Source organism: Afipia sp. OHSU_II-C1 (genome assembly GCF_000497575.1).
GTDB lineage: Bacteria > Pseudomonadota > Alphaproteobacteria > Rhizobiales > Xanthobacteraceae > Afipia.
The window spans coordinates 1-56,785 of sequence record NZ_APJI01000007.1 but is presented as its reverse complement, the minus strand read 5'-3'; the positions used below and the strand labels follow the sequence as shown (position 1 = coordinate 56,785).

Annotated in this window: 54 protein-coding genes and 1 pseudogene (1 of these 55 cut by a window edge); 24 read left to right on the top strand and 31 right to left on the bottom strand. The window is 62.4% G+C overall.

Annotated features, from left to right (window positions below; translation table 11 throughout):
- Positions 1-1,750 carry the 5' portion of an excinuclease ABC subunit UvrC gene (gene uvrC, locus I554_RS0108450; protein WP_024577717.1) on the bottom strand. Its footprint begins 317 nt before the window's first position, so only the first 1,750 of its 2,067 coding nucleotides appear in the window; the start codon lies at positions 1,748-1,750; its stop codon lies beyond the left edge, outside the window.
- A 270-nt stretch (positions 1,751-2,020) separates the two neighbouring features.
- On the opposite strand from uvrC, the gene I554_RS0108445 reads away from it, so the two are divergent.
- On the top strand, positions 2,021-2,650 hold the full coding sequence (locus I554_RS0108445; RefSeq protein WP_024577716.1) for an outer membrane protein: 630 nt from the start codon (positions 2,021-2,023) through the stop codon (positions 2,648-2,650).
- 77 nt (positions 2,651-2,727) lie between these two features.
- Here I554_RS0108445 and I554_RS0108440 read toward each other — a convergent pair whose 3' ends face one another.
- From I554_RS0108440 to I554_RS0108425, 4 genes are all read right to left on the bottom strand, one after another.
- On the bottom strand, positions 2,728-2,943 hold the full coding sequence (locus tag I554_RS0108440; RefSeq protein ID WP_024577715.1) for a cold-shock protein: 216 nt from the start codon (positions 2,941-2,943) through the stop codon (positions 2,728-2,730).
- A gap of 279 nt (positions 2,944-3,222) precedes the next feature.
- Positions 3,223-4,083 carry a 23S rRNA (adenine(2030)-N(6))-methyltransferase RlmJ gene (gene rlmJ / locus I554_RS0108435; RefSeq protein ID WP_024577714.1) on the bottom strand — a complete coding sequence of 287 codons (861 nt, stop codon included), beginning with the start codon at positions 4,081-4,083 and terminating at the stop codon, positions 3,223-3,225.
- A gap of 41 nt (positions 4,084-4,124) precedes the next feature.
- The gene (locus I554_RS0108430; RefSeq protein ID WP_024577713.1) at positions 4,125-4,877 is read right to left on the bottom strand and encodes a ribonuclease T2; all 753 of its coding nucleotides are present in this window, start codon (positions 4,875-4,877) and stop codon (positions 4,125-4,127) included.
- Positions 4,878-5,046: 169 nt separating this feature from the next.
- Positions 5,047-5,505 carry a hypothetical protein gene (locus I554_RS0108425; RefSeq protein WP_024577712.1) on the bottom strand — a complete coding sequence of 153 codons (459 nt, stop codon included), beginning with the start codon at positions 5,503-5,505 and terminating at the stop codon, positions 5,047-5,049.
- 177 nt (positions 5,506-5,682) lie between these two features.
- Between I554_RS0108425 and I554_RS0108420 the strand changes: the two genes are divergently transcribed.
- Both I554_RS0108420 and I554_RS0108415 read left to right on the top strand, forming a co-directional pair.
- Complete coding sequence (locus I554_RS0108420) at positions 5,683-5,991, top strand: hypothetical protein (RefSeq protein ID WP_024577711.1); 309 nt, start codon at positions 5,683-5,685, stop codon at positions 5,989-5,991.
- A 21-nt stretch (positions 5,992-6,012) separates the two neighbouring features.
- Complete coding sequence (locus tag I554_RS0108415) at positions 6,013-6,540, top strand: DUF3617 family protein (protein ID WP_024577710.1); 528 nt, start codon at positions 6,013-6,015, stop codon at positions 6,538-6,540.
- A 164-nt stretch (positions 6,541-6,704) separates the two neighbouring features.
- Here the strand turns inward: I554_RS0108415 and I554_RS0108410 are convergent, their stop codons facing one another.
- The 7 genes from I554_RS0108410 to I554_RS0108380 all read right to left on the bottom strand — a co-directional run bounded on the left by I554_RS0108410 (position 6,705) and on the right by I554_RS0108380 (position 11,994).
- Entirely contained in the window at positions 6,705-6,920 is a 216-nt protein-coding gene (locus tag I554_RS0108410; RefSeq protein WP_024577709.1) for a hypothetical protein, read from the bottom strand.
- Positions 6,921-7,012: 92 nt separating this feature from the next.
- Positions 7,013-7,408 carry a thioesterase family protein gene (locus I554_RS0108405; protein ID WP_024577708.1) on the bottom strand — a complete coding sequence of 132 codons (396 nt, stop codon included), beginning with the start codon at positions 7,406-7,408 and terminating at the stop codon, positions 7,013-7,015.
- A 32-nt stretch (positions 7,409-7,440) separates the two neighbouring features.
- Complete coding sequence (locus tag I554_RS0108400; RefSeq protein ID WP_024577707.1) at positions 7,441-7,641, bottom strand: tautomerase family protein; 201 nt, start codon at positions 7,639-7,641, stop codon at positions 7,441-7,443.
- 34 nt (positions 7,642-7,675) lie between these two features.
- Positions 7,676-8,086 carry a DUF2000 family protein gene (locus I554_RS0108395; protein ID WP_024577706.1) on the bottom strand — a complete coding sequence of 137 codons (411 nt, stop codon included), beginning with the start codon at positions 8,084-8,086 and terminating at the stop codon, positions 7,676-7,678.
- Between the two features lie 18 nt (positions 8,087-8,104).
- Positions 8,105-9,625 carry a histidine--tRNA ligase gene (gene hisS, locus I554_RS0108390; RefSeq protein WP_024577705.1) on the bottom strand — a complete coding sequence of 507 codons (1,521 nt, stop codon included), beginning with the start codon at positions 9,623-9,625 and terminating at the stop codon, positions 8,105-8,107.
- 256 nt (positions 9,626-9,881) lie between these two features.
- Positions 9,882-11,531: a pilus assembly protein TadG-related protein gene (locus I554_RS0108385; RefSeq protein WP_024577704.1), complete on the bottom strand. Its 1,650-nt coding sequence runs from the start codon at positions 11,529-11,531 to the stop codon at positions 9,882-9,884.
- 25 nt (positions 11,532-11,556) lie between these two features.
- Positions 11,557-11,994, bottom strand: coding sequence for a TadE/TadG family type IV pilus assembly protein (locus I554_RS0108380; RefSeq protein WP_024577703.1), 438 nt, complete (start codon positions 11,992-11,994; stop codon positions 11,557-11,559).
- A gap of 193 nt (positions 11,995-12,187) precedes the next feature.
- Here I554_RS0108380 and I554_RS0108375 point away from each other — a divergent pair, with 193 nt between their 5' ends.
- The 4 genes from I554_RS0108375 to I554_RS0108360 all read left to right on the top strand — a co-directional run bounded on the left by I554_RS0108375 (position 12,188) and on the right by I554_RS0108360 (position 16,543).
- A complete protein-coding gene (locus I554_RS0108375) occupies positions 12,188-13,531 on the top strand; it encodes an aspartate aminotransferase family protein (protein WP_024577702.1) in 1,344 nt (447 codons plus the stop codon).
- Positions 13,532-13,645: 114 nt separating this feature from the next.
- The gene (locus I554_RS0108370) at positions 13,646-15,085 is read left to right on the top strand and encodes an EAL domain-containing protein (RefSeq protein WP_024577701.1); all 1,440 of its coding nucleotides are present in this window, start codon (positions 13,646-13,648) and stop codon (positions 15,083-15,085) included.
- A 34-nt stretch (positions 15,086-15,119) separates the two neighbouring features.
- Complete coding sequence (locus I554_RS0108365) at positions 15,120-15,995, top strand: TIGR01459 family HAD-type hydrolase (protein WP_029659778.1); 876 nt, start codon at positions 15,120-15,122, stop codon at positions 15,993-15,995.
- 101 nt (positions 15,996-16,096) lie between these two features.
- A complete protein-coding gene (locus tag I554_RS0108360) occupies positions 16,097-16,543 on the top strand; it encodes a DMT family transporter (protein ID WP_024577699.1) in 447 nt (148 codons plus the stop codon).
- Between the two features lie 75 nt (positions 16,544-16,618).
- Here the strand turns inward: I554_RS0108360 and I554_RS0108355 are convergent, their stop codons facing one another.
- Positions 16,619-17,014 (bottom strand): response regulator, encoded by a 396-nt coding sequence (locus I554_RS0108355; RefSeq protein ID WP_006022043.1) that lies wholly within the window; start codon positions 17,012-17,014, stop codon positions 16,619-16,621.
- A gap of 236 nt (positions 17,015-17,250) precedes the next feature.
- On the opposite strand from I554_RS0108355, the gene I554_RS0108350 reads away from it, so the two are divergent.
- The 6 genes from I554_RS0108350 (at position 17,251) to I554_RS0108325 (ending at position 25,730) form a co-directional block, all read left to right on the top strand.
- Positions 17,251-18,225 (top strand): bifunctional riboflavin kinase/FAD synthetase, encoded by a 975-nt coding sequence (locus tag I554_RS0108350; RefSeq protein ID WP_024577698.1) that lies wholly within the window; start codon positions 17,251-17,253, stop codon positions 18,223-18,225.
- 180 nt (positions 18,226-18,405) lie between these two features.
- Entirely contained in the window at positions 18,406-21,456 is a 3,051-nt protein-coding gene (gene ileS, locus I554_RS0108345) for an isoleucine--tRNA ligase (RefSeq protein WP_024577697.1), read from the top strand.
- Positions 21,453-21,950 carry a signal peptidase II gene (gene lspA, locus I554_RS0108340; protein ID WP_024577696.1) on the top strand — a complete coding sequence of 166 codons (498 nt, stop codon included), beginning with the start codon at positions 21,453-21,455 and terminating at the stop codon, positions 21,948-21,950. Before ileS ends, lspA begins: the two co-directional genes overlap by 4 nt.
- Before the next feature lie 125 nt (positions 21,951-22,075).
- A complete protein-coding gene (locus tag I554_RS0108335) occupies positions 22,076-22,798 on the top strand; it encodes a hypothetical protein (protein WP_024577695.1) in 723 nt (240 codons plus the stop codon).
- A 158-nt stretch (positions 22,799-22,956) separates the two neighbouring features.
- Entirely contained in the window at positions 22,957-24,357 is a 1,401-nt protein-coding gene (locus tag I554_RS0108330) for a pitrilysin family protein (RefSeq protein WP_034462195.1), read from the top strand.
- Positions 24,354-25,730, top strand: a complete 1,377-nt coding sequence (locus tag I554_RS0108325) for a pitrilysin family protein (RefSeq protein ID WP_024577693.1) — start codon at positions 24,354-24,356, stop codon at positions 25,728-25,730. The genes I554_RS0108330 and I554_RS0108325 overlap by 4 nt, the downstream gene beginning before the upstream one ends.
- Positions 25,731-25,872: 142 nt before the next feature.
- Here the strand turns inward: I554_RS0108325 and I554_RS27225 are convergent, their stop codons facing one another.
- The 4 genes and pseudogenes from I554_RS27225 to I554_RS0108305 all read right to left on the bottom strand — a co-directional run bounded on the left by I554_RS27225 (position 25,873) and on the right by I554_RS0108305 (position 29,638).
- Entirely contained in the window at positions 25,873-26,040 is a 168-nt protein-coding gene (locus I554_RS27225) for a hypothetical protein (protein WP_192817780.1), read from the bottom strand.
- A gap of 217 nt (positions 26,041-26,257) precedes the next feature.
- Entirely contained in the window at positions 26,258-26,932 is a 675-nt protein-coding gene (locus I554_RS0108315; RefSeq protein WP_029659780.1) for a hypothetical protein, read from the bottom strand.
- A gap of 163 nt (positions 26,933-27,095) precedes the next feature.
- Positions 27,096-28,496 (bottom strand): annotated as a pseudogene (locus I554_RS25490) (selenium-binding protein SBP56-related protein).
- 194 nt (positions 28,497-28,690) lie between these two features.
- Complete coding sequence (locus tag I554_RS0108305) at positions 28,691-29,638, bottom strand: alpha/beta hydrolase (protein ID WP_024577691.1); 948 nt, start codon at positions 29,636-29,638, stop codon at positions 28,691-28,693.
- Between the two features lie 284 nt (positions 29,639-29,922).
- On the opposite strand from I554_RS0108305, the gene I554_RS0108300 reads away from it, so the two are divergent.
- Positions 29,923-30,384 carry an Hsp20 family protein gene (locus I554_RS0108300; protein ID WP_024577690.1) on the top strand — a complete coding sequence of 154 codons (462 nt, stop codon included), beginning with the start codon at positions 29,923-29,925 and terminating at the stop codon, positions 30,382-30,384.
- Positions 30,385-30,473: 89 nt separating this feature from the next.
- Here I554_RS0108300 and I554_RS0108295 read toward each other — a convergent pair whose 3' ends face one another.
- The 3 genes from I554_RS0108295 to I554_RS0108285 all read right to left on the bottom strand — a co-directional run bounded on the left by I554_RS0108295 (position 30,474) and on the right by I554_RS0108285 (position 33,069).
- Complete coding sequence (locus I554_RS0108295; RefSeq protein WP_024577689.1) at positions 30,474-30,983, bottom strand: hypothetical protein; 510 nt, start codon at positions 30,981-30,983, stop codon at positions 30,474-30,476.
- Position 30,984: 1 nt separating this feature from the next.
- Positions 30,985-32,001, bottom strand: coding sequence for a hypothetical protein (locus I554_RS0108290; protein ID WP_024577688.1), 1,017 nt, complete (start codon positions 31,999-32,001; stop codon positions 30,985-30,987).
- A 204-nt stretch (positions 32,002-32,205) separates the two neighbouring features.
- Positions 32,206-33,069 carry a hypothetical protein gene (locus tag I554_RS0108285; protein WP_024577687.1) on the bottom strand — a complete coding sequence of 288 codons (864 nt, stop codon included), beginning with the start codon at positions 33,067-33,069 and terminating at the stop codon, positions 32,206-32,208.
- 636 nt (positions 33,070-33,705) lie between these two features.
- Between I554_RS0108285 and gltB the strand changes: the two genes are divergently transcribed.
- The 3 genes from gltB (at position 33,706) to I554_RS0108265 (ending at position 40,334) form a co-directional block, all read left to right on the top strand.
- Entirely contained in the window at positions 33,706-38,424 is a 4,719-nt protein-coding gene (gene gltB, locus I554_RS0108275) for a glutamate synthase large subunit (protein WP_024577686.1), read from the top strand.
- A 122-nt stretch (positions 38,425-38,546) separates the two neighbouring features.
- On the top strand, positions 38,547-40,004 hold the full coding sequence (locus I554_RS0108270; protein ID WP_024577685.1) for a glutamate synthase subunit beta: 1,458 nt from the start codon (positions 38,547-38,549) through the stop codon (positions 40,002-40,004).
- A 6-nt stretch (positions 40,005-40,010) separates the two neighbouring features.
- Positions 40,011-40,334: a YnfA family protein gene (locus I554_RS0108265; protein WP_024577684.1), complete on the top strand. Its 324-nt coding sequence runs from the start codon at positions 40,011-40,013 to the stop codon at positions 40,332-40,334.
- A gap of 65 nt (positions 40,335-40,399) precedes the next feature.
- On the opposite strand, the gene I554_RS0108260 is transcribed toward I554_RS0108265, so the two are convergent.
- The 4 genes from I554_RS0108260 to I554_RS0108245 all read right to left on the bottom strand — a co-directional run bounded on the left by I554_RS0108260 (position 40,400) and on the right by I554_RS0108245 (position 46,321).
- Complete coding sequence (locus I554_RS0108260; RefSeq protein WP_024577683.1) at positions 40,400-40,786, bottom strand: DUF1236 domain-containing protein; 387 nt, start codon at positions 40,784-40,786, stop codon at positions 40,400-40,402.
- Positions 40,787-40,923: 137 nt separating this feature from the next.
- On the bottom strand, positions 40,924-42,975 hold the full coding sequence (locus I554_RS0108255) for a methyltransferase domain-containing protein (RefSeq protein ID WP_024577682.1): 2,052 nt from the start codon (positions 42,973-42,975) through the stop codon (positions 40,924-40,926).
- Positions 42,976-43,056: 81 nt separating this feature from the next.
- On the bottom strand, positions 43,057-44,730 hold the full coding sequence (locus I554_RS0108250; RefSeq protein WP_024577681.1) for an SGNH family hydrolase: 1,674 nt from the start codon (positions 44,728-44,730) through the stop codon (positions 43,057-43,059).
- Between the two features lie 142 nt (positions 44,731-44,872).
- A complete protein-coding gene (locus tag I554_RS0108245; protein WP_024577680.1) occupies positions 44,873-46,321 on the bottom strand; it encodes a lytic murein transglycosylase in 1,449 nt (482 codons plus the stop codon).
- Between the two features lie 397 nt (positions 46,322-46,718).
- Here I554_RS0108245 and galU point away from each other — a divergent pair, with 397 nt between their 5' ends.
- Entirely contained in the window at positions 46,719-47,591 is an 873-nt protein-coding gene (gene galU, locus I554_RS0108235; protein ID WP_024577679.1) for a UTP--glucose-1-phosphate uridylyltransferase GalU, read from the top strand.
- 241 nt (positions 47,592-47,832) lie between these two features.
- On the opposite strand, the gene I554_RS26835 is transcribed toward galU, so the two are convergent.
- Genes I554_RS26835 through I554_RS0108225 form a run of 3 tightly spaced genes read right to left on the bottom strand, consistent with a single transcriptional unit; the run spans position 47,833 to position 48,435 of the window.
- Positions 47,833-48,033, bottom strand: a complete 201-nt coding sequence (locus I554_RS26835) for a hypothetical protein (protein WP_152527618.1) — start codon at positions 48,031-48,033, stop codon at positions 47,833-47,835.
- Entirely contained in the window at positions 48,026-48,220 is a 195-nt protein-coding gene (locus I554_RS0108230; RefSeq protein WP_024577678.1) for a hypothetical protein, read from the bottom strand. Before I554_RS0108230 ends, I554_RS26835 begins: the two co-directional genes overlap by 8 nt.
- A complete protein-coding gene (locus tag I554_RS0108225; protein WP_024577677.1) occupies positions 48,220-48,435 on the bottom strand; it encodes a hypothetical protein in 216 nt (71 codons plus the stop codon). Before I554_RS0108225 ends, I554_RS0108230 begins: the two co-directional genes overlap by 1 nt.
- Before the next feature lie 151 nt (positions 48,436-48,586).
- Here I554_RS0108225 and I554_RS0108220 point away from each other — a divergent pair, with 151 nt between their 5' ends.
- The 6 genes from I554_RS0108220 (at position 48,587) to I554_RS0108190 (ending at position 53,053) form a co-directional block, all read left to right on the top strand.
- Positions 48,587-48,766 carry a hypothetical protein gene (locus I554_RS0108220; protein WP_034473791.1) on the top strand — a complete coding sequence of 60 codons (180 nt, stop codon included), beginning with the start codon at positions 48,587-48,589 and terminating at the stop codon, positions 48,764-48,766.
- Entirely contained in the window at positions 48,766-49,647 is an 882-nt protein-coding gene (locus I554_RS0108215) for a hypothetical protein (RefSeq protein WP_024577675.1), read from the top strand. The genes I554_RS0108220 and I554_RS0108215 overlap by 1 nt, the downstream gene beginning before the upstream one ends.
- Before the next feature lie 958 nt (positions 49,648-50,605).
- Positions 50,606-51,316 carry a peptide-methionine (S)-S-oxide reductase MsrA gene (gene msrA, locus I554_RS0108205; protein WP_024577674.1) on the top strand — a complete coding sequence of 237 codons (711 nt, stop codon included), beginning with the start codon at positions 50,606-50,608 and terminating at the stop codon, positions 51,314-51,316.
- A 127-nt stretch (positions 51,317-51,443) separates the two neighbouring features.
- Positions 51,444-51,863 carry a peptide-methionine (R)-S-oxide reductase MsrB gene (gene msrB, locus I554_RS0108200; RefSeq protein WP_024577673.1) on the top strand — a complete coding sequence of 140 codons (420 nt, stop codon included), beginning with the start codon at positions 51,444-51,446 and terminating at the stop codon, positions 51,861-51,863.
- A 161-nt stretch (positions 51,864-52,024) separates the two neighbouring features.
- Complete coding sequence (locus tag I554_RS0108195; RefSeq protein WP_024577672.1) at positions 52,025-52,417, top strand: hypothetical protein; 393 nt, start codon at positions 52,025-52,027, stop codon at positions 52,415-52,417.
- Positions 52,418-52,759: 342 nt separating this feature from the next.
- Positions 52,760-53,053, top strand: a complete 294-nt coding sequence (locus I554_RS0108190) for a hypothetical protein (protein WP_024577671.1) — start codon at positions 52,760-52,762, stop codon at positions 53,051-53,053.
- A gap of 83 nt (positions 53,054-53,136) precedes the next feature.
- On the opposite strand, the gene I554_RS0108185 is transcribed toward I554_RS0108190, so the two are convergent.
- The 4 genes from I554_RS0108185 to I554_RS0108165 all read right to left on the bottom strand — a co-directional run bounded on the left by I554_RS0108185 (position 53,137) and on the right by I554_RS0108165 (position 55,669).
- Complete coding sequence (locus I554_RS0108185) at positions 53,137-53,685, bottom strand: DUF4112 domain-containing protein (protein ID WP_081710753.1); 549 nt, start codon at positions 53,683-53,685, stop codon at positions 53,137-53,139.
- Positions 53,686-53,971: 286 nt separating this feature from the next.
- Positions 53,972-54,172 carry a hypothetical protein gene (locus I554_RS0108180; protein WP_024577669.1) on the bottom strand — a complete coding sequence of 67 codons (201 nt, stop codon included), beginning with the start codon at positions 54,170-54,172 and terminating at the stop codon, positions 53,972-53,974.
- A gap of 194 nt (positions 54,173-54,366) precedes the next feature.
- A complete protein-coding gene (gene mddA, locus I554_RS0108175) occupies positions 54,367-55,146 on the bottom strand; it encodes a methanethiol S-methyltransferase (protein WP_024577668.1) in 780 nt (259 codons plus the stop codon).
- Positions 55,147-55,336: 190 nt separating this feature from the next.
- Positions 55,337-55,669 carry a hypothetical protein gene (locus I554_RS0108165; RefSeq protein ID WP_081710752.1) on the bottom strand — a complete coding sequence of 111 codons (333 nt, stop codon included), beginning with the start codon at positions 55,667-55,669 and terminating at the stop codon, positions 55,337-55,339.
- Positions 55,670-56,785 lie beyond the last annotated feature (1,116 nt).

Sequence of the window (56,785 nt, the reverse complement as noted above, 5' to 3'; positions counted from 1 at the left end):
TTTCGCGCCCGGCGTCGCGGTCCGGCCCCTTGGCCACCGCGATCAGCGACACATCCGTCAGGTTCAGTCCGGTGAAAATCTCGCGCGCGGCATTGAGCTGGCCCTGTCCGCCGTCGATGATCACAAGATCGGGCCATTGCGGCACGGCATCGTCGCTTCCCTTGTCCGGCTTCTTGCCGTCGGATGCACCGCCGATCAGCCGCTTGAAGCGCCGCTCCAGCACTTCGCGCATCATGCCGTAGTCATCGCCCGGCGCGAGACCTTCCGACTTGATGTTGAACTTGCGGTACTGATCCTTCAGGAAGCCTTCCGGCCCCGCGACGATCATCGCGCCGACCGCATTGGTGCCCTGGATGTGGCTGTTGTCATAGACCTCGATCCGCTTCGGCACGCGCGGAAGGCCAAGCGCCGTCGACAGCCCTTCCAGCAGCCGCGTCTGTGTGGCGGTATCGGCGAGCTTGCGGCCGAGCGCTTCGCGCGCATTGGTCAGCGCGTGCCCGACAAGTTCTTTTTTCTCGCCCCGCTGCGGCGTTGAAACCTCCACCCTGGACCCCGCCTTGACGCTGAGCGCCTCTGCCAGCAGGTCCTGATCCTCGACACGATGCGACAGCAGGATCAGCTTCGGCGGCGGCTTGTCGTCATAGAACTGCGCGAGGAACGAGCCGAGCACCTCGCCGGCATCGATCGATTTGTCCGCGCGCGGGAAGTAGGCGCGGTTGCCCCAGTTCTGGCCGGTGCGGAAGAAGAACACCTCGACGCAGGAATAGCCGCCTTCCTGATGGATCGCGAACACATCCGCTTCTTCCACGGTGCGCGGGTTGATGCCCTGCTGCGACTGGATCGCGGAGAGTGCGGCAAGACGGTCGCGATACAGCGCGGCGCGCTCGAATTCGAGTTCGTGCGACGCCTTCTCCATCTCGCCCGCAAGTTCCTGTTTCACCAGCCGCGAGCGGCCAGAAAGAAACTCATTCGCCTCGCGCACCAGTTCGGTGTAGCCGGGAAAATCGATCTCGCCGGTGCAGGGACCCGAGCATCGCTTGATTTGGTAAAGCAGGCACGGCCGCGTCCGGCTCTCGAAGAATGAATCGGTGCACGAGCGCACCAGAAACGCGCGCTGTAGCGCCGTGATGGTGCGGTTGACGGCGCCGACCGACGCGAACGGGCCGAAGTAACGGCCAGGCCGGGTCTGTGCGCCGCGATGCTTGACGATCTGCGGCGCCCAGTGATCGCCGGTAATGAGAATGTAGGGGAACGACTTGTCGTCGCGCAGCTGCACGTTGAAGCGCGGACGAAGCTGCTTGATGAGGTTGGCTTCCAGCAGCAGCGCTTCGGTCTCGGTCGCAGTGGAGATCATCTCCACATTGGCGGTCATCGCGATCATGCGCGCAATGCGCGCCACCTGACCTGTCGGGCGCGCATAGGACGCGAGCCGCTTCTTCACGCTCTTGGCCTTGCCGACATAGAGCACGTCGTTGGCCGCGTTGAGCATGCGATAGACGCCGGGCGAGGTCGGCGCGAGTTTCACCGCGCGCTCGATCGCCGCACGTCCGATAGCGAGCGCGCCTTCACCGGTGAATTCGGCGGAATCATCGACCGGTTCCGGAAGACGTACTTCCTCATCTTCCTCGGCCGGGATCGAGGCCGGGTCGAGATCCTGTCCGCGCAGGCTCCGTGCGGAAGGTTCCTGCGGAAACGCGTCCGGCGCCGGCTGATCCGGTGGCTGCGTCGGGTCGGAGGTGTCGTGAATCATGGCCAGAACTTAAGGGCTGCGAGGTCATTCATCCAGCAGGGGCCCACGCGCGGAGGAACCCGGTCCGGCTTCCGGCACGCGGGCGCCGCGCCCGATTTGTAACACTTTCTTAAGGATGTGAATGGGGCGGCGGGCCACCTTAACGACCACTTAACATAAAACTCTCGATAAATTTTATGCAGAAAAGGCGGATTTCCGTAACCACGCGGAGCCGCTGCGCCTCGAAGGACTAACAACGGCCACGCCGACGTGCGCGTGAGGAGAGTTAAGATGAGCAAGAAGATTTTTGGCGCGATCATCGCCGCCGCAACATGCGTGAGTGCGTCCGCGCAGGCAGCAGACATGTACGGCCGCCGCCCGTATGCACAGCCCTATACGGTCGCGCAGCCGCTCGCCAACAGCTGGATCGGCCCCTATATCGGCGGCAATCTCGGCTATGGCTGGGGCGACGTGTCCAACAGCGGCGCGAAGCCGTCTGGCGTGCTCGGTGGACTTCAGGCCGGTTACAACTGGCAGAACGGCGCGTGGGTGGCCGGCATCGAGGCCGACATTCAGCTCAATTCGTCGGACGATACATTCGCCGCGTGGAAATTCTCCAACCCCTGGTTCGGCACCGTGCGCGGCCGCGTGGGTTACGCGTTCAACAGCATCCTGCTTTACGGCACAGGCGGTCTCGCATTCGGCTCGCTGAAGGCCCAGTTGCCGGGCGGCCTGTCGGAAACCAACACGTCAGCGGGCTGGACGGTCGGCGCCGGCGCTGAATTCGCGATCAATCAGAACTGGTCCGCCAAGGTCGAGTATCTCTATGTCGATCTGAGCGAGAAGAACTTCCTGATGACCGGTGTGTCGAACGGTTACCAGTTCAGCACGGTCCGTGTCGGCGTCAACTACCGCTTCTGATCGAACCGCGTATCCGCGATCCATCATCCCGGGCCTTGCGCCCGGGATTTTTATTTCGGCCATGACGTCCTGCAATATCAGGGCGAAATCACGAGATTGACCGCCTTCGGTCCCTTGCCCTTCTTGTCGGGCTCGACTTCAAACGTAATACGCTGTCCTTCGATCAGATCCTTCAAGCCCGCGCGCTCGACCGCAGTGATGTGCACGAACACATCGCGTCCGCCGTCATCCGGTTTGATGAAACCGTATCCACGTTCAGCATTGAAGAACTTGACGACACCTATCATGGCCATCGGGAACCCCTCCCCGCATTGCACCTCCGGCGCGCAACGCGCGTCGGTCAGGCCCGGCATTCACTGCCGGAAAGCGGCGACCTTGAAGAGCGCCTCCCAAAACCGGAAACGCCCGGGGCCTCTCGTCATTCCGCCGCGGCCATTCGCGGGCGCGGAACGTAAAAGCCGACCTTCACGCCCGTAGCATAATACGGTTCCCGGCAAATTGGCCATGCCGCATTTGGGTTAATTCGCGCGAACGAAATCACGGCATCTGACAATCGCTGCGCGTGCAGTGCATCAGGCGCGTATCGTCTCGATCCGAAAGCGGCCCGCACCGCCGAGGCCCAACGGCTTCTCGAGTTCGTGCAGGATCGACCTCAACTCCGCGGCGAGAGTCCATGGCGGATTGACGATCAGCAGGCCGGCGGACACAAGTCCCGAGTCCGGCGTCTGCGGTGCGACGCTGAATTCGACACGAAGACATCGCGCGTCGCTGCTGCCAGTGTTCGCCACGCGCGCCACATGTTCCGCCAGTGAGTCGGTCGCGCGGCGCTCTTTCACCGGATACCAGAGCATGTAGATGCCGGTCGGCCATTTGGCATACGCCGCACTGAAGCCGTCCGCCAGCCGCTTGAACTCGTCGCGGCTCTCGAACGGCGGATCGATCAGCACCAGCCCGCGCCGCTCCTTCGGCGGCACGAACGCGGGCAATCCGGTCCAGCCGTCGAGATCGACCACGCGCGCCTGCTCGTCGCGGCGCAATGCGGAGATCAATTGCTTGCGTGCATTCGGCTCCAGTTCGCAGGCGACCAGACTGTCCTGCGGCCGCAGCAACGCGCGCGCGATCAGCGGCGATCCCGGATAGGCGGTGAGATCGCGCTGCGGATTAAACGCGCGGACGATGTCGAGATACGGCGCGACCAGCGTCATCACCTGTTCGGACAGACGCGCCTGCATCAGCCGCGCAATGCCGGTGCGCCACTCGCCGCCGCGCTCGGCCTCACTGCTTGTCAGATCGTACAGCCCCGCGCCGGCATGGGTGTCGATCACGCGAAATGCGGCGGGCTTTTCATGCAGATAGGTGAGGATGCGCGCCAGCACGATGTGCTTGATGACATCGGCGAAATTTCCGGCGTGGAATGCGTGACGGTAGTTCATGCGCGACAGTTACGACATCGCGCGATGAAAGTAACCTGTGCTTATCCCCCGCGCACCGGCGGCATCACCACCTTGTCGCGACGGCAGGACCGGCGGTCGATTTCCTCGCAGGCGCGGAACTGCAAATCCTTGCTCATGCAGATGCGCACTTCGTTGAGGCGCTTGCTGTCGCATTGCACGGCAATCGCCGAACTCGACAGGCCGGGATTGGCCTTGATGAAGGCGTCTTCGACGTCGCCGGGGCTGACCAGTTTGGTGTCGGACAATTCGAGATAGTCGGCGGGAATCTTCACCGCCGCGCGGGCCTTGCGGATGGTCTCAAAGTACGCGCGCGCCCCCAGCCCCGAGCAGGTGCCGTGCTTGTCCCATTCGTTGTAGATCAGTCCCGGCGCCGGCATCAGATCAAGCATCGAGGTCATGACATTGCGATCGAGCCTCGGCGACGGCCGCTGGCAGTAGTTTGGAAAGCCGCGATCGTATTGCGGCCACAGCCCGTGCACGACAAAGGAAAACGGCCGGCCCGCACACTGGGCCTGGATGCCACGTCCGGAATTGCCGCGCTCATGCGCGGCCTGACAGAACGACGGCGACCACGATAGCGAGAGCACATAGAAATCGAATTCACCGGGGGCGTTCTGGCGCTTGTCCTGCGCCGCCGCCGAGCCCGCGATCACGCCGGCGATCGCAAGGCCGAGCAGCGGAGCGATCAGGCGGCGGAGTGAAGGAAAGAAATCAGCGCGGAAAAAACCAAATGAAACACCCGTGGCCGACGAAACGGACCTGAAACCGGACATGGCAACGCCCCCTACTCTCACCGCATCCTCCGGCCAGCACCGGATTTTTACGTGCGGATGACCCTGCTCAAAGCCTAGTCAGGCCACAGGAACATTTCAAGAACAAAATCGCCCCGTCCACCGCGACGCGGACGAGGCGCTCTGATGATAACGGGATGATTCGCGAAGCTTACGGGCGCGCCGCCTTGCAGGCCCAGTTGCGGTCGAGACCGACCACACACCATTCGACGCCCGAGTCGAATCCGGCGAAGCCGCCGTCCTCGATGATCGAGTAGTGCACCTGACGCGCGCGACCGTCGTTCAGCATGGCGCTGGCGGTGCAGAAGCGGCGTGGAATGCTGTCGTTTGCCCAGGCCCGGAAAGCAACCTCGTGGACGTTGGCGAAGCCCGTGATTTCAAGGGCGGAATTCCAGAACTTGCCCTCTTTTTCAGCGAACTGCTGGGTAATGGTGCCCAGAGCCTCGTTGCAGGGACGCATGTTCCCATCATAGCGCGGGCCGGACAGCCAGAAATTCCGCTCCAGCACATTGGCTGCCTCGGCGGCCGGGCTGAGCGCCATCAGGCCAGCCACGGTGCCAAGCGCCATGGCGAGAGTCAGTTTGCGAAGGGTCGAGAAAAGGTCGCGCATGGGAGCGGTCCACCGGAATCCGGGATGATGTTGTGCCGGAAGGTGCCGCGAAGCCACCAGCCGGTCAAGTGCAGCGCGGCAACACTTGGCCGCCAACCCCCGCCGAACCGCACGGGCATTCTTTCCATGACAGCCCGGCCGCCTTATGGTGCGGACGAGATTCCATGGGAGACGACGATGCGGATAACAGGCAAGGCGATTCTGGCGACGGTCTTCGGAGCGCTCATGAGTGCGCAAGCCAGCGCCGCCTGGTTCGACATCGACACGGTGCCGCCTTTCAAGGGCAACGACACCGGCGGCATCATCGCCTATTCGCTCTACAAGGAAGGCGCGGACGTCAAGGCGATGGCCCTCAATCACTGCGCCAGCTACGGCAAGTCGGTGAAGCTGACCGGCGTCGACGCCCAGTACGGCGGCTACATTTCCTTCGCCTGCGTCTGGGTTCATCCAGGTCATCTCGACCGGCCGCTGCGCGTCGGCTACTAAGCTCCGTTCAGGAGACCGCCCATGATGCGAGTGCTTCCGCTCTTTCGCATCATGGCATTGGCGATTTGCGGCAGCGGTCTTGCCGCCGTTCCGGCCTTCGCCGACCCGGTCGAAATGCCGAGCCGCAAGCCGGGACTCTGGAAACTGAAGCTGGACAAGGCCGGGGCCCAGACCATGCAGCAATGCACCGACGCCACCACCGAAAAAGAGATGGCGGCGACCTTCGGGCCGATGGCGAAGGAAATGTGCTCCAGGCAGGACATGAAGAAGACCGCGACCGGCCTGATCGTCGAGTCGACCTGCAAGATCGGCAACATGACGTCCGTCTCGCACACCGAGTTCAGCGGCGACTTCAACTCGGCCTACACGGTGACCACCACATCGAAGAACAGCGGTGGCCCGGCGGGCATGCCTGCCGAAACCACCAATGTGCTCGAAGCGAAATGGATCGGCGCCTGCAAGCCGGATCAGAAGCCCGGCGACATCATGATGCCCGGCGGCATGAAGATGAATATCAAGGACATGAAGGCGATGCGGCCGAAGCAGTGATTGCGTAAGGCCTTCTCTAAGCGCGTCGTCCCCGCGAAAGCGGGACCCATACTCCCTGTCGTCGAATTTTATAAGAGACGCCGCCGTCTGCATCTCATCGGATGGCTCGGTGGTTAGGGATCCCCGCTTTCGCGGGGATGACGACCGAGGGTGTGTGGATTTCGTTACTTCCCGATCTTCCAGGGATCGTACTTTTCTTTCGAATCCGGAACGTTCTTCATCGCGGCCTTGGCGGCGGCTTCTTCGCGGGCCATGCGCTTCTGCGGATCCTCGCCCTTGGTCTGGGACCCTCCGCTCGTGTCGGGACGGCCCCTGCCCTGCGCATGGGCCTGCCCCGCAAACAATACAGCGGCTGCAACAGCAATCAGGACGAGGCGCATCGGATATCTCCGTGGGAGGCTGGCGGCCGGAAACTAGCTCCGTTCATGGGCCGAGAACAATCAGAAATGCTCAATATCCGGCGCGGCGCCTGTCAGACGACGCCGAACCGCTTTTCAAAAGCCGCGACATTGATCACGCCGCGCCGATGGGTGCCGTCGCCGATCTTGCGGGAACCGTCCCACGCCTCCACGTCGAACAGTACGCTCTTCGGATCGATCTGCCGGACAAGTGACGACACGCGCACCGTACGTCCGACCGGCGTCGCCGCCAGATGCCGGACGTTCACCTCCATGCCCACGCTGACATGGCCTTCCGGCAGCAGGCGCGCGATGGAGGCGGTGCAGGCCTCCTCCATGTGCAGGATCATGACGGGTGTCGCATAGACCGGCGGCATGGTCGCCAGGAAATGCTGCACGGTCATGTCGTGCGTCACCGTGACGATCCTCTCACCGGGAATGCCGACGGTGACTTTCTCAAGCGTGCTCATGCAAACGTCCTGAATCCGAAGTTCGCTTCGGGCTATTTTGCCGCCGCCTTGCGCTCAAGGAACGTCTTGCCGCCCTTCATCTTGTGGGTCAGCGGCGCCTCGTTGATCTGCACCGTCACGACCTCCGCATCGACGCCGAGGTTCTTCACTAGCGCCTGGGTGATGTCCAGCATCATGCCCTTCTTCTGCTCGTCGGTCCGTCCGGCGGCCATGTTCACGATTACCTCAGGCATGCTCGTTTCCCTTTTTTCTTTGCGACAGAAATTGTCAGACGTGAAACTTCAATCCATCGACGATCTTGTCAACCACCTTGCGCTCGGCACGGAACGCCAGCCCGACCAGATTGAGATCGGCGCGGATGACGGCCTGCACCGCCGCCCGGTTGGCGGCGTCATGGGTGGTCTTGAACATGTCCTCGGTATAGACGGCGGGCTTCACGTCGCGCACCAGGGCGCGTTCGAGCGCACGCGACAGCGCCGGCCGGTCCGCGCCGTAGATCAGGATCGGCTGACCGATCAGCGCATGATAGTTCGTGCCGGACTTGTCTTCGTAAGGCGCGCCGACACATTCGGGAAACGCCGCCGCGATGCCGCTGGCGAGGAAGGCCGCGACGTTCAGCTTCTGCCATGTTTCGAGATCGGTGCGGATGACAAGGGCAACCTTGGTGTCGAACTGCATGCGCGACCGTTACTGTTCTTATTTTTCGTTGGCCCAGGGCACATTGTGGCGCTCGAGAATTTCGCGAACCTTTCCGACCAGTTCGCTTTCCTTGCAGGCGATCTGGGCCTGCGTCTGCTTCTGCAGATAGTCGTCGCGATTGCCGGTATCTCCAGCAAGCTCCGCACCGATGATCAGATCCTTGATCTGAACTTCGCCCTTCGCTTTCTCGTCGCCCCCCTGAATGACCACACATGGGGAGTTGCGCCGGTCGGCATACTTGAACTGGACACCGAGGTTGTTCTTCGGATTGCCGAGATACATCTCGGCGCGAATGCCCGCGCTGCGCAGCGTCGCGACGAACTTTTGGTATTGCGCGATCTCGTTGCGATCCATCACCACGACGACGACCGGACCGAACTCGGGCGTGGTGTCGATCTTGCCGAGCAGCGTCAGCGCCGCCTGAAGCCGCGACACGCCGATGGAGAAGCCTGTCGCAGGGACAGGTTCGCCGCGAAAGCGCGACACAAGCCCATCATAACGTCCGCCGCCGCCGACCGAACCGAAGCGCACCGGTCGGCCCTTTTCATCCTTGGTGTCGAGCAGCAGTTCAACCTCGTAGACCGGGCCGGTGTAGTATTCGAGGCCGCGCACGACAGTCGGATCGATGCGAATGCGATCACCGTAATCACGCACAAGCGCGGCGATTTCTCTCAACTCGCGCTGGCCTTCCGGCCCGGACCTGGTTGTTTCAAACCGGCTTTGCAGCTCATTCAGCCCGTCGAAGTTATCGCCGCGAGACGGCTGGCCAACCGCCCCCAGCACGAATTCGATTTGCGTCGGCGTCAGGTTCGCGCCCTTGGTAAAATCGCCCTTGCCTTCTTCGCCGCCGTCCCAGCGGCCAGCGCCGAGCAGCTTGCTAACTTCAGCAGCCGAAAATTTATCCAGCTTGTCGACCGCGCGCATAACGGTCAGCCACTGGCCGTCGCTCTCAATGCCGATCGCTTCCCGCACGCCGTCGAGCACCTTGCGGTTGTTGACCTTCACCACATACTGGCCGCGCGGAATGCCCAGCGCTTCCATCGTGTCCGCCGCCATCATGCACATCTCGGCGTCGGCGGCAGGTGAAGCGCTGCCAACGGTGTCGGCGTCGAACTGCATGAACTGCCGGAAGCGGCCGGGACCGGGCTTCTCGTTGCGATAGACATAACCGTTGCGGTAGGAGCGGTACGGCTTCGGCAACGTCTCGAAATTCTCCGCGACATAGCGCGCCAGCGGCGCGGTCAGATCGTAGCGCAGCGAGATCCACTGCTCGTCATCGTCCTGAAACGAGAACACGCCTTCGTTAGGCCGGTCCTGATCGGGCAGGAACTTGCCGAGCGCGTCGGTGTATTCCATTGCCGGGGTTTCCACCGGCTCAAACCCGTAGCGCTCATAGACCTCGCGGATTGTCTCCACCATCTGCCGCGTGGCGGCGATCTCAGCGGGCGTGCGGTCCACGAGGCCACGCGGCAGGCGCGCGCGCAGTTTCTGGGGCTTCTTGGGCTTTTTGTCGGACATAGATTTTCGTGCGTTCCGATATCCAAATAATCTGGATATTGACCCACGGGTTATCAGCCGAGGCGCAAGCGAGCAACCGTGCTCTCTTATCCCTCCCCCTTGTGGGGAGGGTGGCGCGTTGTGAGCGAAGCGAACGATGCGCCGGGTGGGGGTACGCGCGGACGAAGGCCCCCACCCCGGCCTCCGTTTCGCTCGGCCGACCCTCCCCACAAGGGGGAGGGATTGTTCAATCGTCGTGCATCAAAGGACGGAGAAACTAATTCACCAGCACCGCGCCGTCGCAGCGCACGCCGGTGACCCAGACATCCGCCTGGCCAAGACCCACGCCCAGCGTCTGCAACACCGAGTTGAGCAGCGTGTCGATCGAGCCGGTGGCGCCGCCGATGATACTGGCGACCAGCGCGCCGATGCCGGGAATCGGCAGGCCGAGTGGCCCGAGTTGCACGCCGAGTTGCAGGTCGCCGAGAAGGCTCGACGTCAGCGACGAAGTGAACGATGTGGTGTTCACCGTCTTCTTGGTCTGCGCCTGAATGTCGGCATAGCTGAAGGTCACGCTGGTCGGCGACGCGTTCGCCATCGTCGCATGCGCCCGGCCCGTGACCTGGATCGCGCCGAGATTGACGATGTTGACCGCCGGCGGATTCGGCTTGGTGGAGAAATTCGTCATCATGCTGGACGTCACATCGCCGACCCACGCATCGACAATGCCGGGAGAAACGCCGAGCGTCACCGTCGAGGTGTTGACGTTGGGATAGCCGCACGACACGGCGTTAAGCGTCGCGGTGCCCGCCGCGATCTCGACATAGACCGGAAGATTGACCACCGACACCGCGCCTGAACCGACAAGCTGTATCTTGAGCAGAACGCGCGTCTGCGCGGTGTGCACGCTGGCTCCCACCTGTCCGACCGTGATCCAGCTTGTTCCCACCGGCCGCTCGCCGACGGTGGCCTGCAATGTGACGCCGGCGATGCCCGGCAGCGACAGGTTCACATTGGCCGCGATCTGGTTGGTGCCGTTGGCCAGCGCCGCCATGGCCGAGAGCAGATCGAGCGCCGAGACGTTTGCGCCGACCTTCGGCTTCTGCCCGACGGTGAGACCGGAATACGGTCCAACACTGATCAGCGCCTTCGGCGTGATCCGCGTGGTCAGGCCCGACATCGCCGACGACAAACTCGAGAGCGCTGCAATCGCGCCGCTGTTGCCGGCCGCTGCGGTCTGCAGCGCTGCCACGATATCCGTCACCTTCAGGTTGCTGTTCAGCAGCGTGTCGTAGCTCACACCGGTCAGGTTGACCCGCGTTGCCAGCGCCGAGAGGAAATCGAACGCATCGATCTTCGCGCTGAGCAGCGCGTTGTAGTCCATCGCCGACAGCGACAGGGTTGTCCCGAGCATCCCGCCGAGCAGCGAATTCAGCAGACCGCCGTTGAGCGACACCAGCCGCGACCCGATCGCGAAACTGGCGAGCCGTGTGGTGCTGGCGATCGCGGTCGCCTTGAGATTCCACTGGCTGTCCCCGGTCAGCACCTTGCCGAAATACAGCGGCGTCCTGGTCTGCATGGTGACCCGCACCGCGTTGGCGGGCGTGGCCGCCGCCACGAAGCGCTGCTGCGGCGTCAGGGATGCATTCGCCGTGTAAACACCGGGTTCGACAGCCACGAGCGACTCCGGTGGATAGTTGTTCTTGGCGACGGTCGCCGCAGCAGCGCGGGACGCATTGGTCAGGTCGCTCGCGGCGACGAGCGCCGCGAGGTCGGCAGCACTCTGGGTCCGCCGCTTGTCGGCGAAGATGGCGCCGACATCGACGCCGAGCGCCGCGCAGGCGATCACGAGCAGCAGACTGGCCGCGCCCATGATCGCGATATTGCCGCGCTCATCGGCGGAGAAACGTCGAAGCAAGCTGCGCATCACAACCTCCCGAGACTTCTTCTGTTCAGTATCCCCCGCGCGGGATCGCCGCCGAGCGCACGATGGCAGGCGACGGCATCGGCACGAATGTGGGCAACGAATAGATGAACATGCCGGAGGCGTCGTAATTGACGGAGACGACGAAGACGTTGGCGTCGGAGACCGACGTCGCGGCGTTGACGGTGAGCTTTGCCGGATCGATCAGCGGGTAGGTATTGACGTTGCCGGTGATGTAGCTGCTGGCGAGCGTGCTGCGCTCGCTTTCGCTCAATCCCGCGACCGAGGATCGCGCGGCTTCGGCAGCAAGCTGCTGCACACCGTGAACCACTGCGAGATAGGAGCCGTACATGATGATGCCGAACACCATCATCAGGAACACCGGCGCAATCATCGCGAACTCGACGGCGATGGCGCCCTCGTGGGCGGCGCGGAATTTTTCGAACAGTGTGCGGGCCTGTTTCATGACGGGCATTTGCGCACACAACCTTTAAGGGCAAACTAATTCATACAACTACTATTGGTAGTAGTATTTTCCGGCTGTGATCCGTGCCTTCACTTACGGGCGACCATGCGCCGCGATGCGTTCCGAACGACCCCGGAAACTGATAGGCTCTCTTTCCAAGAAAAAACTTGCTCCTTGCCGGAAGGAACGACCTTTGAATATTCAGCACCCTCGCCCGAACGTCGCGACGCCGAACGATCTTGACGCTTTCTGGATGCCGTTCACGGCCAACCGGGCGTTCAAGGCCAGACCGCGCATGCTCGCCGGCGCCAAGGACATGCACTACTTCACCGCCGATGGCCGCAGCATCCTCGACGGCGCCGCCGGCATGTGGTGCAGCAACGCTGGCCACAACCGCGACCCGATCGTGGACGCGATCCAGAAGCAGGCCGCGACCCTCGATTACGCGCCGCCGTTCCAGTTCGCTCATCCGAAAGCCTTCGAACTGGCCAGCCGCATCGCTGCGCTGGCGCCGAAGGGCCTCGAGCATGTGTTCTTCTGCAACTCCGGTTCGGAAGCGGTCGACACCGCGCTGAAGGTGGCGCTGGCCTATCACAACGGCCGCGGCGAGGCCGGACGCACCCGGCTGATCGGCCGCGAGCGCGGCTATCACGGCGTCGGCTTCGGCGGTATTTCCGTCGGCGGCATGGTCAACAACCGCAAGATGTTCGGCACACTGCTGACCGGCGTCGATCACCTGCCGACCACCTATGACCGCGAAAAGCAGGCCTTCACCAAGGGCGAGCCTGAGTATGGCGCGCATTTCGCCGACGAGCTCGATCGCATTGTCGGCATCCACGGTCCCGGCACCGTCGCCGCCGTGATCGTCGAGCCGATGGCGGGCTCCACCGGCGTCATTGCATCGCCCAAGGGCTATCTGCAGCGGCTGCGCGAGATCTGCGACAAGCACGGCATCCTGCTGATCTTCGACGAAGTCATCACCGGTTATGGCCGCCTCGGCTATGCCTTTGCGGCGGAACGCTACGGCGTACTGCCGGACATGATCACCTTCGCCAAGGGCGTCACCAACGGCGCGGTGCCGATGGGCGGTGTCCTGATCCGCGACGCGATCTACGATTCCTTCATGAAGGGTCCGGAGCACGTCATCGAGCTGTTCCACGGCTACACCTATTCGGCCCATCCGCTGGCCTGCGCGGCCGGTCTCGCCACCCTCGACATCTACCGCGAGGAAGGCCTGTTCGAGCGCGCACGGGCGATGGAACCGAAATGGGCCGACGCCGTGATGGCGCTGCGCAAGGAGCCGAACGTGGTGGATATCCGCACCGTCGGCATCACCGCGGGCATTGATCTGGCGCCTAACAAGGAGGGTCCCGGCAAGCGCGGCTTCGAGGCGCTGGACTCGGCGTTCCATGACAACGACCTGATGATGCGGGTGGCGGGCGATACCCTCTGCCTGACCCCGCCGCTGATCATCTCGGAGAGCCAGGTCGGCGAGATCATGGACAAGATCGCCAAGGTGATCCGCGCGGTCGCCTGACCGTGCGTGATTTCCGCTCCCTGAATTAAGGCAACCTTCGCGGCTGCCTTAAGAATTTCGCGCCGAATCAAACTTGATGCTAAGCTCAGCCCCGTTCGGGGTTGGGCAGGCTTCATGATCCGCATTTCGACGATTTTCATCGCCATCTGCATGGTGCTGATCGCAGCGTCGCTTGGCCTGCTGCTGTATTCGCTGGCGGGCCTCAGCATCTCCGAATCCGCCATTGTCGCGCTGACCGCGCTGACCTTCCTGATCCTCTACAACGCGGTGTCGATGCGGCTGCGCGATCGCACCGACGTCGGCAGCCAGATCGCCGACCTGTCGCGCGGCACGGCGGACCTCGCACGCCAGGTCGCAGAGTTCGGACGCCGCATGAGCGCCATCGAAATCCGGCTGTCGGCGATCGATGCGAGCGGACAGGAACGCGTCCAGACCGTCGCGAGCGAAATCAGCGAACTGGGCTCGCTGGTCAAGCAGCTGGCGTCGTCCGTCGCGGCCCATGACGAGCTTCTCGCAAATGCCGTCAGCACGCTTGCCGAACAGCAGGTTGCAGAACCTGTCAGCGCTCCGGCGAATGAGACGGACCATGTTGCTCCGGCGGCTGACATCAGCGCGCCTGCGCCCGCTCAACCAGCCGACGCACGGCCCGCAACCGCCAATCTCAACAACACCCAGCTTCTCGTTGCGGTGAGAAACGCCATCGAGGCCAACCGCATCGACCTGTTTCTCCAGCCGATGGTGACGCTGCCCCAGCGCAAGGTGCGGTTCTATGAAGCCGTGGCGCGCGTGCGCGACGACAAGGACCAGTTGCTGACCGCAAGCGAATTCATCGGCACGGCGGAAACCGCAGGCCTGATCGGCCAGATCGACCACACCGTGCTGCTGCGCTGTGTGCAGGTGTTGCGGCGGCTGATGGTGCGCTCGAAGGATGTCGGCGTGTTCTGCAACATCTCGGGCACCACGCTGAGCAATCCCTCGGTGTTCGGCCAGTGCCTCGATTTTCTCGAAGCCAACCGCATCCTGGCGCCGTCTCTCGTTCTCGAATTCAAGCAGAGCACCTTCCGCCATCTCGGCCCGGTGGAGAGCGAGCATCTCGCAACGCTGCAGCGGCTCGGCTACGGCTTCTCGATCGACAACGTCGCCGACCTGCGGCTCGATCCGCGCGAACTCGCTGATCGCGGCGTCAAGTTCATCAAGGTCCCGGCGGCGATGCTGCTCGACCAGAAGCAGTTGTCATCCGCCGACATTCACGCCGCCGACCTGTCCGATCTGCTCGGGCGTTTTGGAATTGACCTCGTGGCGGAGCGAATCGAAGGCGAGCGCGCCGTGGTCGACCTGCTCGATTACGATGTCCGCTTCGGCCAGGGCTTCCTGTTCGCGCCGCCGCGTCCGCTGCGGCCGGAAGGCGCAGCCTCATCAACGGAACATGCCGCATCTGCCCCTTCGGCGGTTGACGCCCCCGCCCGGAAGGAAGAAAAAGCCGGCGTCCGGGCCGAGCCCCCTCGTGCGACGGGCACCGCTGCGCTGGTCCGCCGGGCATCTGCGCAGAAATAGCCAAAACCTCTGCACAGAGAAGTGATCTTTTTCCATGAAGCTGCCTGACGCCGCCGTGCTGCGATTCGCCGATCATTTGCGCGACCTCACCACCGGCGTGGATGTCATTCTCAGCGACGTCTGGGGCGTGATTCACGACGGCCTCACCGGCTTCGTTCCCGCCTGCGAGGCGCTGCAAACCTTCCGCAAGCAGGGCGGCACGGTGATCATGATCACCAACGCGCCGCGCCCGGCCGACTCCGTGCAGCGCCAGCTCCGCCGGATGAACATTTCCGACGAGACGTATGACGCTATCGTGTCGTCGGGCGACCTCACCCGCAGCTTCGTCGCCTCACACCATCAGCAGGCGGTTTTCCAGATCGGACCGGAGCGCGACAATCCGGTGTTTCGCGGACTCGACGTGAAGTTCACGACTATCGAGAACGCCGACTACGTCACCTGCACCGGCCTGTTCGACGACGAGACCGAAACCGCGGAGGATTATCGCGGCGTGCTGGAGCAGGCGCGTGCGCGCAATCTCACCTTCGTCTGCGCCAATCCGGACATCGTGGTCGAGCGCGGCGACCGGCTGATCTATTGCGCGGGCGCCATCGCCGAACTGTACCGCGACATGGGCGGCGAAGTGATCTTCTACGGCAAGCCGCACCGCCCGATCTACGATCGCGCGCTGGAGCTGGCTGCGGAGAAGCGCGGCACGTCCACGCCGCTCGACCGCGTGCTCGCGATCGGCGATTCCGTCCGTACCGATCTCAACGGCGCCAACGGAATGGGACTGGATTGCCTGTTCCTGACCCGCGGCATCCATGCGGTGGATTTCGAGGGGCTCGACGTCGCGGACGAATTCTCGGTGCGGCGGCTGTTCGGAGACGCCAAGCCGCCGTTCGCGCTGATGCGCGACCTGAAGTGGTGAGATTCAAATTCGGACTTCGCATCATCGTCGCCGGAGTTCGCATATGACGGCCGTCACGCGCGCAGATCGAACGCCGGACGGCTTTTGATCCGAGGTGCAGCATGATGAAATTGGCTTTCCCGATCTTTCTGACGGTCGCAGCCGGCGCGAGTATCGTGATCCAGCAGGTTCTCAACACCAACCTGCGAACGGCGCTGAGCTCCGCGGTATGGTCGGGTTTCACGAGCTATTTTGTCGGGCTCGTTTGCATGGTGGTTCTCGCCATAGCATTACGCGATCCCGTGCCGCAGATCGCGACCATGGCGCGAATTCCCTGGTGGGCCTGGAGCGGCGGTCTGTTCGGCGCGATTTTCATCGGGCTCGCGATCGTGCTGATACCCACTCTGGGAGCTGCGACGTTCATCGCCCTCCTCGTCACCGGACAGATGCTGGCGTCGGTGACGTTCGATCACTTCGGCTGGCTGGGTCTCGCACAGCGTTCAATCGATCTGCCGCGCCTGATCGGCGTCGCGATGCTGATCGGCGGCGTCGTTCTGATCCGGCGATGACGGGCGAGCCAGCGGATAGCAAAATGCCCGGTGCGAACACCGGGCATCGAAATTCTAAAATCCGGGAATCGGCGCTTACGCCGGCGCGTGATCGGGGAACACCGCCTCGATCTTGGTCTTGAGCGTCGCGGCGTTGAACGGCTTGACGATGTAGTTGTTCACGCCGGCCTTCTTGGCTGCGATGACGTTTTCCGTCTTCGATTCAGCCGTGATCATGATGAAAGGCGTGGTGGCGAGATTCGGATCGCCGCGCACTTCCTTGAGCAGGTCGTATCCGGTCATCGGCTCCATGTTCCAGTCGGAGATCACGAGTCCGTACTTCTTGCCGCGCATCTTGCTGAGCGCTGCCGAGCCATCGCTGGCGTCATCGATATTCTCGAAACCGAGTTGCTTGAGCAGATTGCGGATAATGCGGATCATCGTGTTGTAGTCGTCCACAACCAGAACCGGCATCGACAAATCCATGGCCATCGCTGTTTTTCTCCCTCGAACGCAGCAACCGGCGTGCGTTTATCAACATTTTGCGGGCGGCTTCTGCCACCCGCAGTCGGGGCGAACCTAGCACCGGCGGCTTAAACAGCCCGTTAATCGGACCACATCGGGATTATCTTAAGTTGCGCCGTTAAGGCCTGATTCAGCAGCTTGACTCCGATGGCGGGCCGGGGTCAGGTCCGCCCGATTTCTTCAATGTCCTCCTTCCGGTACCCATGACGACAAGCTTTTCCGTCATTCGCGACGCCACTCCAACCAGCGCAATTGTAAAAGGCGCCGTGGTGGCGATGGGCAACTTCGACGGCGTCCATCTCGGCCACCGTGTCGTGATTTCAGCGGCCATCGACATGGCGCGCAAGCTCGGCAAGCCCGCTTATGCGGTGACATTCGAGCCGCACCCGCGCAGCTTTTTCAGCCCCAACACGCCGCAGTTCAGACTGAGCGACGAGGCCGCGAAGCTTCGCCTGCTGGCGGGCACCGGCCTCGACGGCGCCGTGGTAATGACATTCGATGGTGCCCGCGCCGGCACCACCGCACAGGATTTCATTAACCACGATCTCATCGGCCGGCTCGGAATCAGCGGCATCGCCGTCGGCTACGACTTTCATTTCGGCAAGGGACGCGCGGGATCGCCGTCACTGCTTGCCAGCGAGATGCCGAAGCTCGGTGTCGAGGTCCACATCCAGTCGCATGTCGACATTCTGGATCGCCCCGTATCCTCGAGCGCGATCCGCATGGCGCTGGCCGAAGGCCAGGTCACCGAGGCGACCGCGATGCTGGGCGCGCCGTGGTTCATTTCGGGCGAGGTCATTCATGGCGAGAAGCGCGGCCGCGATATGGGCTATCCCACCGCCAACATCCGTCTCGACAAGAACTGCGGCCTCAAGCATGGCATCTATGCCGTGCGGGTCGGGATCGGCGACAAGCGGTTCGATGGTGTGGCCTCGTTCGGCCGCCGCCCGACCTTCGACAACGGCGCGCCGCTGCTGGAAATCTTCCTGTTCGGCTTCAAGGGCGACCTCTACGGCCAGAAGCTTGATGTCGCATTCGTCGGCTTTATCCGCGACGAACTGAAGTTCGACGGCATCGATGCGCTGGTGCGCCAGATGGATGACGACAGCACAAAGGCCCGCGCCATGCTCGCGGCCGCTCCGGATGCGTTTCCAAAGCTCGGAATTGTCACGGATTGAGCCGCCTGCGGGCCTTTCCGATACCGCCCATGCCTGCTATCTAGGCCTGATGTTGGCGCAGCGCACCATAATCGGCATTAGCGGCCCGGCTTCCGTCTGAGCACACACGCTCGGCGCAAGACCGGGATCGATTTTATCGCCGCACATCACGAGCGCCATTCGAGCCAAGCCAGAGCATTCATGTCCGACAAGCCCCAAAAGTCCGTTGCCCCCAAAGCCGACGGCAACGATTACTCCAGCACTCTTTATCTGCCGCAGACGGACTTCCCGATGCGCGCCGGCCTGCCCCAGCAGGAACCCAGGATTCTGGCGCGCTGGAACGAGATCGGCCTTTACGAAAAGCTGCGCGAGGCCGCAAAGGACCGCGCCAAGTTCGTGCTGCATGACGGCCCGCCCTACGCCAACGGCAACATCCATATCGGCCACGCGCTCAACAAGATCCTCAAGGACGTGGTGACCAAGAGCCAGCAGATGCTCGGCTTCGATTCCAACTACGTGCCGGGCTGGGACTGCCACGGCCTGCCGATCGAATGGAAGATCGAGGAAGAGTACCGCTCCAAGGGCAAGAACAAGGACGCGGTGCCGATCGTCGAATTCCGTCAGGAGTGCCGGGCGTTCGCGCAGAAGTGGGTGGACATCCAGCGCGAGGAATTCAAGCGCCTCGGCGTGATCGGCGACTGGTCGCATCCCTACATGACGATGACCTTCCCGGCCGAAGCGCAGATCGCGCGCGAACTGATGAAGTTCGCCGCCAACGGCACGCTGTATCGCGGCTCCAAGCCGGTGATGTGGAGCGTGGTCGAGAAGACCGCGCTGGCGGAAGCCGAAATCGAATACGAGGACTATACCTCGGACGCGGTGTGGGTGAAGTTTCCGGTGTCGTACATTATCGGCGACGGCCCTGCTCTCTCCTCCAGAGAGGCCATCGAAGCAAATGATCTGGCGAAAAAGCGAGCGTCAGTCGTCATCTGGACAACAACCCCGTGGACACTGCCCGGCAACCGCGCAATCAGCTTCTCGTCAAAAATACATTATGGATTGTATCAAGTTACCGAAGCTCCTGAGGGAAATTGGGCCAAAGCAGGCGATCATCTCATCATAGCGGATGATCGTGCTGGCGATGTTATGACTGCGGCCAAAGTTACGAAATGCGAGAGATTAAAACACGTTCCCTCTGCGGTAATCGCGCACTTGGTATGCACTCACCCGTTGAAAGGCCTTGAAGGCGGTTACTTTTTTGATGTTCCTCTCCTTGACGGCGATCACGTCACCGACGACACCGGCACCGGGTTCGTGCACACCGCGCCGAGCCATGGCCGCGAGGACTTCGACGTCTGGACCGCGAACGCCCGCGAGCTCGAAGCGCGCGGCATCAGTCCGGTGATCCCCTACACCGTGGACGCCGACGGTGCGCTGACCGAGCACGCCCCGGGGTTCACCGGCAAGCGCGTGCTCACCGACAAGGGCGAGAAGGGCGACGCCAACGAAGCCGTCATCAAGGCGCTGATCGAGCGCGGCATGCTGCTCGCGCGCGGCCGCCTCAAGCATCAGTATCCTCATTCCTGGCGCTCGAAGAAGCCGGTGATCTATCGCAACACCCCGCAATGGTTCATCGCGATGGACAAGCCGTTTTCTCTTCCCTCCCCGCAAGGGGGAGGGGAAAACGATACGCTGCGCGCTCGCGCGCTGCAGGCGATCAGCGTCACGCGCTGGGTGCCCGAGCAGGGCCAGAACCGCATCACCGGCATGATCGCAGGCCGTCCCGACTGGGTGATCTCGCGCCAGCGCGCGTGGGGCGTGCCCATCGCCGTATTCGTGCGCGAGAAAGGCGACGGCTCCGCTGAAATCCTTCAGGACGAGGCGGTCAACAAGCGCATCGCCGACGCATTCGAAAAGGAAGGCGCCGATGCGTGGTACAAGGACGGCGCGCGCGAGCGCTTCCTCGGCTCGCACGCCAACGAAGAATGGCAGAAGGTCAACGACATCTGCGACGTCTGGTTCGACTCCGGCTCGACCCACGCCTTCGTGCTGGAAGATCCGGTGCATTTCCCCGGCCTTGCGGGCATCAGGCGCAAGGTCGATGGCGGCAACGACACCGTGATGTATCTCGAAGGCAGCGACCAGCATCGCGGCTGGTTTCACTCCTCGCTGCTGGAAAGCTGCGGCACCCGTGGACGCGCGCCCTACGACGTGGTGCTGACCCACGGCTTCACGCTCGACGAGAACGGCCGCAAGATGTCCAAATCGCTCGGCAACACCACCGATCCGGCGAAGGTCATCAAAGATTCCGGCGCGGATATCTTGCGGCTGTGGGTCTGCGCCACCGACTATGCCGACGACCAGCGCATCGGCCCGGAAATCCTCAAGAACACCATCGAGACCTATCGCAAGCTGCGCAACACGGTCCGCTGGATGCTCGGCAGTCTTGCGCATTTCCAGGACAAGGACCGCATCAAGGCCGACGACATGCCGGAACTCGAGCGGCTGATGCTGCACCGGCTGGTGGAGATCGATGCCATCGTACGTCCCGCCTACGCGAACTTCGACTACAAGACCGTGGTCGCGACGCTGGCGAATTTCATGAACACCGAACTGTCGGCGTTCTATTTCGACATCCGCAAGGACACCCTGTACTGCGATCCGCCGTCGTCGGTGGCGCGCAAGTCGGCCCTGACGGTGATCGACTATCTGTTCCGCGCGATCACGACCTGGCTGGCGCCGATCCTCAGCTTCACTGCAGAAGAAGCCTGGATGTCGCGCTACGGCGATGCCGCCGTCTCGGTGCATCTCGAGCTGTTCCAGAAGACGCTGCCCGCATGGCACAACGAGGCCCTCGCGAAGAAGTGGGAAACCATCCGCGAGGTGCGCCGTGTCGTCACCGGCGCACTGGAGGTCGAGCGCGCCGCCAAGCGCATCGGTTCGTCGCTGGAAGCCTCGCCACTGGTCTACGTGACCGACAAGGCGGTGTTCGCCACGCTGTTCGATGTCGATCTTGCGGAAGTCTGCATCACATCGAATGCGATGGTCACGAACGAGGATGCTCCGGCGGGCGCGTTCACGCTCGGCGATGTGCCGGGCGTTGCCGTCGTGGTCGAGAAGGCTGTGGGCACCAAGTGCGCGCGGTCGTGGAAGATTCTTCCCACCGTCGGGAGCGATCCTGACTATCCGGATGTCTCGCCGCGCGACGCTCAGGCGCTGCGGGAGTGGAAGGCGCTGGGAGTCGGTGTGTGAGCCCTCTCCTCCGCTCCGGTGTGATCGCCGCTGTCACAGCCCTGGTGCTCGATCAGGCGTCGAAGCTCTGGCTGCTGAACGTGTTCGAACTCGGCCCGCGGGGCACGGTCGCCGTGACGCCGTTCTTCGATCTGGTGCTCGCCTGGAATACCGGCATCAGCTACGGCTGGTTCCAGGATTCGGGTCCGGTAGGTCAGGCCATCCTGCTGGCGATCAAGGCCGCGGCGGTGATCGTGCTGGCGGTCTGGATGGCCAAATCCGGCACCCGTCTCGCCGTCATCGGCCTCGGGCTCATCATCGGCGGCGCCATCGGCAACGCCATCGACCGGCTGGCCTATGGCGCGGTGGTCGATTTCGCGCTGTTTCACGTCCAGATCGGCGGAAAAACCTACAACTGGTACGTGTTTAACCTTGCGGACGTGGCCATCGTTGCCGGGGTTGCCGCCCTCCTGTATGACTCCTTTGTAACCCCGAGCGCCGCAAAAAGGCCCTGATAACCGGGGATACGCGTGAGTTATCCGCCGGTTGGCTCGCCATCCGGCCCTTGGCAATCTGGCCTGCGGCGACATGCCCCCGGGGACATGCCCGCGCCCTTTGATAGTGGATCAGGATGAACGCAATGACGGGCGCCATCGGTTCAGGTTTGCATCCCTCCTCGCGCCGCGCGACGCGCGTGCTGCGGCTCGCCGCCCTCCTGCTGGGCGTTGGTCTGGTGCTCGGGACCGGGCCGGTTCACGCGCAGGATCCGGATAGCGACGAGAACAAGACGTTTGAAGAAAAGCTGATGGACAACCTGATGAGCGGCCTCGGCGGCAAGAAGCTCGAGGACGGCTCCATCGAATACCGCGAGCGCTCGCCGCTGGTGGTTCCCTCCAAGATCGATCTTCCCCCGCCGCAGAGCGGCAAGCCGAAGTACGCGCCGAACTGGCCGAAGGACCCGGACGTGGCCGAACGCGCGGCCGCGCGCGAGCGGGCCAAGCAGAAGGCGATGAGCCCGGAAGAAGCGCGCATGCCGCTGATGCCGAGCGAACTCAACAAGCGCGCTCCGCGCAGCAAGACGGCGGAAAGCAACGCGCCGGGCAACAACAATTCCAACTCGCCGCTGATGATGCTGCCGTCGGAACTCGGCTATACCGGCGGACTGTTCTCAAATCCGTTCAGCAGCAACACGAAGACCGAAACCGAGAAATTTACCTCCGAGCCCGAGCGCACCGAGCTGACGCAGCCTCCGACCGGCTACCAGACACCGTCGTCGAACTACGCCTACGGCGTCGGCCAGTTGAAGCCGCCGCGGGAAAAGTGCGACGCCGCCAGCGGCCGGTGCGAAAAGACCTGGGATTGATTTGTTTGCTGGCCGCAGCGTCTCGCTGACACCTGCGGCCCCATGATTGCGATCGCCATGTTTTTTCGAGGTGCGATCGTTTCAGGTCCCGCAGTGTCGCCTCTCGCGGATTTGAATGTTTTCCGGGCGATAAATCTGCGATCCGGTAGAGCATCATGATGATTTCCCGCCACCTCACCGCCATGGCCTTCGCGACGGCTTTTGTGACGCTCGGCCTCGCGCCGGCCTCCATTCAACCCGCCACGGCGCAGACCGCGCCGCAACGGCCAACGACCTTCACGCTCTCGAACGGCCTCAATGTCATCGTCATTCCGGACCGCCGCACGCCGGTGGTCACGCAGATGATCTGGTACAAGGTCGGCTCCGCCGATGAGACGCCGGGGAAATCCGGCCTCGCGCATTTCCTCGAGCATCTGATGTTCAAGGGCACCAGGGCGCATCCGGCCGGCGAGTTCTCCCAGCTGGTGGCGCGCATCGGCGGCAACGAGAACGCCTTCACCTCCTACGACTACACCGCCTATTACCAGCGCGTGTCGCGCGACAAGCTCGCGACCATGCTGGAGTTCGAGGCCGACCGCATGACCGGCCTCATTCTCAAGGACGAGAATGTGCTGCCGGAGCGCGACGTGGTGCTCGAGGAGTACAACATGCGCGTCGGCAACAGCCCGGACGCGCGGCTGACCGAACAGATCATGGCGGCGCTGTATCTCAACCATCCCTATGGCCGCCCGGTGATCGGCTGGCATCAGGAGATCGAGAAGCTGAACCGTGAGGACGCGCTCGCCTTCTACAAACGGTTTTACGCACCCAACAATGCCACCCTCGTGATCGCGGGCGACGTCAGCGCCGAGGAAGTACGCCCGATGATCGAGGCGGCCTATGGCAAGATTCCGCCGCAGCCTGCGATCCCGGCACAGCGGATCAGGCCGCAGGAGCCCGAGCCCGCCGGGCCGCGCACGGTGACGCTGGCCGATCCGCGTGTCGAACAACCCAGCCTGCGCCGCTATTATCTCGTTCCGTCCTCGGTCACGGCGGCGCCGGAGAAAAGCTCCGCGCTCGAAGTGCTGGCGCAATTGATGGGCACCGGCAGCAACTCGCTGCTCTACCGCGCGCTCGTGGTGGACAAGCCGCTCGCGGTGAGTGCCGGCGCCTGGTACCAGGGGACGGGAGTGGATCCCACCCAGTTCGGGATTTCGGCCTCGCCGAAACCCGGCGTGGAATTCCCGCAGGTGGAACAGGCCATCGATGAGGTGATCGCAAAGCTTGCGACCGATCCGGTACCGGCTGAAGAACTCGAACGCATCAAGACACAGATGATCGCCCAGGCGGTCTACGCGCAGGACAGCCAGACCACGCTGGCACGCTGGTACGGCGCCGCGGTCACTGTCGGCCTCAGTGTCGACGACGTCAGGGCATGGCCTGATCGCATCAAGGCCGTCACCGCCGAACAGGTGCGTGACGCCGCGCGAACCTGGCTTGAGAAAAAACGCTCCGTGACCGGCTATCTCATCAAGGACACCGCCGCGACGACCGCGAAGCGCGAGGAGAAACGCTCGTGATTGTCACCCGCCGTCATCTGCCGCGTCTCGCGGCTGCCGCTTTCATCGCCGCGTCCTCGTTTGCCGCATTCGTGACGCCGGCATCCGCCGCTGCAAAAGTTCAGCGCGTGGTGTCGCCCGGCGGTATCGAAGCCTGGTTCGTTCAGGACGCCACTGTGCCGCTGGTCGCGCTGGAATACGCCTTCGCCGGCGGCTCGTCGCAGGACCCCGCCGACAAACCCGGCATCGGCTCCTTCACCGCCAACATGCTCGATGAAGGCGCTGCCGATCTGGATTCGAAGACATTCCACGAGCGCCTCGAACGGCGCGCCATCGAGATGAGCTTTTCGGTGACCCGTGATTATCTGCGCGGCTCGATGCGGATGCTGAAGGAAAACAGCGACGAAGCCTTCGGCCTGCTCAAGCTGGCGCTGACCTCCGCACGTTTCGACAGCGAGCCGCTGGAGCGCGTCCGTGCGCAGATGCTGTCCAGTGCACGCCGCGAGACCACCAATCCGGTGTCGATCGCAGGCCGCAAGTTCTGGGAACAGGCCTACGGCACGCATCCCTATGCACGCCCGCCGAACGGCACCATCGAAAGCCTTCCCGCGATCCAGTCCGCAGACCTGAAGGATTACGCGCAGCGGGTGATCGCGAAGGATTCGCTGAAGATTGCCGTTGTCGGCGACCTCACGCCGGAAGCGCTCGGCAAACTGCTCGACGACACGTTCGGCTCATTGCCCGCCAGGGGCAATCTGATGCCGGTCCCGGAAGTCGCGGCCGTCAAGCCGCCGCAGCATACATCCGCCATTGTGGACGTGCCGCAGACCTCGGTGAATTTCGGCGGCCCCGGCATCGCCCGCAACGATCCCGATTTCATGGCCGCCTACATCGTCAATCACATTCTCGGCGGCGGCACGCTCTCGACACGGCTCTACAAGGAAGTCCGTGAGAAACGGGGGCTGGTCTATTCGGTGTCGGAATCCCTGATCTGGATGAAAAAGTCGTCGCTGTTTGCAGGCTCCACCGCCACCCGCGCCGACAAGGCGAAGGAGACGCTGGACACCATCACCGCCGAAATCGCGCGCATGGGCAACGAAGGCCCGACCCAGCAGGAACTGGACGAAGCCAAATCCTTCCTCAAGGGCTCGCAGATGCTGGCGCTCGACACCTCGTCGAAATTCGCCACCGCGCTGCTGCAATACCAGCTCGACGATCTCGGCATCGACTACATCGAGAAGCGGAACGCGCTCGTCGATGCGGTGACGCTGGAGGACACCAAACGTGTCGCAAAACGCATCTGGGGCCAGGGGCTCCTGAGCGTCAGCGTCGGCCGCGCGGCGCAGGCGGCGGCGCCTCCGCCCGCGACCAGTGTCGCTCCGAAAGCGAACTAGGTATGCGCACAAATCGGTTTCATCAGAAACCTCCGGCGACGTTCGCCATCAGGGTTGTACAGATTCAAACCTGACATTGCCTTATGCCTGCCGGCAGCGGCCCACGTCGGCGAGAATTGCTGTCTGGCCGAGCGGGCTGTGGCTACTTCGCCAGCATTTCGCGCATCCTGAATAGTTCCCGCTCAAGCAGGTCGTTCACCATGAGCAACGCCTTGAGGGCACCTCGTAAATCGCCACCACACGCGGCAATCGCATCATCGACCGCGATCTCAAATGCATCTGACTCTGGCGGCAAAAAGTGGATGTTCATCGATCATCTCCTCGTTACCTGTGAAGGAAGCGCCAGAACCCGACGGTATTGGGGTGGATACAACCCAGCTGAGCGTTTTCAACGAAGTCCACATCCGGACAGCAATTTTGGTTGAGGGGCCATCAAAGCGCCCAAGTTTGTGCCGGGGCGCGCAGCCCTCCAGCCGATCGGATCGCATCAGAACCGCGCGACGGGTTTGATGTGCGCCGATCCGCGCCTAGTGCTGGCCAACAAGATTGAGCGCGAGCGCGAGGGCACCCACCAGAATGAGACTCGTGGCCCATACGGCATCGAGATTGAACCAGCTCCGCGACACGAATTTCAGTCCCAGATACCGGTAGACAAGCCACGCCGATAATCCGCCTGCGGCAATCATCGCCGCAGAGTGGACGACGGCGACCAGCACCGCGGTGCCAAGGTTGGTGCTGACAAGCGCGCTGGCCGCCGCATGGCCGCTCTCGATCTCCGCGCTGCTGCAAAGCCCGAGATAGATCGGCACCAGCATCAACCCTGCGCCATGCGCAATCGCAACGACGAAGGACCACAGCCCGAGTTGCGTCGGCCGTATCCGCGCCAGTGCCCGGGGATGACGCCGGTTGATCAGGCGGAAAATGCCGAACCCGATCACCAGAAGACTTGCGCCGATCTGGATCTGCCGTTGCCACTCGACCAGCGCGGAGAGCACCGCAAAGGGAAGCATGATCAGAAGCACTGCCAGCAGATGACCGATCGAGAGCGGCCACAGCGCCGCGGCCAGTGCGCGCGGGCTTTTGTCCATGAGCCCAGCCGAGACGGCCAGCGGCCACCCCATGCCGGGACTCACCCCGTGATAGATGCCGCTCACCACAACAGCGAGCCAAAGTCCCGCAGGCGTCCAGTCCGCAACGCTCAAAGCTAGTGTCCTGAATCCGAAGTTCGCATCATTTCGCAGCACCTCCCATAGCGAACTTCGAATTCAAAAGGACACTAGCAACCTATAATTTTAGTGTGGCTTTGGTTCGCAAGTCCGCAAATGGAAGTGCCGAGAAAATGTTGCGGACTTGCGAACCGCCACACTAAACCGACGGATAGCAGAATGAATCCGTCGAGCAGTCGCCGCCATCGAGTCTGATCTGATGCGCGCGGTAGCCGTCGGGGAAACTCAGCCAGTAGTCCTTTGCGAGTTCGAGACCGCCGCCCGGCTTCACATTCGCCATCACCTCAGCGCCGGGGATTCCGTCGGGATAGAACTGGTCATCCCATGTCGAATAGAGCGAGTTGGTCCAGTACACGCGCTTGCCGTCCCGGCTGATCTCGACCATCTGCGGCCCGCCCGCATACGCCTTGCCGTTCGGATGCGGCGTGCGGCGCGCGATGCCGCCGATATGCACGGAGCCCGCAAGCTTCGGCTTTCGCGGGTCGCTGACGTCGTACTGACGCTACTCGCCCGTGCCCCAGCAGGACACATAGAGAAACCGGTCGTCCAGGGAGAGATCGATGTCCGAGACCAGTGGCGGCACGGCGCCGAAGCCCTGCAGCAGCGGTGGAAGCTTTTCCTTGGGCGCCGGTTCAGCCGGAATCGTCGCCGTCTTCTCGATGTGAAACTTTCCGCCTTCGCGCCACCAGGTCCAGATCGAGCCCTCGAGATTGGTGGTATCGACCACGACACCGAGGAAGCCATACTCGCGAACAGGATCATGCGCGGGTCGGACTTCAAGGGCCATCTGATGGTTGGCGCCAAGATCGATGGTCTGCACGTTGCGCCGGGCGCGCAGATCCCAGAAGTGGATTCGATGACCATACTTGTTGGACAGCAGGTCCTCGGCCACGATTCCATTCTCGAACTGCGGCGGCAGCCCCCACTCGCTGGTCACCATGTAGTCGCGCGGCAGGTTCCACCAGAAATCATAGTGCAACGTCTGAGGGCCGCGATCGATCTCCCAGCGCCCGAGAACGTCGAAGGTCTCGCAGTCCATGATGAACACGCCGGGCGGCCCGTCGGTGCCGTTCTTGCCGCCCCCGCCGAGCGTGCTGACGTAGATGCCTTCCGGCCCGCAGTGAACGGTGTGAGGCCGTGAGTAACCGGTTTTTTTGAAAATCTCTTCGGGCTCGATGATCTTGTGAATCTTCGCCTTGGTCGGATCAGGTTTCGTATCGACGATGTAGATGCGCGAGGATCGGATTCCGGGGATGATCAGATAGCGCCGCTCGACGAACGCATGACCCGTGAGCGGCGATAAAGCGGACGAGCAGGCGTTCCAGCCGAAATGATGAAACTCGTCACCCTTGTTCGGCATCGTCACCGTATGGACGACCTGACTGTAACTGGGCGAGCCCGGCTTCACGCCGATCACCGCGAGCGCATCGGGCTTCGAGAAGTCAGGGCTGAGCAGCAGCGTATAAGCGAAGTTTTCAGGGGGAGCCTCCATCGCAAGCTTCGGTGATGCGTGGAAGGTCGGATCTGGCCTCATTGTCATCGCACTACCTCCCTGTGTCGACCCGCAATGCAACACGACACGCGGAAACGAGTTTGCAGAAAGTGCAGAAGCAGAAAGAGAATGGCCTATCGAGCGCGGGCGGCGGCAGCCCGCAGGCGGCCACCATAGCACCGCCTCAGCGCCGCCGGAAAAAAGATCGCGGCAAGGAGGGAGCGGTTCCCTCGTGGTCCGCCTTACTTGAACAGCGGTGTGCCGGGAACGAAAGCATCGAACGCGGCCCAGAACTGCTGCCGGTAGCGATCCTGTTCCTGCAGGATTTCGTGCTTGGAGCCTGCGATCACCAGATGCGATCCGGCGCGCAGGTGATAGGCGAACTCCTCGATGGCGGCGGTCGAGACGATGGTGTCGCTGCTCGCGGCCATCATCAGGATCGGCAGCCTGATCTGCGACGGATAACTCGCCTCGCGGAATTCGACGATCGCACGGAACGCACTGTCGGCCCAGGCCACCGTCGGCGATGCAATGCCGAGGGTCGGATCTTCCTCGTAGATCGCGGCGTTGCGCGCATAGCGCACCGGGTCCGATGTCAGCGGATTGTTGACGAAGCTGTTGGTGCCGGTGAGTTCGCCGGTGCCGCCGGGCACGTAGCGGCCGCCCATCCCGAGCCAGCGCAGCGTGCGCACAAACATCCGCGTCGGAAGCTTGGTGGCATAGCCCGGCAAATCGATCATCGGCGCGGACAGCACGATGCGGTCGAACCAGCGCTTGCCGGCATGTGCCACCCGCAGCAGCACAGCGCCGCCCATCGAATGGGCAAGCGCATAGTAAGGCGGCGGACAGTCCGGCAGCATCACCTGCTTTACGAAGGTTTCGACATCGACCTCGAAATCGGAAAACCTGTGGACGTAGCCCTTGCGGGGATCGCGCAACTGCCGCGACGAATGTCCCTGCCCGCGCCAGTCGATCATCGCCACCGCGAAGCCGCGCTCGCGAAGTTCGCGCACGGTCTCGAAGTATTTCTCGATGCTCTCGGCCCGCCCGGTGAAGACGCAGACAGTGCCCTTGCGGCCCGCCGGCGGCTGCCAGCGCGCGAAGCGCAATTCGGCGCCGTCGGGCGTCTTGATCGTGCCTGAGACAACATTGTCGGGAACAGGATTGGCGGGGATGGAAACAAGCGTCATGCGGGGCCGATCAGGCGAAAGGAATCATGAAATTCGGAAAAAGATATTGCGGGCAAAAAGAGGGGCCGGGAACCCTCTTGAACCCCGCAAGGCCCCTCCCATATCAGTTTCGTGCAGGCCAGTTAAGGCTGCACGCAGAACGAAAACCCGGCCCAATGGCGGGTTGTCTGCTCTTTGAAAAAGAGTGGCGCGTTGTGCAAGCGAGACGGTCTTCAACGACGTTGCTCATGCAATGGTCCGTCCCGCCTGAAAAACGCGCTGGTCGCTCACTTTGGAGGACTAACATGCGTACGTTTGACCTGACCCCCTTCTACCGTTCCACCGTCGGCTTTGACCGCCTCTTCTCGCTGCTCGATCAGTCCGCCAGCGAAAGCTCGCCGGGCTATCCGCCCTACAACATCGAGCGCACCGGTGAGAACAATTTCCGGATTTCCGTCGCTGTCTCCGGCTTTTCGCAGAATGAAATCTCGATCGTCGCCAAGGAAAACACCCTGACGATCAAGGGCGAGAAAGCCGCCAACGAGAACAGCCAGTCCAGCGAAGTGCTTTATCGCGGCATCGCGTCGCGCGCCTTCGAGCGCCAGTTCCAGCTTGCCGATTTCGTGCAGGTGAAGAACGCCTCGCTCGAGAACGGCCTGCTCCACGTCGATCTCGTCCGCGAGATTCCCGAAGCCGCCAAGCCGCGCCAGATTCCGATCACCACCTCGGTCTCCGCGCCGAAGGTCGCCGAGCAGGTCGCGGCCTAAATCTCCGGCTTGTCGAACCTCCCAAACTGCAAAACGCCCCGGTGACCCGGGGCGTTTTTCTTGATCGGCCCGCTGAACGCCGGCGGCGATCAGACCACCGCGATGATCTTGGAGAATGCCGTCAGGACATCCGCTGCAAGGCCCAGATTCTGGGCCAGTTCATCGGCCTTCGCCTTGGCCTCCTTGAGCGTCTTCGCTGCTGACTTGAATGCGGCAGTGAACGGAGCGTACTCCTTTGTTCTGCTCAGCAGCCGCCTTTCCGCGATGAAATCGAGTTCGGTCGAGACGGCGTCCATCGCAGCGGCATAGGCCAGCGTTTCATTGGCATCGGTCGAGCGGCTGCCGAGCGCGTAGAGAACATCGAAACAGGCGCGCAGGGCACGCGGCGCGTCCCTCTGGCTGAAGATTCGCGGCGCCGGAGGCGAGAGCGGCCGAGTGCCGAAAATGTTCGAGAAGATATTGCCGAACAGATCGTTGCCCTGCGGCTGAAGCCCGAAATCCGAGCTGTCCCACAGCGAGGGCTGCCATTTGATTTCAGTGTCGTGAAACCGCTGCGACGCCTTGGCCAGACGGGCTTTTGCTTCCTCGAGAGTAGCCATCTCAGGCCTCCTTCTTTGCTGCCTTGATCAGCGCCGCAAGATCGTCAGCCAGCACGACAAAGCGTTTCAGGAAAAGTTCGGAGTTGGGATCGGCGGCGGCGACCGCAGCGTGAGCTTCGACCAGCGCATCCAGGACCTCCGCGTATTTCGCGGCGGCGACGGCCGTCGCGCGCATGGTGCCCGCTTCCTTCCGCGCCGTGTAATACTCGTTGTAGAGCTGCAGCCGCGTGACGTTCGGATCTTGGCCGATCAACTGGAGATTCGCTTTTCGCTGGACTTCGAAGAAATCCGCCTGCCGCTTCACCGAGTCCGCGACCAGCGCCATATCTTCCTTGAGCAATTTCACGACCGCGACGACATCATTGTTCCGCGCCACGATGATGGCCTGGATTTCGTTCGCATAGGCGTTCCCCATCAGAAATCCGGCAATGCGCGACCCGACCTTCAGGGCGGGCCCGGCGATGGGAGCGGACAGCGGCGAAGCGGCGGTGACGACATTGCTGGCAGCATCGCCAAGCTTGACCGAGGCCTGCTCGAGTTTCTCGATCGTGCCTTCGTCGATCGCCTTCTTGAGCGCGTCGCCGTATCCTTCCAGCGCTTTCGCGGCCTGCATCTGGGCACTGTTCTGGAGGCCGTTGATCTGGCTCGTCGGCGCATCGGCCAGCGTAAAGGCCAGCCCTGCCTGTCTTGCCGCCAGTTGTTGCGCTTTTGCCTTCTCGAAAGCGGCTCTGGCGTCCCCGATCGCTTCAGGGCTTCCCGCCACCTGTTGCACATTCGCCCTGCTCGCCATCGCAACTTCCGATGGCGACGGCCTGATTTCCTTGCTGCGAAGCAGCTTGCTGGCCTGAACTTCTTCCCCGTTCCGGATGGCGTTGGTCCGGTTCGACGCGATCGAGTCACGCACCAGCTTTCCGGTGGCTGTGATCGCATCGCCAAGTTGAGAGGCTTTTTCCGCCTCAGGAAGGCCTGCACAACCGGCAAGGCACGCAAGACAAATCACCAACCCAAGATACTTCATTGAAAAATCCCCAGCCCAAATGCGGCGAATTAAGGCATTTTTGCGGCAGGAGGTAAATGGGTATTTTTCAATCTAGAATTGCAAACGCCCTCACAGTGACAGGCTGTGACTGAGGCGCGCCGAATCCGGGCGCAGCCGCGCGGCAAATACCGCCTCCAGCCGCGCGCAACCACGTCTGGACCGCAACGCGCTCGTAAGCTGTCGTTACTCCAGTGTCTGGGCGTCCGGCATGGCCTGCGTCGGCCACAGCTTGACCGTCGAAGCCGGTGTTGAGGGCGCTGTTGCCGCCCCGACCGTTGTCGCAGGTTTGTTATCCGCTGCGGCTGGCTTCGCCGCCCCCGGAGTTTCGGCAGGCGGAGCCGCAGCCTGCTGCGCCGGAGGTGCTGCCTGCGGCGTGGTCGCGGTTGCGGCAGGTGCCGCAGTCCGGCTCGCAGCCTTCGCGCCGGAACGCTGCGATGTTCTCGGCACTGCGTTCGGCGGACGCGGCACGTTTCGCAGGTCGAGCAACGATCCCCGGCGGTTTTCATAACCCGCATAGACCCCGGGCGGCGGACCGGGCGGACCATAAACCGCCATCAGACGCTCATCGACGGCCTCGACGGGAATGAAGCGCATGATCTGCCCGGTGCGAGCATCGATGATCAGGCGGCCGTCCTCACCGTTCCGGTCGATGGCCGCGATGGTGTAGATCCAGCCGCGCTGTGTGACCCGGCCGAGGGGCGAATAGCCCCGCGATCGCAGAACGGTCACAACCTGCTCGGGCGGCAGCATCGGACGCGCCCCCAGTGTCGAGCGCTGGAAGCGGGTCGAGGGAATCGCAGCGTAAGGTCCCGGCATGTAGGGCCGCTGCGAATAAGGCCGCTCCTCATAGGAAGGCCGCTCGCTGGGCGGTCTTTCGTAAGCGGGGGGCGGCAGAGGCCGGTCTTCGTCCTCCAGGATTCGCGGCATGGAAATGTGGATGTCACCCACGATCGGAAAATCGTCGGCGGCGAACGCCGGCGACACCAGAGTTACGCCGACGGCCAACACCGCGCATCCGACCAACTGCTTTCTGGAAAACGACGTCATCTCGCAGGCCTCCCCGTTCTGGGTCCCAAATCCGTCCCCGGATTCCCAAAAATCCGGGGCAAACGTGATTTCCGATTTCGGCAGAGCTAGGACCGGACGGCGGCGGCAAATGCCTTAATCCAGCGGCGTTCACCGGCCGCTGCCACGCGTCTGCCGCGCATCCCAGTGTCCCGAATCCGCTGCTCGCCGCCTTCCGCCGCGCTGCCGTAGCGAGCTGCGGATTCGAAGGACACTGGACGATATTGATTCCAGTGTGGTTTCGGTTCGCAAGTCCACGAACGGAGCCCGCATCAGAGTTTTCGTGGACTTGCGAACCACCACACTGGGAGGACTCTCACGCGCTTGTATGATAGGAAAAAGTTTGGCAATCTCGGCATTAGGACAGGACTACTGTCCCAATTTCCGGGTAATCTCGGCACGGCGTTTGCAGCGCCGGTAATATCAGCAGGCCGCATGGCAGCCGGAAACGGCACGCGCGAACTGCACTTTCTAAAGCGAGGCTCGTGACATCGCGAGCGGTGGCCCCGAGGACTTCCTGAGAATGGGAAATTCCGAAGGGTTCCGCGAACGCCGAAGCTGCGGCCAAAATGGGTAAAAATAGACTGCCTCTAAATCGAAAGAGGCGTGAGGATGAGAATGAGCGGGTCAGAGTTCAAGCGGAATGAAATCGAGGTGGATGCGCCGATGGCGGACCCGGCCTTGAAACCGCGTGAACATAACTGGCGTCCGGAAGCCGCCGGTCTGTACGACCCTGCGCTGGAAAAGGATTCCTGCGGCGTCGGCTTCATTGCCAACATCAAGGGCAAGAAATCGCACCAGATCGTGTCCGACGCGATCAGCATCCTTTGTAATCTCGAGCATCGGGGCGCGGTCGGCGCCGACCCGCGCGCCGGTGACGGCGCGGGCATCCTTGTGCAGATTCCGCACGCCTTCTTCGCACGCAAGGCGAAGGAAGCCGGCTTCACCCTGCCCGGCCCCGGCGAGTACGCCGTCGGCCAGATGTTCATGCCGCGCGAGAAGTCCTGGCGCGAAGTCATCAAGGGCATCATCAAGGACAAGATCAAGTCGGAAGGCCTGAAGCTGTTCGGCTGGCGCGAAGTGCCAACCGATAACTCCTCGCTCGGCGTGACCGTGAAGCCGACCGAACCCACCTGCATGCAGGTGTTCATCGGCTGCGGCGACTGCGCGGACGAAGACGATTTCGAACGCCGTCTCTACATTCTGCGCAAGTCGATCTCGAACGCGATCTATCAGCGCCGCGAACGCGCGCTCGCCGGCTACTATCCGGTGTCGATCTCGTGCCGCACCGTCGTCTACAAGGGCATGTTCCTCGCCGACCAGCTCGGCAAGTACTATCCCGACCTGCACGAGCCGGATTTCGAATCCGCGCTGGCGCTGGTGCATCAGCGTTTCTCGACCAACACCTTCCCGGCGTGGTCGCTGGCGCATCCCTACCGCATGGTCGCCCATAACGGCGAAATCAACACCCTGCGCGGCAACGTCAACTGGATGGCCGCGCGTCAGGCCTCGGTCTCCTCCGAGAAGTTCGGCGAGGACATCGAGAAGCTGTGGCCGATTTCCTACGAAGGCCAGTCGGACACCGCCTGCTTCGACAACGCGCTCGAATTCCTCGTGCAGGGCGGCTACTCGCTGTCGCACGCGATGATGATGCTCGTGCCCGAAGCCTGGGCCGGCAATCCGCTGATGAGCGAAGAGCGCCGTTCGTTCTACGAATATCACGCAGCCCTGATGGAGCCGTGGGACGGCCCCGCCGCGATTGCGTTCACCGACGGCCGCCAGATCGGCGCGACCCTCGACCGCAACGGCCTGCGTCCGGCGCGTTATCTCGTCACCAAGGACGACCGCATCGTGATGGCGTCCGAAATGGGCGTGCTGAAGATTCCTGAGGACCAGATCGTCACCAAGTGGCGCCTGCAGCCTGGCAAGATGCTGCTGGTCGACCTCGAGCAGGGCCGCCTCATTCCCGACGACGAAATCAAGGCGGAGCTCGCCAAGAGCCACCCGTACCGCAAGTGGCTGGACCACACCCAGATCGTGCTCGAGGAAATGGCAGACGCGCCGGCCAAGGCTGCGCGCTCCAACCTGTCGCTGCTCGATCGCCAGCAGGCCTTCGGCTACTCGCAGGAAGACCTCACCGTGCTGATGACGCCGATGGCGTCCACCGGCGAGGAAGCCGCGGGCTCGATGGGCACCGACACCCCGCTCTCCGCGCTGTCGAGCAAGCCGAAGTCGCTGTTTACCTACTTCAAGCAGAACTTCGCGCAGGTGACGAACCCGCCGATCGATCCGATCCGCGAAGAGCTGGTGATGAGCCTCGTCTCGATCATCGGCCCGCGCCCGAACCTGTTCGACATCGAAGGCCTGTCCAAGACCAAGCGCCTCGAAGTGCGCCAGCCGATCCTGACCGACGCGGATCTGGAAAAGATCCGTTCGATCTCGGACGTCGCCGACAATCACTTCAGGTCGCGCGCGCTCGACACCACGTTCCACGCCGGCCTCGGGGCCGCGGGCATGGAGCAGGTGCTGGAAGAACTGTGCGGCCGCGCCGAAGCTGCGGTGCGCGAAGGCGTCAACATCATCATCCTGTCGGACCGCGCTGCGGGCTCGGATCGGATTCCGATCCCGTCGCTGCTGGCGACCGCCGCCGTGCATCATCACCTGATCCGCACCGGCCTGCGCACCTCGGTCGGCCTCGTCGTTGAATCCGGCGAACCGCGCGAAGTGCATCACTTCGCCTGCCTTGCAGGTTACGGCGCGGAAGCGATTAATCCGTATCTGGCCTTCGAATCCATCATCGCGATGAAGGACCAGTTGCCGGCCAAGCTCGACGACAAGGAAATCGTCAAGCGCTACATCAAGTCGATCGGCAAGGGCCTGCTCAAGGTCATGTCGAAGATGGGCATCTCGACCTATCAGTCCTATTGCGGCGCGCAGATTTTCGACGCCGTCGGCCTGAAGGCGGATTTCGTCGCGAAGTATTTCGCCGGCACCCACACCCGTATCGAAGGCGTCGGCCTTGCCGAAATCGCCGAGGAAACCGTGCGCCGTCACTCTGAAGCGTTCGGCGATGCGCAGATCTACAAGACCGCGCTCGATGTCGGCGGCGAATATGCCTACCGCTCGCGCGGCGAGGATCACGCCTGGAACGCTGAGACGGTGTCGCTGCTTCAGCACGCGGTGCGCGGCAATTCGCAGGAGCGCTATCGCGCCTACGCAAAGGTGCTGAACGAGCAGTCCGAGAAGCTGCTGACGCTGCGCGGTCTGTTCAGGCTCAAGACCGCCGAGGACGACAAGCGCAAGCCTGTGCCGCTTGACGAAGTCGAACCGGCCAGGGAGATCGTCAAGCGCTTCGCCACCGGTGCGATGTCGTTCGGCTCGATCTCGCGCGAGGCGCACACCACGCTGGCGATCGCGATGAACCGCATCGGCGGCAAGTCCAACACCGGCGAAGGCGGCGAAGAGGCGGATCGCTTCAAGCCGATGGCGAACGGCGACAGCATGCGCTCGGCCATCAAGCAGGTCGCTTCGGGACGGTTCGGCGTGACGACGGAATACCTCGTCAACTCCGACATGATGCAGATCAAGATGGCGCAGGGCGCAAAGCCCGGCGAAGGCGGCCAGTTGCCCGGCCACAAGGTCGACGCGACGATCGCCCGCGTGCGCCACTCGACGCCCGGTGTCGGCCTGATCTCGCCGCCGCCGCATCACGACATCTATTCGATCGAAGACCTCGCGCAGCTCATCTACGACCTGAAGAACGTCAATCCGGACGGTCAGGTCTCGGTCAAGCTCGTCTCGGAAATCGGCGTCGGCACGGTTGCCGCCGGCGTTGCCAAGGCGCGTGCGGATCATGTGACCATCTCCGGCTTCGAGGGCGGCACCGGCGCGTCGCCGCTGACCTCGATCAAGCACGCGGGTTCGCCGTGGGAACTCGGCATCGCCGAAACCCATCAGACTCTTGTGCGTGAACGCCTGCGCAGCCGCATCGTGGTTCAGGTCGACGGCGGCTTCCGCACCGGACGCGACGTCGTGATCGGCGCGCTGCTCGGCGCGGATGAAATGGGCTTCGCCACCGCGCCGCTGATCGCGGCCGGCTGCATCATGATGCGCAAGTGCCATCTCAACACCTGCCCGGTCGGCGTCGCAACGCAGGACCCGGTGCTGCGCAAGCGCTTCACCGGCCAGCCTGAGCACGTCATCAACTACTTCTTCTTCGTCGCCGAGGAAGTCCGCGAGATCATGGCCTCCATGGGCTTCCGCACCTTCCAGGAGATGGTCGGCCAGAGCCAGATGCTCGACCAGGCAACCCTGGTGGCGCACTGGAAGGCCAAGGGTCTCGACTTCTCGAAGCTGTTCTTCAAGCAGCCCGCCCTGCCCGACCAGAAGATCTATCACTCCGAGGCGCAGGACCATCATCTGGAGAACGTGCTCGACCGCACCCTGATCAGGGAAGCGCAGGCGGCGATCGACCGCGGCGCTCCGGTGAAGATCGAGGCGGAAATTCACAACACCGACCGCAGCGCAGGCGCGATGCTGTCCGGCGTTGTCGCCAAGACCTATGGCCACACCGGCCTGCCGCTCGACACCATCCATGTCAGCCTCAAGGGCACGGCAGGACAGGCGTTCGGCGCGTGGCTGGCGCGCGGCGTCACCTTCGATCTCGAAGGCGAAGGCAACGACTATGTCGGCAAGGGCCTGTCGGGCGGACGCATCATCGTCCGGCCGCCGAAGATTTCCGGCATTGTGCCGGAAGAGTCGATCATCGTCGGCAACACGGTGATGTACGGGGCCATTGAGGGCGAATGCTACTTCCAGGGCGTCGCCGGCGAGCGCTTCGCGGTGCGCAACTCCGGCGCGGTCGCCGTGGTCGAAGGCGCGGGCGACCACTGCTGCGAATATATGACCGGCGGCATCGTCGTGGTGCTCGGCAAGACCGGCCGCAACTTCGCGGCCGGCATGTCCGGCGGCGTGGCTTACGTCATCGACGAAGATGGCACCTTCGAGAAACGCTGCAACATGGCGATGGTCGATCTCGAGCCGGTGCTGTCCGAGGAGATGATCAACCAGAACGCCTTCCATTCGTCCGGCGATCTCGAGGCGCATGGCCGCGTCGACGTGTTCTCGAACCTGCTCGGCGAGGACGTCGAACGGCTGCATGTTCTGATCACGCGGCACGCCAAGCTCACCGGCTCGGCGCGGGCGCAGCACATCCTCGCGAACTGGAAGAAGTATCTTCCGATGTTCCGCAAGGTGATGCCGGTCGAATACCGCCGCGCGCTGAAGGAAATGAAATCGCGCGAGCCGGAAGAGCCGAAAATCGCGATCGGGGCGTAAGAAACGAATCCACGTCATCGCGAGCGCAGCGAAGCAATCCACTCTCAAAGCAAAAGCTGGATTGCTTCGTCGCTACGCTCCTCGCAATGACAACGAAACTTTGAAGGGGCGTCGGGTTTAAAATGGGTAAGCCTACAGGTTTTCTTGAGATCGAGCGTCACGACCGCAAATACGAGCCGGTCGCGGAGCGGGTAAAGGATTTCAGGGAATTCGTCATTCCGCTGAGCGAGAAGGACACGCGCGATCAGGCCGCGCGCTGCATGAATTGCGGCATCCCCTATTGCCACGGCACCGGCTCGGTTCAGCCCGGCACGCCCGGCTGCCCGGTCAACAACCAGATCCCGGACTTCAACGATCTCGTCTACAACGGCAACTGGGAAGAAGCCTCGCGCAACCTGCACTCGACCAACAACTTCCCCGAATTCACCGGGCGCATCTGCCCGGCGCCGTGCGAAGCCTCGTGCACGCTGAACATCGACGACAACCCGGTCACCATCAAGACCATCGAATGCGCCATCGTCGACCGCGCATGGGACAGCGGCTGGCTCAAGCCGGAAGTCGCGGCAACCAAGACCGGCAAGAAGGTCGCCGTGGTCGGCTCCGGCCCGGCCGGCCTTGCCGCCGCGCAGCAGCTCGCGCGCGTCGGCCACGAGGTCCATGTGTTCGAGAAGTTCGCCAAGGCCGGCGGACTGCTTCGCTACGGCATTCCCGACTTCAAGATGGAAAAGGGCATCATCGACCGCCGCGTGGCGCAGATGGAAGCTGAAGGCGTCGTCTTCCACTACAACACGCCGGTCGGCGGCAGCTACGCCGGCGCGGTCGAACCGCAGGACCTCGTCAAGGCCTACGACGCCGTGGCGCTGACCGGCGGCGCGGAAGCCTCGCGCGACCTGCCGATTCCCGGCCGCGACCTCGACGGCATTCACTTCGCGATGGACTTCCTGCCGCAGCAGAACCGCCGCGTCGGCAACGAGCCGCTCGGCGATGTCCGCGAGATTCTCGCAGGCGGCAAGGACGTGGTGGTGATCGGCGGCGGCGATACCGGCTCCGACTGCATCGGCACCTCGATCCGCCAGGGCGCGACCTCCGTCACCCAGCTTGAAATCATGCCGGCCCCGCCGGAGCGTGAGAACAAGGGCCTGACCTGGCCGAACTGGCCATTGAAGATGCGCACCTCGTCAAGCCAGGCCGAAGGCGCGATCCGTGAATACGCCGTGCTGACGCAGAAGTTTTCGGGCCACGACGGCAAGGTCGCGAAGCTGCATTGCGTTCGCGTCGACGACAAGTTCCAGCCGGTGCCGGGCACCGAGTTCGAAATCAAGGCCGAACTGGTGCTGTTGGCGATGGGCTTCGTCCATCCGGTGCACGAGGGCCTGCTGAAGAAGCTCGGCGTCGAACTCGACCCGCGCGGCAACGTGCGCGCCTCGACCAACAACTACCAGACCTCGGTGGCAAAGGTGTTCTCGTCAGGCGACATGCGCCGCGGACAGTCTCTCGTCGTCTGGGCGATCCGCGAAGGCCGCCAGTGCGCCGCCGCGATCGATCAGTTCCTGATGGGATCGACCACGCTGCCGCGCTAATCGAACATGACCATTATTGTCTACGTTGCAGCAGCCCTCGCCGAAATCGGGGGCTGTTTTGCTTTCTGGGCCTGGCTGCGTCTCGGCAAATCCATCTGGTGGCTTATTCCCGGCGTCGTATCGCTGGTACTGTTCGCCTCCCTTCTGACGCTGGTGCCCAGTGACGCGGCAGGACGCGCCTATGCCGCTTATGGCGGCGTCTACATCATCGCGTCACTGATGTGGTTATGGGCGATGGAAGGCGTGCGGCCCGACCGCTGGGACATCGCAGGCGCGGCGCTCTGCCTGATCGGCGCGGCCGTCATCCTGTTCGGGCCCCGTTCGGTTTAGGCGCGACATCACGTGCAAAAGAAAAAGCCCCGCCGCGAGGACGGGGCCTTTTCGTTTCACGCCGCTTATTCGATGACGCGAATGACGCGGCGCGTCCGCGGCTCGACGATCACACGCCGGTCGTTCACCACCGCATAGTGGTACTCGGTGTGGCTCGGCACCGGACGCAATTCGACATATTCCGGTAGCGGTTCACCGACCACCACACGCTCCTTCACGACGACCGACGGTCCCGGCAGGCCCGTGACCGCGGAAATCACAGCCGCCGGAATATCGACCGCGGTCCCGACCGCTGCGCCGACCGTGCCGCCAACGGCTCCGCCGACCGGCCCACCAATGGCGTGACCCGTCGCCGCGCCGTCGCGCGCGCCCTGCTCTGTGGCGGTCTGCGCAAGCGCCAGTCCCGGCGTCAGTGCGATCGCCGCGACTGCCATGGCCGTACGAATCTTCATGTCGTCCTCCTCTTCATGTTGAGACGGTCATCAACCGCTAATGGCAATGACCGTTCCAAATCGGAGATGCCGGAACCGGAGAAAATTTTGGCAGCGATTGCAGGGAGGCGGAACTGCGGAACCCGAGCGCCCGGCTTTCAGTTTTTCTGAATCCAGAACTGATACATCGTCGCGAAGGTCGAGGGATTTTCGGCTTCGAACTCTGTCCAGTTTGCGAGATCGGTCGCAGCCCTGTCGTTTGGAAAGCGCTGGAGATAGCTGATGCGCGATGGCGTTTCGAAGCCGAGGAACGTGAAGCCGCTCTGCGTGAGAAAATCCGCGATCTGCGGGATCGAGAACTGGTGCTCCTGCACATGGAACAGCAGGTCGCGGCATTCGCTCGTGCTGAAGAAATCGCTGAACCCGGTGATGTTGTGCAGCGGATCGCCCGGCGCGCGGCTTGCGAACTCTGCCCGCAGGCGGCGCACTTCGGACACTGAGTAGTCTCTGCCCTGCTGCGCAAGATACGCCCGCGCGGCATTGATGTCGGCACGCGCGGTCGCACTGTAAAGTCCGATGTGCATGAGCCCGCCTGGACGCACCAGACCGGCAAGCCTGCGCCAGCCCGTCAGCGGGTCTTTGAGGTGATGCAGCACGCCGCTTGAATCGACAACGTCGAACGTCCTGTTGCTCTCCAGCGCCAGAATGTCCGCCTGCGCATAACGCAGGTTGGTCAATCCGAGTTCTTTCGTCTTTCGGATCGCGTAGCTGAGGCTGCTGAGGCTGAGATCGATGGCGAGGATGTTGGCGGACCTGAACTGCAGCGCGCGCTGGATCGCATGCTGCCCGGTGCCACACCCCGCAACCAGAACATCGAGCGCACGATGTCCGAGCGGCTTGTAAGGCACGCCGGGAAACCGCATCCCGATATAGTGATCCACCGGTAGCGGCTGGGTCTCCGCGAAGATCCTGCTCCATCGCGGATAGGGATTCTCCTCGTACTGCGCGCGCACCTTTTCCGAGACGTCATCCTCGATTGCAGTCAGCCGTTCAATCGAGGACCGAATGTTCAGTTCCTCGCGATGATCGGTGATGTGCTGCTTGATCAGTCCTGCCATGGCGTCAGGCCAGGATCGTTCCGCAAGTTGTTCAGCGCCGGGAAGCGAATGCAGCGGCAGATAGCTCGCGAGAGTCGCGAGTTTGATCGGCGCAACTGTCTCGTTCCGCGCGATCGCCCCGGCAATCTCATCGCGAAGCTGGCGAATCTGAACTGTCTCGTCTTCGGTGACATCGAAGACATACTCGTTGATGAAGCCCTGTTGGCCGAGCGCCGACGCCAGCGGCAGCCACGCCTCGTCGGACTCCAACGCGCCTGACGCAATCTCGCTCAGCAATGCGCGGCGGACGGCTGTCAGAACCCGCTCGATTTCAACGGTCGTAGCAGGCGAGGTGCCGAGCAACGCTTCCAGCAGGCCGTCGCCATGCAACAGTGCGAGATCGTCACGCGTAAATAGCTCAGCCAACCGGGCGGAGCCTGCATGCGATAGCCGCTCGACACAGCGCGTCATCGCCGGACTGCGAAGCAGGATCACTCCCGCCGCAGCCGACAGATCGCGCGGGCGGCACCAAGGCTCACGCAAGGCCCGCACCAGAAGCTGGACGATATTCGGATCAAGCTTGACCACCGCAGGATCGAGCGAGCGAAGCGCCATCACGAATGTCGACTTGAGCCCCGCGCTATCCTCCCGCCGCAATCCTTCGGCGGCAACCGTCAACGCTTCGCCTGAGCGGCCGTGAAGCAGCAGCAGAGCGGCGAGATTGTTGCGCGCTCCGGGAAAGTCGGGGCTTATCTCCAGCACCTTGCGATTGTGCACGATGGCTTCGTCGTCGCGTCCGCAGTCGGACAGGATGCGCGCCAGATTGTAATGCGGCTCGGCGCTGCGCTTGTCCGATGCGATGGCTTTCCGCAACAGATCGATACCGGCCTCGCTGTGACCCATCTGATGCGCGAGCAGACCGAGATAGCCGAGGGCGCCGGTGTGACGGGGATTGGCGGCGAGCACGTCGCGATAGTTCGCCTCGGCCTCGCGCAGCCGTCCGGCCTGATGATGCGCCATGGCCTGGTGGAACAGGGTTTCCTCGAGAAATCCGGACGAGCGCGCGGCGTCCTTGCCGGTTTTTCCTTCAGCCCGGCGTTGCTTTCTGTTCACGATCTCGACCTGAGGGAAGTTTCAGCCGCGCGGACACTACTGCATCGAATGGATGCGATCCAGCCGTGGAGCAAGCGCTGGTTACCAGCGCCCGAACAGGCCTGAGAACGGCGATCCGAAATTCCCCGGAGGCCGGAAGAACCCGTCGCGCGGCGCGGCGCGCTGACGCTGCTGCTGTTGCGGCGGCGCCGACGGATTGAACAGTCCCTGGACCACCACCTGCTGCTTCTTGGGTTTCGGCTTCGGCGGAACCGTCGTCCCGTCGGACGGCGCGGCGGCGACCACCGGATCGCTGGGCGGCGCGCTGAGCGCGCCGACTTCGCGGCGCGGCCAGGAAAAATCATCCGCACGTCCGGCAGGGGCCGCGAGCGGTTCGCCCTTTACCAAGGTGCGTGCGGCAAGCGCATCGACGGACGCTGGCCGCGTGCCGACGCCGCCGAGCAGTTCATCGGTGCCGACCTGCGACGCCACCAGCGGCATCACCGGCCCCATCAGCGGACGGGGTCCCGCTTCGCCGGGACGGATGTTGGAATCCGGCGCAAAGGTTTCGCTCGGCACCGCCAGCGGACCATCGGTGTGGGCCGCGAGCACACGGCGGATTTCGCGTTCGGTGTAATGCGCGAGCTTGCGCGCGCCGGCCTTGGTGAAGAACACACCGTCGCTTGAACGCAGGCGGCGGATCTGGCCTTCGAAGTCCGGGCCCTGCTGCGCGAAACGCCCGGCGTCATCGACGAAGCCGTCCCAGACATCGACATAGGTGATGCCCGCCTTGCCGGCGCCGTCACGGTAAAGCGCATCGAGGAACAGCATGTCCGATGTCGCCTTGGGACCACGCACCGCGGGCAGACCGACCCAGAGCACCGGGACGCCCTTGGACTTCAGGACCGCGATCATCTCCTCGATCTTCTTGGCGTACAGCTCGACCCAGCGTTCTTCGCGGAAGTCATACATGCCGCCACCCGCGCGCGACTTCTCCGGCGCCATGACCTGGGGCGCGTCATCGTCGTCGGGAGCGACCTCCGTATCAGACGGCTTGTTGTCCGCGGTCTTGTTCTCGATATCGGTAGCGGGTTTATCGGCGGCGGGCTTGTCCGCCGGTTTCGCCGCCTCTGTCTCGTTCGGCTTTGTCTCGTTCGGCTTGGCGCGGGAATCCTTCTTGGCATTCTTCTTGGTGTCGACCGGCTTCTCGCCCGGCTTGGCGTCGGTCTTCTTCTCGACCACCGGCTCGCGGATCGGAATGCGGTCGTGCAGGCCCAGCATCACGACGATCACATCGGGTTTCTCGGTGGCGAGAATGCCCTTCGCCGCGGCGGCCCAATCCTGCGGATCGCCCTTGGGCTGATACTTGATCAGACCCGAGACGGTCTTGTGCTTGCGGATCACGCCGAGATCCGGCGTTTCCGACAATGCATCTTCAAGACCATAGGCCAGCCAGTCCGCCATGGCGTCGCCGAGCACCAGCACATTGCGATCGGCCGGTGTATCGCGCTTGGCGGCTGCGGGCGCACGGGAAGAATCCACCGGGCGCGGCGGCTGCTGCTGTTCCTGAAAATATCCGCCACCGCCAAACGGCGCGAAAAAACCGCCGCCGCGCTGCGGAGGCGGCGCGGGCCGCTGCGGGCGGCCAAAGCCGAAATCGAAGAACTGCGCCGAGGCCGGTCCCGCGATCCCGAACAGCATGGCGCCCGCGACCGCCAGAACGGTCAGGGGCCCACGTTCGGTGAACATGCGCAGAAAGGATTTCGGTGTCGGCATGCGGGTCACGGCTGTCTCAGGCGATACTGCAAAATAGTAGCAGATTCAGGCCCCAACAGGGCGAAATCGCCGCCCATAAACAGGGGATGCCGCCAGCCCGTCAAGGGCCGGAACTGCGTCCCGGCCCCGGAAAATACCGGTTTTACCGCCCGCGCAGCCGCTCCAGCACGCCGGACGAGGCGAACCCGTCGGCAGGCGCCCCGATCGAGGCCTGGAAGCTGCGCAGCGCCTTCTTGGTCTCGCCGCCGAGATTGCCGTCCGGCTCGCCGCGATAGAAGCCGCGCTGCGCCAGCAGCTGCTGCATTTCCTGCCGCTCGGCGCGGGACAGCACCCGCTCCTGCCGCGGCCAGTCCTGCACGAACGGCGCACCGCCGCGCAGACGATCCGCGAAGTGCCCGATGGCGAGCGCATACGCTTCCGACGGATTGTAGCGCATGATCGAACGGAAGTTGCCGAGCATCAGGAATCCCGGACCATCGGCCCCGGCCGGTGCCAGCAGAAACGCCTTGTCGCTGGTGCGCGGGAACGGCTTGCCGCCGGCGCGCTTGACGCCGAGATGCTCCCACTGCGCGATGGTGTAGTTCTTGGCGCGGTCGGCATGCAGATAGTTGAAGCCCTGCGGCACCTCGACCTCATAGCCCCAGGTCTGTCCCGGCACCCAGCCGTCCTTTTTGAACTTCGCCGCCGTGGAGGCGATGATGTCCGGAATGTCGTCCACGGTGTTGCGCTTGCCGTCGCGGTCGAAATCCACCGCGAACTTCTTGAATGCGGTCGGCATGAACTGCGTCGCGCCGAACGCACCGGCCCATGAGCCGCGCATCTGCTGCGGCGTCAGGTCGCCGTGATGCAAAATCTCAAGCGCGGCCAGAAACTCGTCCTTGAAGTAACCCTGACGGCGGCCGACGCAGGCCAGTGTCGCGGTCGAATTCAAAACGCTGCGGTCGCCGCCCTGCGTGCCGTAGTTCGACTCGATGCCCCAGATCGCCGCGATGATGTAGCGGTCGACGCCGTAGGCTTTTTCGACCGCCGCGAAGGTCGCCGCGTTCTTCGCCAGCACCTCGCGGCCGCGCGCAATCCGCGCATCGGTGACGAGGATGTCGAGATAATCCCACACCGACTTGGTGAATTCGGGCTGCGAGTCCATCAGGTCCATGATGCGCAGGTCCGGCGACAGGTCCGCCGTGAAGCGGCGGAAGCTCGCCTCGGAAACGCCGCGCCGCGCCGCCTCGGGCCACATCCCGGCGACGCAGCGATCGAAATTCGCCGCCGAATTGCGGATCGCATCCGCCGTCATCAGGGGATGGCCGGACGCGCCGTCCTCGCCGCTCCATTCCTTCGGCGAACCGGCCTGCGCCATGCGGCGCGGCGCGGGCTGCGTCTGGCGCGGCGCCTGCGATGGCTGCTGCTGCTGGATCGAACCGGTGACGTCGCTCCAGGGCATGGTGAACGGCAGGGTGAAGCCGCCGCGCCCCGACGCGGTCTGCCCATGGGCCGGGCCCGCCAGCATCGACGCCGCGCCGATCACCGACATGGTCAGGATTGCGCCCGCGGCCATGCGCCACGCGCTCTCTTCACGCTCGATCCGTGCCATTTTACGTTTCACCCACTCAAGACTATCCCGGATACAGGAGGCCCGGACAGGGTTTCCACCCGATTAACAACGCGGCATTTTTCGGCGGCGAGATGACGCGGCTTTTCTCCCTCCCCCTTGCGGGGAGGGTGGCGCGTTGCGAGCGCTTGCGCGCAACAAGCCGGGCGGGGGTAAGTTCGCAGACCCCCACCCCGGCCTCGCTTCGCTCGACCGACCCTCCCCACAACGGGGAGGGATAAAAAAAGCCGCCCCAAAAAATCCACACGGCACTCACGCACCGTTCATCCGCACACCTTTACGGAACTCATGACCTGCCCCGCCGTTTTTCGGCCCGATAAAACCTGCTAACACCCGTTCCAGCCCCGCCTTCATCGTTTCTCCTGCCTCAAAGAGCCTCATGAAAATCCGCAAAGCCGTGTTTCCCGTCGCCGGTCTTGGCACCCGTTTCCTCCCGGCCACCAAGGCCATGCCCAAGGAAATGCTCACCGTGGTGGACCGCCCGCTGATCCAGCATGTGGTGGACGAGGCGCTGGAAGCCGGCATCGAACACCTCGTGTTCGTCACCGGGCGCAACAAGGGCGTGATCGAGGATCATTTCGACCGGCCCTATGAGCTTGAGGACACGCTGAAGGAGCGCAACAAGCTGAAGGAAATGGACATCCTCGAGCGCGACCAGCCGCCAGCGGGCGCGACCTCGTTCACCCGCCAGCAGGCGCCGCTTGGTCTTGGCCATGCCGTGTGGTGCGCGCGCGACATCATCGGCAATGAGCCGTTCGCCGTGCTGCTGCCGGACGTGCTGGTGAAGAACAAGCCGAGCGGCCTGAAGCAGATGATCGACGCCGCCAACGCGGCGGGCGCGGACAAGGCCAACATCATCGCGGTGGAAGAAGTGCCGATGGATCAGGTCCACATGTATGGCGTGGTCGGCGTCGGCAAGCCCAAAGGCGATATGTTCGAGCTCGACGGCATGGTCGAGAAGCCGAAGAAGGAAGTCGCGCCGTCAAATCTCTCGATCACCGGGCGCTACATCCTGCAGCCGGAAATCTTCAAGGTGCTGGAGACGCAGGAGCGCGGCGCGGGCGGCGAAATCCAGCTCACCGACGCGATGCTGGGCCTCGCCAAATCACAGCCGTTCTATGGCTTCAAGTTCAAGGGCAAGAGCTACGACTGCGGCTCGAAGTCGGGCTTCCTCGCCGCGAACATTGCGTACGCGATGGACCGCGAGGACCTGCGCAGCGATCTGTTGAGCGAGATGAAGAAGTACGTGTAGCCTATATTGATGCTACCGCCTTCTGCTAGGTGTAAGCAGCGTTCTAATGCTCGATATTGGAGCTCCAAGGATTTCCGCGATATCCTTGGGCTCTAATCCCATACTGGACAAATATCTCGCTGCATCGCCCACATTCTTTTTTCGAGATTTTGCTCCGAATTCGGAGTCTCCACTTAGCTGTCGAAGCGAGAGCGATATAAGGACGTTCAGCTTTCGTGAGATAGTCTCAACAGCCTCAACGTCAGCTTTTTTCGTCATTTCTATTTCGCTTTCCCACTCCACGAAGCATGTCGACAACTCGCGATTTCGCTACGTGAAGATGCGTACCGATAGTTGATTGCGGAACGCCGCTCTTTTGCAGTTCCAAAGCAACGAGATATTGCAGCAATGCAATTATTGAATCGAGCTTTTCATGCGTAATTTCATCTGCGCTTTTAGACATTTTTCTCTCTTGGAGTTTTCTTGAAAAACTTGAGCGTCTTCGTGACGCGGTTCATATCAACTCCCACAATCTCGCGAATCTGATGTTTGGTTAAGCCAGCTAAAGCAAGCGACACAATTAATTGATTCTGCTGGACCGCAAGTATCTCATGCAGCAATGCCTCGGCACTCAACTGCGTCTTTGGCATTAAGATTTCCTCTTTTTTGATTTTCGAATTCCCGCAAGCTCCTTGTTCACATAGGTGCCCGTGCGACAAACAATTTTCGCGATCTCGTTTGGTTTCAGCCCAAAATCACTTAGCAACTCGACTTGCTGACGAAGCGTTTTCTTCTCACCATTTAGCAGCGTAAGCCCAATCAGGACTCTCAAGAGCTGATTAGTGGTTTCCTGCGCATCAGACATACGAAGCCCCCAAGGAATTAGATTCGCATATGTTTAGCTTTATATTGATATTTTCTCTTTTAAATCAGATTGTTATATCAAGGTTGTAAATTACAACCACGTCAATATAGTTTTATAAATCCGCATTTCAAGATAGTTCATGGGGACAAGCATGTCTGATTCATCGACTAAGCAGCTTGAGGATATCAAGCGACTACTAATGCTGCTCCTTCTAAAGCTGGATACCACCTCCGAAGAAATCGGCATGGCCTTGAATGTTGATTCAAGCGCTGTGCGTAGAAGTATGCCGACCAAGAAAATAAGAAAGCTTCTTCAGAAGGGTAACATCTGATGGTCGCTCCTGTCAGCGACTACAGAGCAAATAAAAACGAACACATCTTACACGCGATCAGCGTATTGAAACGCTCGCCGCGGCGGATAAAAGTTTTTATGGAGATTTACAAAGGCAGCAAACAATCCAAAACTGTCGCAGAAATCATGGCCAAGACTGGCCTAACTCAAGTTGCGGTGTTGCAAGATGGCGGAAAATTGTCCGATGAGCAGATCGTTGAGACTGTCAAAGTTCGCGGGAAAATCGCGTACAAAAAAGTAGCGGTCTATAAAACCAATAAAGCCAAAATTCTAAGCGGCCTGAAAAAATCCAGCACAGTTCTAAACACCAAGTACCCGACCAAACAGACGCCCCGCGTTACACACACCGTCAGAACCATTAGAGTTGCGCAAGGCCTAAAGGTTCAGGCTCGTCCTATCGTATGTGACGACATTGCGAATTTTTCAAAGATTAAAAGGATCAAATCGGGTCCCAAAAAATTATTACCTGAAAAAAAGATCAAAACGGGATTCGCAAAAATTCTAAAAGACCGTGGCGTTTTTAAAGATTGGGGCGGGGAAAAAAATGACTTGTTCTCCAATGCTACTGTGGCTGGGGCACGTCGAAGAATAGCATTTGCGTTTAAGGGCCCCGCCACAACGGGAGTTTTGACTCCTGCAAAACTCGGTAAAAATGGCGACCAAATTCAACGATTGTTCGAGACTGCTGCAAGCGTCTTTATCATCCAATATCATGGACAAATCGCTGAAAGTGTTTTGCAGCAAATGCAGACATTTGCTGAAATCAAATCCCTGAAAGAAAACAATCCGATCTGGTATGGAATAATTGATGGTAATGACACCGATCGACTCATTTCAGCTTATCCGGATCAATTCAAATGATTGTCGGATCCATTGACATTCAGCTTGTATAGGCTTATATTCCTATCACTTCATTCGTGAGGGGCGCTTCCGGAGGCGTTCTTGAAGTGGAATGAAGCGCGGCGACCGCGCGCGTGTGACGCACACACGCTCTCGGGCGGCCGAGGTGGACCGTCCGCTCCCACTACGGGGAGATGCCGCTTGCGGCTGGCGACGGAGTGCAAACGGCGGCGCGAAAGCAACGCCTGAATGCGGCCGGTGGCGCTTGCGCCGTCGGGCTTGCGAGGGAGAACGGCGGTGTCAAACCGCCGGGTCTTAAGGACCGGCCAAGGCCGGCCCTGGACTGGCTGACGCGGATTGGTTTCGCCGTCCGCGCGCATGCACCCCTCCCCGCTTCGCACTCCCGACCTGCACGGATCCTCGGCCCGGCACGCCGCAGCGAAAGCCTCGCTTGCGCGGCTTTCGCGCGCCGGAGGATCGCGGCCCCTACGGCGGGCGGATCAGCCGGCGTTGGTGGAGCGCCGCAAGGCGATGCGCTTCCGTCCTTCGCCCGCGAGCGGAGACGGCAGCGAGACCTCAACCCTGCGCCTCGCGGCGCTCCATCTCCCCTCATCTTTCGAGGGGCCCATGACGAAGCCAATCGCGCGATCGCCGCGCGAGAGCAATCGCGCGTGCGTGTTTGAAAGTGGCTGTTTGAAAATCGAATCGGAGACAGGCGCACGCGCCGGGAACGGGTTAGACAAAACGCGTACCGATGCGTTGGTGCCGCAGCCAGAAACCGGCAAAAGAAGCTGCGTCCATCGTCCCCGTTGCGGCCGGTTGTCACCCGGCGCATGCAGGGAACAACGCGCGGGCGCGCACCAGGGTTCATGCTCACGTTTTTGTGTGGAATTTTGCCGTAACGGCGGGGTCTTATCCGCGTATCACCCATACGGCGCAATTGCCGGAACTCTCCAAGAGGACCATTCAGAGGACCATCATGGATCGCAAGCCATTCCAACGGACCTTCGCCCTGGCCGCAGCCTTCATGCTCGCGCTGGTGTGGTACATCGCGCCGAGCGTCGCCGCCGAGGACGCGGTGGTGATTCCGCCGCCCGCCTCCGACATCGCGCCCAGCGAGGGGCTGAAAACCTTCGTGCTCGCGGGCGGCTGCTTCTGGGGCGTGCAGGGCGTCTACCAGCACACCAAGGGCGTGACCAACGCCGTGTCGGGTTATGCCGGCGGCAAGGCCTCGACCGCGAACTACGAGGCGACGACGCGCGGCAATACCGGACACGCCGAAGCGGTGCAGATCACCTACGACCCGAAGCAGGTCTCGCTCGGCAAGCTGCTGCAGATCTATTTCTCGGTGGTGCACGACCCGACCCAGCTCAACCGCCAGGGCCCGGACACCGGCACGCAGTATCGCTCGACCATCTTCACGTCCGATCCGGCGGAGAAAAAGCTGGCGCAGGATTACATCGCCCAGCTCAACGCCGCGAAGGTCTACAAGAAACCGATCGCGACCACACTCGAGCCGCTGCAGGGCTTCTATGCGGCGGAGGATTATCATCAGGACTACCTGACGCTGCACCCGAACCAGCCCTATATTGTGTTCAACGATTTGCCGAAGATCGAGAATCTGAAAAAGATCTTCGCCGAGAACTATCGCGAAAAGCCCGCGCTGGTGCGCGAGGCCAGGACGAACTGACCAAGGCGAATCACTGAGACGCGCGGACCATCGCGGCGTTTCGAAAAGCGAGATAGAAGCGGCGGACCCGGATGGTTCGCCGCTTTGATGTGAGACACCAACCGAAGCCACGAAAGGAGCTAGCGAAGTGACCGACATCAAGACGAAGACCGGCTCCGGCACGATTCAAAAGTCCGAGAGCGAGTGGCGCAAGGAGTTGACGCCGATGCAGTACGCCGTGCTGCGCGAGAAGGCGACGGAGCGCCCGTTCACCGGCGAGTACGACCATTCGTTCGATCCGGGCACCTATGTGTGCGCCGGATGCGGGCAGCCGCTGTTCGAGTCCGATGACAAGTTCGATTCCGGCTGCGGCTGGCCGGCGTTCTCCGCTCCCGCCGCCGAGAGCAGCATCGCGGAAGAGCGCGACATCTCGCACGGCATGATTCGCACCGAGGTGCTGTGCTCGAACTGCCAGGGCCATCTCGGCCACGTCTTCCCCGACGGACCGGGGCCGACGGGATTGCGTTACTGCATCAACTCCGCGGCATTGAAGCTCGAGCCCAAATAAACCTCGCGTCAGCGCGCGCCCTTCCTCAGAGAAAAAATAAATCCGCGCGGCTTGTCTCAGGCCGCGCGGCTCCTATCTCTGCGTTCCGTTCGCGTTACGAACGGTAAAAAACGCCAACAAGAAACGTTTCCAAAGAACTTCCGCATTTTAAGGAATTCACGATGTCCACCAGATCGCGCCAGACCGTGCTGGCACTCGGCCTCGCAGGCCTTCTCGTCGACGCTGTTTCGTCCCATCCCGCCTTCGCCACCAACAAGGTCACGCTGTTCAAGGTCGTCTCGCCGCAGACCGAAATCGTGATCGGCCTCACCAAGGCCGAGCTTGCACAGATGAATGGCCGGACTCCCGATGCGGTTGAAAAGGCGCTGCGCGGCGCAGGCGCGCTGCAGGTCTGGCAGTACGGCGTCCGCCGCGGCGTCAGCGGCGTGCCGGAGCAGGCGCCGGTCCGCAAGATCGAGATTTCCGCGGGCCCTGACACCCACATCGAACACTACACGTCGTCGCTGAAGGTGGTGTCGGTCACCGATGAGATCCTGACCGAAGCGATCCAGTAGCGCACCGGCGGGGACTTCCGCCGTTTGTCGTTGTCCGGCTTCCGCCGGTGAAAATCCGGGAAAATCACGCCCTGCAAAACGCTCAGACCGCCATGCGAAGCCGGACCCGCCGTAACGCAGGTTTTGGCGCTCCCTAATGCGTTGAAATTCAAGCGCTTATTCGGCCCGCCCGCGGGCCCGCCATGCCATTCATCATAGGCCTCATGACGGGTCGCAATTGGCGAAAAAAGGCCTATATTAGGGTTTCTTCTGGAATGAATGACTTCTGGCCGCGCGGCTCTCCTCTGGACCCGCCTCCGGCCGTCCGTTTCCATCGAATCCCAAATCGAGAAGGCCGAGACCATGGCTGCGTTCAATTACAACACCGAAGCCGAACTCTTTCCTGCGGCGATCCGCAAGAAAAAGCGCGCAGGCTTTGCGTACCGCCGGTTCCCGACCGCAGCCGAGGCCGTGCAGTTCGCGATCGAACAGCTTCCCGCAGACTCGCTGAACGGGGCGTACCTCCAGGTGGACGAAGCCCGTTTCGACCAGAGCGGCATCCGCACGCTGTATGAAAGCGAAGCGTTCCCGCTCGCGCGCAACCGGCCGGAGCCGGTGGCTGCACCGGAAGACGAGAAGCAGACCGCGACCGGCTGATCGATCGTCCCTCGCGTCCGTTCCCGGCTCAGGCTTTTTTCTGCGCATGATCCGATCCGAAAACCGGTTCCCACTTTTCGGGATCATGCGCCGCGCGGCTGCTTGTCCATCCAGCGCTTGAGGATACGCATGTTGCGCATGTTGGCGCGGAACATGACGTCGAATGCGTCGCCGGCGAACGGCACCAGGCCCACCACGCCATCCAGCGCCACATTGCCCAGCATCCGCGCCACCAGATATTTCGGCGCGCCGAGTGCACGCGCCTCGCGCACGATCCACAGTGAAATCGCCGTCGTGAGAATATCGCCGACCACCGGCACGAGGCCGATCAGGCCGTCGATGCCGTAGCGGATCTTGGTGCCCGGTACGACGAACGCGACATCAAGCAGTTTCGACAGGGCCTCGATGCGCGCAAAGCGCTGCTCGCGCGTGAGCGGGCCGAACGAAATTCCGCCGAGCGCGCCGGAGATGTTCTGGAAATCCGCGCCCTGAAAATCGAATCCGCCAGCACCGAACGGCCCCGATGCACCGAAGCCGCGGGAATGCACCTCGTTGCCATCCTGATCGATGATCGGCGGCCGCCGCTTGCCGCCGGTGCGGGGCTTCGCGGTCCGGTAGATGTCGTCGGTCATTCTGGCGCTCGTCATGGTTGCTGGCACCTCGTTTAGCACACACCCGCGCGGTCTACGCACGGACAGCAGCCCTACATAGGAACGCCCGATTGCGGCGCAAGTTGCGTGACCGAACCGTAACCCGGCGAAATGTCGCATCGGCGCGCCTCGCCAGATACCCAGCTGCGGAACGATCTGCCGCATGCGTTCAGCCAAGAAAGAAGCCGCCCAACCAGGCGGCTCCTTTTCGCGGCTGTGACGCGCGAGCCAAAGAGCACGCGCGCGGGCTTCCTCACAGCCACACGAATTAATCTTCCGACGTGCGGGAGCTGTCCGTCTGCGCAGGCAGGCAGGGGCGCAGCCGGTCGTCACCGCCGGAACGCTTGTCGGTCGCACGGAAGACCTCAAGCCTTGAAAAGGCCTGCGCGCGCCGCCGTTGAACATCCAGTCCGGCTCGCAGAATCCTGGCCAGACCCAGCGGCGGGGCAGCGCGATCGTTGCGTGACATTGAATCCTCCGAGTGGCGGGCCTGATGCAAAACCTGATGCTCGAATTTAACCGCGGCTGCCTGTGCACCTGTATGACATAGCTCAAAAGTCCTCTTTCCCTGTCGGTGCACTTTGGAACTGAAAAACCGGGATCACCGAGACGTGAGCGGCATTGCGGCGCGAGGAGGTTTGCGGCTCCTCGCGCCGATGGTCGTTATCTGATGCTGGGAATCAGCATCGCTACGCGCGCGCGATAGCGGCGGTAGTCGTCGCCGAACAGGGCGATGAGATCGCGCTCTTCGAGATAGATGCCGACGAAGATGTAGGCCGTGGTGACGGCCGCGAACAGCAGATGCCCCGCCGTCATGGTCGGCGTCGACCAGAACGCAATGATGAAGCCGAGATAGATCGGATGCCGGATCAGGCGGTAGAGTCCCGGTGTCTTGAACGTCATCGGCGCGACAACACGTCCGGCAAAGTTGTTGACCACCTGCGTCAGGCCGAAAAGCTCGAAATGGCTGATCAGGAACGAGCTGTAGAGAACGATCAGCCAGCCCAGCACCATGCCGCCGATGGCGAGGTTGGCCAGCAGCGGAGTCTCGATGTCCCAGACGATGGCCGGGATCGGCCGCCACTGCCAGAACAGCAGCGCCAGCGCGAGGCTCGCCAGCAGCACATAGGTGCTGCGCTCGATCGCCGGCGAAGCGAACCGCGCGAACAGCCGCTTGAAGCCCTGCCGCGCCATGCCGCTGTGCTGAACGGCGAACAGGGTCAGCAGCGCGAGATTGATGCAGACCGCGTTCAGCACCGAGGTCTCGGCGCCGGTGTCGATCGTCTTCGGCACCATGAGGCCCGAGACGAAACCGATGGCATAGAGAAACGTGCCGAAGAAAATCATGTAGGACACGCCGCCGTAACACAGCGCCAGGGTCCTTCCGATAAAGTTGGCGAATGCCGTGAGGGAGCCCTGCTCCCGTTCGATGGCCGTCGACATGGTGCTGTTCCTTCTCCTGAAAATCTCGGTCCTGAAATCGGCCCCTGTCTCGCTCAGCCCGCACCTCGCATTTACCCATGGCCGCAAGTGAGCGTGTGTGAGGCAGCTCACAGTTCCGGCCCGGCCTTCATCACTGCGCCGTGAGCATTTCGTGCGAGCGGTGCGGGCCGCGCACATCGCGCCGCCGCGTTCACCAGACACCGATCCGCTCCAGCCGCTGCAAAACGATCTCCCGCATGCGCGCGTTGACGCGCGCAAGCTCCTCCGGCGGCGCGGTGCGGCTCGGCTCCTTGAGCTGGCACACCATGTCGGGGCCCTGGCAGCGCCGCGCGCGGCGGCAACGCTTCACGGGACAGTCGAGCCAGTTCTCGCAAGCATCCGACAGCTTGCGCATCATGTTTTCGATGCCAGCGTCGGACAGAAGATAGGCGCGCGTCTCGTCGGAGAATTCGGGAAACGCCTCCTGCGCGTCGCCGTCCTCCTTCATCGTCCCTTTCGCCGTGTGTGGTCTCGTCTTTTGCATGGGGGTCCCTTTCCTGTGAGCAGATGTGCTTGCGGGCACGCGTGAGCGTTTTCCCGCGCGAAAACGCGGATGTCCGATCAGCGATGTCGTCAGACCGTGCGCCTCTCTAAGAAGAGAGGGAGGAGGAGCGCCGAAAGACGCGCCTTCAATTCAAGTGCGCGGCCGGCATCGTGTCGCCACGAAGCTTGGGCCGCGAAACGCCTTTCGACGCTCCGCCGCGGCGATTTCTGTCCTCGGGACCGCACTTCCGGGTGAGGATGGGGGAGAAACTCGACCCCTGATCCGGCCGGCTTTCGCCGCCTTCGTCCTCACCGCGTCCAGCCGGCGAACGGCAGAGCCCCATAGTGAGCCCGGACGGTGACCCGAGGCCTCCCGGGAGCGGAGAAGGACGTCCCTTCTCGCGCGCGCAGGCGCCGCATCCCGCCCCGCGCTATCAAGCGTCCCTGGCAACGCCCCTCAAGTGAGGCGGGATGAATAGGAATATAATCCAACCCATAGGATTGTCAATCTCTTTCATTGATTGGATAAGGGCTCCATGGGGAGCATGTGAATGACCACACGGTATTTGATACGGCGAGAATTTTCTGACATCGCCCCTTTCTTAGATGCAATACGGGCTCAAGCAGATAGTGAGCGAGAGGCCTTAGGCTTCTTACCCGAACCGGCATATGCAGAGGCTGCGCGACAGCGCAAGTTGATCCTCCTAATTTGCCAAAAGGAAGATCAATCGACCTACGCAGGCCACCTCCTTTTCGGCGGCATTTTCCCGAGTTTGCGAGTAAGGCAGATTTCAATAGCACCGCCATTCAGACGTTGCGGGCATGCTACAAACCTCCTCCGCACTCTCATCTCATAAGGAGAAAAGGAAGGCTATCTAGGCATCGTTGCAAATGTTGCTACAGACCTAACTAGTGCAAATTCATTTTACGAGAAGCATGACTTTATCCTGTCGCGGATAAAAGCAGGAGGCAGCACTCGCAACCGCAAGATCAATGTCAGAATACTGGAACTTAAAACACCTAGTTTAATTTCCATAATGGCCGGCGCTCATCAACCAAAAGCTATTGAGATTATTCAACCTACACGGCGATTGACCGGCCCCCACTGAGTGGTCCG

Bases quoted from the DNA above. Each gene is read 5' to 3' on its own strand.
- I554_RS0108335 (WP_024577695.1), top strand. From the start codon at position 22,076: ATGACGGGCGCCATCGGTTCAGGTTTGCATCCCTCCTCGCGCCGCGCG.
- I554_RS0108245 (WP_024577680.1), bottom strand. From the start codon at position 46,321: ATGGCACGGATCGAGCGTGAAGAGAGCGCGTGGCGCATGGCCGCGGGC.
- I554_RS0108295 (WP_024577689.1), bottom strand. From the start codon at position 30,983: ATGGCTACTCTCGAGGAAGCAAAAGCCCGTCTGGCCAAGGCGTCGCAG.
- msrA (WP_024577674.1), top strand. From the start codon at position 50,606: ATGGATCGCAAGCCATTCCAACGGACCTTCGCCCTGGCCGCAGCCTTC.
- I554_RS0108165 (WP_081710752.1), bottom strand. From the start codon at position 55,669: ATGCAAAAGACGAGACCACACACGGCGAAAGGGACGATGAAGGAGGAC.
- I554_RS0108395 (WP_024577706.1), bottom strand. From the start codon at position 8,086: ATGCAGTTCGACACCAAGGTTGCCCTTGTCATCCGCACCGATCTCGAA.
- I554_RS0108405 (WP_024577708.1), bottom strand. From the start codon at position 7,408: ATGAGCACGCTTGAGAAAGTCACCGTCGGCATTCCCGGTGAGAGGATC.
- ileS (WP_024577697.1), top strand. From the start codon at position 18,406: ATGTCCGACAAGCCCCAAAAGTCCGTTGCCCCCAAAGCCGACGGCAAC.
- I554_RS26835 (WP_152527618.1), bottom strand. From the start codon at position 48,033: ATGTCTAAAAGCGCAGATGAAATTACGCATGAAAAGCTCGATTCAATA.
- I554_RS0108400 (WP_024577707.1), bottom strand. From the start codon at position 7,641: ATGCCTGAGGTAATCGTGAACATGGCCGCCGGACGGACCGACGAGCAG.
- I554_RS0108420 (WP_024577711.1), top strand. From the start codon at position 5,683: ATGCGGATAACAGGCAAGGCGATTCTGGCGACGGTCTTCGGAGCGCTC.
- mddA (WP_024577668.1), bottom strand. From the start codon at position 55,146: ATGTCGACGGCCATCGAACGGGAGCAGGGCTCCCTCACGGCATTCGCC.
- I554_RS0108180 (WP_024577669.1), bottom strand. From the start codon at position 54,172: ATGTCACGCAACGATCGCGCTGCCCCGCCGCTGGGTCTGGCCAGGATT.
- I554_RS27225 (WP_192817780.1), bottom strand. From the start codon at position 26,040: ATGAACATCCACTTTTTGCCGCCAGAGTCAGATGCATTTGAGATCGCG.
- I554_RS0108440 (WP_024577715.1), bottom strand. From the start codon at position 2,943: ATGGCCATGATAGGTGTCGTCAAGTTCTTCAATGCTGAACGTGGATAC.
- I554_RS0108350 (WP_024577698.1), top strand. From the start codon at position 17,251: ATGACGACAAGCTTTTCCGTCATTCGCGACGCCACTCCAACCAGCGCA.
- I554_RS0108425 (WP_024577712.1), bottom strand. From the start codon at position 5,505: ATGCGCGACCTTTTCTCGACCCTTCGCAAACTGACTCTCGCCATGGCG.
- I554_RS0108385 (WP_024577704.1), bottom strand. From the start codon at position 11,531: ATGCGCAGCTTGCTTCGACGTTTCTCCGCCGATGAGCGCGGCAATATC.
- I554_RS0108365 (WP_029659778.1), top strand. From the start codon at position 15,120: ATGAAGCTGCCTGACGCCGCCGTGCTGCGATTCGCCGATCATTTGCGC.
- I554_RS0108190 (WP_024577671.1), top strand. From the start codon at position 52,760: ATGGCTGCGTTCAATTACAACACCGAAGCCGAACTCTTTCCTGCGGCG.
- rlmJ (WP_024577714.1), bottom strand. From the start codon at position 4,083: ATGAACTACCGTCACGCATTCCACGCCGGAAATTTCGCCGATGTCATC.
- I554_RS0108250 (WP_024577681.1), bottom strand. From the start codon at position 44,730: ATGCCGACACCGAAATCCTTTCTGCGCATGTTCACCGAACGTGGGCCC.
- hisS (WP_024577705.1), bottom strand. From the start codon at position 9,625: ATGTCCGACAAAAAGCCCAAGAAGCCCCAGAAACTGCGCGCGCGCCTG.
- I554_RS0108215 (WP_024577675.1), top strand. From the start codon at position 48,766: ATGGTCGCTCCTGTCAGCGACTACAGAGCAAATAAAAACGAACACATC.
- I554_RS0108185 (WP_081710753.1), bottom strand. From the start codon at position 53,685: ATGACCGACGACATCTACCGGACCGCGAAGCCCCGCACCGGCGGCAAG.
- I554_RS0108370 (WP_024577701.1), top strand. From the start codon at position 13,646: ATGATCCGCATTTCGACGATTTTCATCGCCATCTGCATGGTGCTGATC.
- I554_RS0108285 (WP_024577687.1), bottom strand. From the start codon at position 33,069: ATGACGTCGTTTTCCAGAAAGCAGTTGGTCGGATGCGCGGTGTTGGCC.
- I554_RS0108230 (WP_024577678.1), bottom strand. From the start codon at position 48,220: ATGCCAAAGACGCAGTTGAGTGCCGAGGCATTGCTGCATGAGATACTT.
- I554_RS0108445 (WP_024577716.1), top strand. From the start codon at position 2,021: ATGAGCAAGAAGATTTTTGGCGCGATCATCGCCGCCGCAACATGCGTG.
- galU (WP_024577679.1), top strand. From the start codon at position 46,719: ATGAAAATCCGCAAAGCCGTGTTTCCCGTCGCCGGTCTTGGCACCCGT.
- I554_RS0108300 (WP_024577690.1), top strand. From the start codon at position 29,923: ATGCGTACGTTTGACCTGACCCCCTTCTACCGTTCCACCGTCGGCTTT.
- I554_RS0108415 (WP_024577710.1), top strand. From the start codon at position 6,013: ATGATGCGAGTGCTTCCGCTCTTTCGCATCATGGCATTGGCGATTTGC.
- I554_RS0108195 (WP_024577672.1), top strand. From the start codon at position 52,025: ATGTCCACCAGATCGCGCCAGACCGTGCTGGCACTCGGCCTCGCAGGC.
- I554_RS0108360 (WP_024577699.1), top strand. From the start codon at position 16,097: ATGATGAAATTGGCTTTCCCGATCTTTCTGACGGTCGCAGCCGGCGCG.
- I554_RS0108355 (WP_006022043.1), bottom strand. From the start codon at position 17,014: ATGGCCATGGATTTGTCGATGCCGGTTCTGGTTGTGGACGACTACAAC.
- I554_RS0108265 (WP_024577684.1), top strand. From the start codon at position 40,011: ATGACCATTATTGTCTACGTTGCAGCAGCCCTCGCCGAAATCGGGGGC.
- I554_RS0108410 (WP_024577709.1), bottom strand. From the start codon at position 6,920: ATGCGCCTCGTCCTGATTGCTGTTGCAGCCGCTGTATTGTTTGCGGGG.
- I554_RS0108290 (WP_024577688.1), bottom strand. From the start codon at position 32,001: ATGAAGTATCTTGGGTTGGTGATTTGTCTTGCGTGCCTTGCCGGTTGT.
- I554_RS0108220 (WP_034473791.1), top strand. From the start codon at position 48,587: ATGTCTGATTCATCGACTAAGCAGCTTGAGGATATCAAGCGACTACTA.
- I554_RS0108270 (WP_024577685.1), top strand. From the start codon at position 38,547: ATGGGTAAGCCTACAGGTTTTCTTGAGATCGAGCGTCACGACCGCAAA.
- I554_RS0108260 (WP_024577683.1), bottom strand. From the start codon at position 40,786: ATGAAGATTCGTACGGCCATGGCAGTCGCGGCGATCGCACTGACGCCG.
- I554_RS0108305 (WP_024577691.1), bottom strand. From the start codon at position 29,638: ATGACGCTTGTTTCCATCCCCGCCAATCCTGTTCCCGACAATGTTGTC.
- I554_RS0108380 (WP_024577703.1), bottom strand. From the start codon at position 11,994: ATGAAACAGGCCCGCACACTGTTCGAAAAATTCCGCGCCGCCCACGAG.
- I554_RS0108225 (WP_024577677.1), bottom strand. From the start codon at position 48,435: ATGTCTGATGCGCAGGAAACCACTAATCAGCTCTTGAGAGTCCTGATT.
- I554_RS0108330 (WP_034462195.1), top strand. From the start codon at position 22,957: ATGATTTCCCGCCACCTCACCGCCATGGCCTTCGCGACGGCTTTTGTG.
- I554_RS0108430 (WP_024577713.1), bottom strand. From the start codon at position 4,877: ATGTCCGGTTTCAGGTCCGTTTCGTCGGCCACGGGTGTTTCATTTGGT.
- gltB (WP_024577686.1), top strand. From the start codon at position 33,706: ATGAGCGGGTCAGAGTTCAAGCGGAATGAAATCGAGGTGGATGCGCCG.